This window comes from Roseibium aggregatum IAM 12614 (assembly GCF_000168975.1).
Taxonomy (GTDB): Bacteria; Pseudomonadota; Alphaproteobacteria; order Rhizobiales; family Stappiaceae; genus Roseibium; species Roseibium aggregatum.
In genome coordinates, this window is sequence record NZ_AAUW01000013.1 from 56,652 (window position 1) to 113,561 (window position 56,910).

50 protein-coding genes (1 of these 50 cut by a window edge) are annotated in these 56,910 nt (G+C 61.3%); 22 read left to right on the forward strand and 28 right to left on the reverse strand.

The window, feature by feature from the left end; genetic code table 11:
* Positions 1-19 precede the first annotated feature (19 nt).
* The 3 genes from mtaB to ypfJ form a co-directional block, all read right to left on the reverse strand.
* Positions 20-1,288 carry a tRNA (N(6)-L-threonylcarbamoyladenosine(37)-C(2))-methylthiotransferase MtaB gene (gene mtaB / locus SIAM614_RS17905; protein WP_006936697.1) on the reverse strand — a complete coding sequence of 423 codons (1,269 nt, stop codon included), beginning with the start codon at positions 1,286-1,288 and terminating at the stop codon, positions 20-22.
* Positions 1,285-2,196: a diaminopimelate epimerase gene (gene dapF, locus SIAM614_RS17910; protein ID WP_006936699.1), complete on the reverse strand. Its 912-nt coding sequence runs from the start codon at positions 2,194-2,196 to the stop codon at positions 1,285-1,287. Before dapF ends, mtaB begins: the two co-directional genes overlap by 4 nt.
* A gap of 285 nt (positions 2,197-2,481) precedes the next feature.
* Positions 2,482-3,375 (reverse strand): KPN_02809 family neutral zinc metallopeptidase, encoded by an 894-nt coding sequence (gene ypfJ / locus SIAM614_RS17915; RefSeq protein WP_006936703.1) that lies wholly within the window; start codon positions 3,373-3,375, stop codon positions 2,482-2,484.
* 221 nt (positions 3,376-3,596) lie between these two features.
* Here ypfJ and SIAM614_RS17920 point away from each other — a divergent pair, with 221 nt between their 5' ends.
* On the forward strand, positions 3,597-4,082 hold the full coding sequence (locus SIAM614_RS17920; RefSeq protein WP_006936704.1) for a hypothetical protein: 486 nt from the start codon (positions 3,597-3,599) through the stop codon (positions 4,080-4,082).
* A gap of 32 nt (positions 4,083-4,114) precedes the next feature.
* On the opposite strand, the gene SIAM614_RS17925 is transcribed toward SIAM614_RS17920, so the two are convergent.
* Positions 4,115-4,654 carry a L,D-transpeptidase family protein gene (locus SIAM614_RS17925; protein ID WP_006936705.1) on the reverse strand — a complete coding sequence of 180 codons (540 nt, stop codon included), beginning with the start codon at positions 4,652-4,654 and terminating at the stop codon, positions 4,115-4,117.
* 192 nt (positions 4,655-4,846) lie between these two features.
* Between SIAM614_RS17925 and SIAM614_RS17935 the strand changes: the two genes are divergently transcribed.
* Together SIAM614_RS17935 and SIAM614_RS17940 are read left to right on the forward strand one after the other, a co-directional pair.
* Entirely contained in the window at positions 4,847-5,530 is a 684-nt protein-coding gene (locus SIAM614_RS17935) for a response regulator transcription factor (RefSeq protein ID WP_006936706.1), read from the forward strand.
* Positions 5,531-5,555: 25 nt separating this feature from the next.
* Positions 5,556-6,062 carry a Crp/Fnr family transcriptional regulator gene (locus SIAM614_RS17940; protein WP_006936707.1) on the forward strand — a complete coding sequence of 169 codons (507 nt, stop codon included), beginning with the start codon at positions 5,556-5,558 and terminating at the stop codon, positions 6,060-6,062.
* 244 nt (positions 6,063-6,306) lie between these two features.
* Here SIAM614_RS17940 and SIAM614_RS17945 read toward each other — a convergent pair whose 3' ends face one another.
* From SIAM614_RS17945 to SIAM614_RS17960, 4 genes are all read right to left on the reverse strand, one after another.
* Entirely contained in the window at positions 6,307-7,179 is an 873-nt protein-coding gene (locus SIAM614_RS17945; protein ID WP_006936708.1) for a protein-methionine-sulfoxide reductase heme-binding subunit MsrQ, read from the reverse strand.
* Between the two features lie 824 nt (positions 7,180-8,003).
* The gene (gene leuD, locus SIAM614_RS17950; protein ID WP_006936710.1) at positions 8,004-8,609 is read right to left on the reverse strand and encodes a 3-isopropylmalate dehydratase small subunit; all 606 of its coding nucleotides are present in this window, start codon (positions 8,607-8,609) and stop codon (positions 8,004-8,006) included.
* A gap of 39 nt (positions 8,610-8,648) precedes the next feature.
* Positions 8,649-9,599 carry an N-acetyl-gamma-glutamyl-phosphate reductase gene (argC, locus tag SIAM614_RS17955; protein ID WP_006936711.1) on the reverse strand — a complete coding sequence of 317 codons (951 nt, stop codon included), beginning with the start codon at positions 9,597-9,599 and terminating at the stop codon, positions 8,649-8,651.
* A 139-nt stretch (positions 9,600-9,738) separates the two neighbouring features.
* Positions 9,739-10,305, reverse strand: a complete 567-nt coding sequence (locus SIAM614_RS17960) for a peroxidase-related enzyme (protein WP_040440549.1) — start codon at positions 10,303-10,305, stop codon at positions 9,739-9,741.
* Positions 10,306-10,412: 107 nt separating this feature from the next.
* Here SIAM614_RS17960 and SIAM614_RS17965 point away from each other — a divergent pair, with 107 nt between their 5' ends.
* The 3 genes from SIAM614_RS17965 (at position 10,413) to SIAM614_RS17975 (ending at position 18,279) form a co-directional block, all read left to right on the forward strand.
* Positions 10,413-15,224 (forward strand): NAD-glutamate dehydrogenase, encoded by a 4,812-nt coding sequence (locus SIAM614_RS17965; protein WP_006936715.1) that lies wholly within the window; start codon positions 10,413-10,415, stop codon positions 15,222-15,224.
* A 461-nt stretch (positions 15,225-15,685) separates the two neighbouring features.
* Positions 15,686-16,630 carry an IS110 family transposase gene (locus tag SIAM614_RS17970; protein ID WP_006936718.1) on the forward strand — a complete coding sequence of 315 codons (945 nt, stop codon included), beginning with the start codon at positions 15,686-15,688 and terminating at the stop codon, positions 16,628-16,630.
* A gap of 278 nt (positions 16,631-16,908) precedes the next feature.
* Positions 16,909-18,279 carry an MFS transporter gene (locus SIAM614_RS17975; RefSeq protein WP_006936720.1) on the forward strand — a complete coding sequence of 457 codons (1,371 nt, stop codon included), beginning with the start codon at positions 16,909-16,911 and terminating at the stop codon, positions 18,277-18,279.
* 164 nt (positions 18,280-18,443) lie between these two features.
* On the opposite strand, the gene SIAM614_RS17980 is transcribed toward SIAM614_RS17975, so the two are convergent.
* The 5 genes from SIAM614_RS17980 to htpX all read right to left on the reverse strand — a co-directional run bounded on the left by SIAM614_RS17980 (position 18,444) and on the right by htpX (position 26,981).
* Positions 18,444-20,555 (reverse strand): methyl-accepting chemotaxis protein, encoded by a 2,112-nt coding sequence (locus tag SIAM614_RS17980; RefSeq protein ID WP_006936721.1) that lies wholly within the window; start codon positions 20,553-20,555, stop codon positions 18,444-18,446.
* 341 nt (positions 20,556-20,896) lie between these two features.
* Positions 20,897-22,513, reverse strand: coding sequence for a bifunctional phosphoribosylaminoimidazolecarboxamide formyltransferase/IMP cyclohydrolase (gene purH / locus SIAM614_RS17985; protein WP_006936722.1), 1,617 nt, complete (start codon positions 22,511-22,513; stop codon positions 20,897-20,899).
* 75 nt (positions 22,514-22,588) lie between these two features.
* Complete coding sequence (locus SIAM614_RS17990) at positions 22,589-24,040, reverse strand: heparinase II/III family protein (protein ID WP_407636310.1); 1,452 nt, start codon at positions 24,038-24,040, stop codon at positions 22,589-22,591.
* A 434-nt stretch (positions 24,041-24,474) separates the two neighbouring features.
* Positions 24,475-25,851, reverse strand: coding sequence for a 16S rRNA (cytosine(967)-C(5))-methyltransferase RsmB (gene rsmB / locus SIAM614_RS17995; protein ID WP_006936724.1), 1,377 nt, complete (start codon positions 25,849-25,851; stop codon positions 24,475-24,477).
* A 164-nt stretch (positions 25,852-26,015) separates the two neighbouring features.
* Positions 26,016-26,981, reverse strand: a complete 966-nt coding sequence (gene htpX / locus SIAM614_RS18000; protein WP_006936726.1) for a zinc metalloprotease HtpX — start codon at positions 26,979-26,981, stop codon at positions 26,016-26,018.
* A 155-nt stretch (positions 26,982-27,136) separates the two neighbouring features.
* Between htpX and SIAM614_RS18005 the strand changes: the two genes are divergently transcribed.
* Complete coding sequence (locus tag SIAM614_RS18005; protein ID WP_006936733.1) at positions 27,137-27,400, forward strand: DUF1674 domain-containing protein; 264 nt, start codon at positions 27,137-27,139, stop codon at positions 27,398-27,400.
* A gap of 67 nt (positions 27,401-27,467) precedes the next feature.
* Here the strand turns inward: SIAM614_RS18005 and SIAM614_RS18010 are convergent, their stop codons facing one another.
* Complete coding sequence (locus tag SIAM614_RS18010) at positions 27,468-28,124, reverse strand: SGNH/GDSL hydrolase family protein (protein WP_006936734.1); 657 nt, start codon at positions 28,122-28,124, stop codon at positions 27,468-27,470.
* A 312-nt stretch (positions 28,125-28,436) separates the two neighbouring features.
* On the opposite strand from SIAM614_RS18010, the gene SIAM614_RS18015 reads away from it, so the two are divergent.
* The 5 genes from SIAM614_RS18015 (at position 28,437) to SIAM614_RS18035 (ending at position 35,310) form a co-directional block, all read left to right on the forward strand.
* Positions 28,437-29,672, forward strand: coding sequence for an aminotransferase class I/II-fold pyridoxal phosphate-dependent enzyme (locus SIAM614_RS18015; protein ID WP_006936736.1), 1,236 nt, complete (start codon positions 28,437-28,439; stop codon positions 29,670-29,672).
* Positions 29,669-32,419 carry a DNA translocase FtsK gene (locus SIAM614_RS18020; RefSeq protein WP_006936737.1) on the forward strand — a complete coding sequence of 917 codons (2,751 nt, stop codon included), beginning with the start codon at positions 29,669-29,671 and terminating at the stop codon, positions 32,417-32,419. The genes SIAM614_RS18015 and SIAM614_RS18020 overlap by 4 nt, the downstream gene beginning before the upstream one ends.
* A gap of 84 nt (positions 32,420-32,503) precedes the next feature.
* Positions 32,504-33,151, forward strand: coding sequence for an outer membrane lipoprotein carrier protein LolA (locus SIAM614_RS18025; RefSeq protein WP_006936738.1), 648 nt, complete (start codon positions 32,504-32,506; stop codon positions 33,149-33,151).
* 19 nt (positions 33,152-33,170) lie between these two features.
* Positions 33,171-34,139, forward strand: coding sequence for a hypothetical protein (locus tag SIAM614_RS18030; protein ID WP_006936743.1), 969 nt, complete (start codon positions 33,171-33,173; stop codon positions 34,137-34,139).
* Positions 34,140-34,314: 175 nt separating this feature from the next.
* Entirely contained in the window at positions 34,315-35,310 is a 996-nt protein-coding gene (locus tag SIAM614_RS18035; protein WP_006936745.1) for an LLM class flavin-dependent oxidoreductase, read from the forward strand.
* On the opposite strand, the gene SIAM614_RS18040 is transcribed toward SIAM614_RS18035, so the two are convergent.
* Positions 35,311-35,922 carry an NAD(P)H-dependent oxidoreductase gene (locus SIAM614_RS18040; RefSeq protein ID WP_198137346.1) on the reverse strand — a complete coding sequence of 204 codons (612 nt, stop codon included), beginning with the start codon at positions 35,920-35,922 and terminating at the stop codon, positions 35,311-35,313.
* Between the two features lie 276 nt (positions 35,923-36,198).
* Here SIAM614_RS18040 and SIAM614_RS18045 point away from each other — a divergent pair, with 276 nt between their 5' ends.
* The 3 genes from SIAM614_RS18045 to SIAM614_RS18055 are packed head-to-tail and all read left to right on the forward strand — an operon-like array spanning position 36,199 to position 37,642.
* Entirely contained in the window at positions 36,199-36,459 is a 261-nt protein-coding gene (locus SIAM614_RS18045) for a PepSY domain-containing protein (protein WP_040440577.1), read from the forward strand.
* A 2-nt stretch (positions 36,460-36,461) separates the two neighbouring features.
* The gene (locus tag SIAM614_RS18050) at positions 36,462-37,112 is read left to right on the forward strand and encodes a cytochrome b/b6 domain-containing protein (RefSeq protein WP_006936749.1); all 651 of its coding nucleotides are present in this window, start codon (positions 36,462-36,464) and stop codon (positions 37,110-37,112) included.
* Positions 37,109-37,642: a helix-turn-helix transcriptional regulator gene (locus tag SIAM614_RS18055; RefSeq protein ID WP_006936750.1), complete on the forward strand. Its 534-nt coding sequence runs from the start codon at positions 37,109-37,111 to the stop codon at positions 37,640-37,642. The genes SIAM614_RS18050 and SIAM614_RS18055 overlap by 4 nt, the downstream gene beginning before the upstream one ends.
* Before the next feature lie 65 nt (positions 37,643-37,707).
* On the opposite strand, the gene SIAM614_RS18060 is transcribed toward SIAM614_RS18055, so the two are convergent.
* From SIAM614_RS18060 to yddG, 3 genes are all read right to left on the reverse strand, one after another.
* The gene (locus SIAM614_RS18060) at positions 37,708-37,914 is read right to left on the reverse strand and encodes a DUF1737 domain-containing protein (RefSeq protein ID WP_006936751.1); all 207 of its coding nucleotides are present in this window, start codon (positions 37,912-37,914) and stop codon (positions 37,708-37,710) included.
* A 17-nt stretch (positions 37,915-37,931) separates the two neighbouring features.
* Positions 37,932-38,816, reverse strand: a complete 885-nt coding sequence (locus tag SIAM614_RS18065; protein WP_006936752.1) for an HpcH/HpaI aldolase/citrate lyase family protein — start codon at positions 38,814-38,816, stop codon at positions 37,932-37,934.
* Positions 38,817-38,949: 133 nt separating this feature from the next.
* On the reverse strand, positions 38,950-39,867 hold the full coding sequence (yddG, locus tag SIAM614_RS18070; RefSeq protein WP_006936754.1) for an aromatic amino acid exporter YddG: 918 nt from the start codon (positions 39,865-39,867) through the stop codon (positions 38,950-38,952).
* Positions 39,868-40,069: 202 nt separating this feature from the next.
* On the opposite strand from yddG, the gene SIAM614_RS18075 reads away from it, so the two are divergent.
* Positions 40,070-40,531: a GNAT family N-acetyltransferase gene (locus tag SIAM614_RS18075; RefSeq protein ID WP_040440579.1), complete on the forward strand. Its 462-nt coding sequence runs from the start codon at positions 40,070-40,072 to the stop codon at positions 40,529-40,531.
* Between the two features lie 71 nt (positions 40,532-40,602).
* On the opposite strand, the gene SIAM614_RS30690 is transcribed toward SIAM614_RS18075, so the two are convergent.
* The gene (locus SIAM614_RS30690; RefSeq protein WP_050789422.1) at positions 40,603-41,652 is read right to left on the reverse strand and encodes a DUF2125 domain-containing protein; all 1,050 of its coding nucleotides are present in this window, start codon (positions 41,650-41,652) and stop codon (positions 40,603-40,605) included.
* A 151-nt stretch (positions 41,653-41,803) separates the two neighbouring features.
* Between SIAM614_RS30690 and SIAM614_RS18090 the strand changes: the two genes are divergently transcribed.
* Complete coding sequence (locus tag SIAM614_RS18090; protein ID WP_040440580.1) at positions 41,804-42,322, forward strand: gamma-glutamylcyclotransferase; 519 nt, start codon at positions 41,804-41,806, stop codon at positions 42,320-42,322.
* A gap of 30 nt (positions 42,323-42,352) precedes the next feature.
* Here the strand turns inward: SIAM614_RS18090 and SIAM614_RS18095 are convergent, their stop codons facing one another.
* Positions 42,353-43,009: a GntR family transcriptional regulator gene (locus SIAM614_RS18095; protein ID WP_040440581.1), complete on the reverse strand. Its 657-nt coding sequence runs from the start codon at positions 43,007-43,009 to the stop codon at positions 42,353-42,355.
* Between the two features lie 250 nt (positions 43,010-43,259).
* Between SIAM614_RS18095 and SIAM614_RS18100 the strand changes: the two genes are divergently transcribed.
* On the forward strand, positions 43,260-44,720 hold the full coding sequence (locus SIAM614_RS18100) for an NCS1 family nucleobase:cation symporter-1 (RefSeq protein ID WP_006936778.1): 1,461 nt from the start codon (positions 43,260-43,262) through the stop codon (positions 44,718-44,720).
* A 91-nt stretch (positions 44,721-44,811) separates the two neighbouring features.
* Here the strand turns inward: SIAM614_RS18100 and SIAM614_RS18105 are convergent, their stop codons facing one another.
* From SIAM614_RS18105 to ftsE, 4 genes are all read right to left on the reverse strand, one after another.
* Entirely contained in the window at positions 44,812-45,621 is an 810-nt protein-coding gene (locus SIAM614_RS18105) for a lysophospholipid acyltransferase family protein (protein ID WP_208984029.1), read from the reverse strand.
* 24 nt (positions 45,622-45,645) lie between these two features.
* Entirely contained in the window at positions 45,646-46,353 is a 708-nt protein-coding gene (locus SIAM614_RS18110) for a YdcF family protein (RefSeq protein WP_208984030.1), read from the reverse strand.
* A 70-nt stretch (positions 46,354-46,423) separates the two neighbouring features.
* Positions 46,424-47,476: a cell division protein FtsX gene (locus SIAM614_RS18115; RefSeq protein ID WP_006936781.1), complete on the reverse strand. Its 1,053-nt coding sequence runs from the start codon at positions 47,474-47,476 to the stop codon at positions 46,424-46,426.
* An 8-nt stretch (positions 47,477-47,484) separates the two neighbouring features.
* On the reverse strand, positions 47,485-48,144 hold the full coding sequence (gene ftsE / locus SIAM614_RS18120) for a cell division ATP-binding protein FtsE (protein WP_006936783.1): 660 nt from the start codon (positions 48,142-48,144) through the stop codon (positions 47,485-47,487).
* A gap of 196 nt (positions 48,145-48,340) precedes the next feature.
* On the opposite strand from ftsE, the gene SIAM614_RS18125 reads away from it, so the two are divergent.
* The 3 genes from SIAM614_RS18125 to SIAM614_RS18135 are packed head-to-tail and all read left to right on the forward strand — an operon-like array spanning position 48,341 to position 50,240.
* A complete protein-coding gene (locus SIAM614_RS18125; protein WP_006936786.1) occupies positions 48,341-49,276 on the forward strand; it encodes a zinc-ribbon domain-containing protein in 936 nt (311 codons plus the stop codon).
* A 2-nt stretch (positions 49,277-49,278) separates the two neighbouring features.
* Positions 49,279-49,842 carry a hypoxanthine phosphoribosyltransferase gene (gene hpt / locus SIAM614_RS18130; RefSeq protein ID WP_040440552.1) on the forward strand — a complete coding sequence of 188 codons (564 nt, stop codon included), beginning with the start codon at positions 49,279-49,281 and terminating at the stop codon, positions 49,840-49,842.
* A gap of 2 nt (positions 49,843-49,844) precedes the next feature.
* Positions 49,845-50,240, forward strand: coding sequence for a response regulator (locus SIAM614_RS18135; RefSeq protein WP_006936791.1), 396 nt, complete (start codon positions 49,845-49,847; stop codon positions 50,238-50,240).
* A 353-nt stretch (positions 50,241-50,593) separates the two neighbouring features.
* Here the strand turns inward: SIAM614_RS18135 and SIAM614_RS18140 are convergent, their stop codons facing one another.
* The 4 genes from SIAM614_RS18140 to argH all read right to left on the reverse strand — a co-directional run bounded on the left by SIAM614_RS18140 (position 50,594) and on the right by argH (position 56,497).
* Positions 50,594-53,179 carry a TIGR02302 family protein gene (locus SIAM614_RS18140; RefSeq protein WP_040440553.1) on the reverse strand — a complete coding sequence of 862 codons (2,586 nt, stop codon included), beginning with the start codon at positions 53,177-53,179 and terminating at the stop codon, positions 50,594-50,596.
* Positions 53,180-53,317: 138 nt separating this feature from the next.
* Complete coding sequence (gene lysA, locus SIAM614_RS18145; protein ID WP_006936795.1) at positions 53,318-54,592, reverse strand: diaminopimelate decarboxylase; 1,275 nt, start codon at positions 54,590-54,592, stop codon at positions 53,318-53,320.
* Positions 54,593-54,748: 156 nt separating this feature from the next.
* Positions 54,749-54,949, reverse strand: coding sequence for an LPS translocon maturation chaperone LptM (gene lptM, locus SIAM614_RS18150; protein ID WP_198137347.1), 201 nt, complete (start codon positions 54,947-54,949; stop codon positions 54,749-54,751).
* Positions 54,950-55,111: 162 nt separating this feature from the next.
* Positions 55,112-56,497, reverse strand: coding sequence for an argininosuccinate lyase (gene argH, locus SIAM614_RS18155; protein WP_006936806.1), 1,386 nt, complete (start codon positions 56,495-56,497; stop codon positions 55,112-55,114).
* Between the two features lie 42 nt (positions 56,498-56,539).
* On the opposite strand from argH, the gene tlpA reads away from it, so the two are divergent.
* Positions 56,540-56,910 carry the 5' portion of a thiol:disulfide interchange protein TlpA gene (gene tlpA, locus SIAM614_RS18160; RefSeq protein WP_006936808.1) on the forward strand. The gene runs 292 nt beyond the window's last position, so only the first 371 of its 663 coding nucleotides appear in the window; its start codon is at positions 56,540-56,542; its stop codon lies beyond the right edge, outside the window.

Below are 56,910 nucleotides of genomic sequence, written 5' to 3' on the forward strand. Positions count from 1 at the left end.
CCGAACCCTAAACCGTGCCTCAGGCAGCCCTGGAGAGGGCTTCGCCCAGAAGATGGCGACCGGTGTGGCCGACAATTCTGGTTTCGACAATCTCACCGGCCGTGCCGCCGCCCAACTCGACCTGGGTGAACTGTTCCGTGCGGCCAAGGCCTTCCTTCTCGATCAGGACCGGACGGGTCTTGCCGACCTCGGCCTGAAGATGCCGGACCAGAGCTTCCTCACCCTTGGCCCTGAGGCGCGCACCGCGCTCCTTCACGACGTCACGCGGCAACTGCGGCATACGCGCCGCCGGCGTACCCTTGCGCGGGGAGAACGGGAAGACATGCAGATGCGTCAGGTCGCATTCGTCGACGATCCTCAGCGAGTTCTGGAACATCTCCTCGGTTTCCGTTGGGAAGCCGGCAATGATGTCCGCGCCGAAAACCATGTCCGGCCGCAGGCGGCGTACCTCCTCACAGAAGCGGATCGTATCGGCGCGCAAGTGGCGCCGCTTCATTCGCTTCAGGATCATGTCGTCACCCGCCTGCAGTGACAGATGCAGATGCGGCATCAGCCGCTCGTCTTCTGCAATCACCCGCATCAGGTCGTCATCGGCCTCGATGGAATCGATGGAAGACAGCCGCAGGCGCTTCAGCTCGGGAACCATCTTCAGGATCTTCGCCGACAGCGTCCCCAGCTTGGGGGTTCCCGGTAAGTCGGCCCCATAGGAGGTGATGTCGACCCCTGTCAGCACGATCTCGTTATAGCCGTTGCCGACAAGGCGCTTAATCTGGTCGATGACCACGCCCATCGGCACGGACCGGGAATTACCCCGGCCATAGGGGATGATGCAGAAGGTGCAGCGGTGATCGCAGCCGTTCTGGACCTGCACGAACGCCCGCGCGCGGCCCGTGAGGCCGTCGATCAGGTGACCTGCGGTCTCCTCGACACTCATGATGTCGTTGACGCGCACCTTCTCGGTTTCGGAAACGCCGAAAGCGGCAACGTCCTGATAGGACTTGCGCTCCAGCTTTTCCGTGTTGCCGAGCACCAGATCCACCTCCTCCATGGAAGAGAAGGTCTCGCTTTCCGTCTGCGCGGCGCAACCGGTGACGATCACCCTTGCGTTCGGATTGTCGCGCTTGGCCTTGCGCACGGCCTGGCGGGCCTGGCGAACAGCCTCGCCGGTGACGGCACAGGTGTTGACGAGGATGGCGTCCTTGAGCCCGGCAGCCTCCGCCTCGCGCTTCATGACTTCCGACTCGTAAGCATTGAGCCGGCAGCCGAAGGTGACGACATCGATGCTCATGACGCGGCTCCAGCCGCCAACGGCACGTCGCCCGCGGCGGTCTTGCGCCAGGCCAGCGTATCGAGATCGACCTCGCCTTCGAATTCCACTTCCGTCAGACCGCTCATCAGCACATGGTTGTCGCTCTCGCGCCATTCGATCCCGATGGGGCCGCCCGGCAGATGGATGGTGGTCTTGCGGCTTGTCCGGCCATCGCGCGCGGCGGCAACGCCGACCGCACACGCCGCGGTGCCGCAAGCCAGCGTCAGGCCGACGCCGCGTTCCCAAACCTTCACCCGGATCTGATCGGTATCGAACACATGAGCCAGCGAGATGTTGGCGTATTCGGGGAAAATCGGATGATGTTCCAGCAAGGGGCCGACCCGCTCAAGCTCATAGGCTTCCACGTCATCGACCCAGAAGATCGCGTGCGGATTGCCCATGTTGACGACGGCCGGCGTGTGCAGGATCGGATCGTCGATCGGCCCGATCTGGAGTTCGATCGCACGGGTGTCGGCGAATTCTTCCGCCAGCGGAATTTCGTTCCAGGCAAGCCGCGGCACGCCCATGTCGACGGTCACGCTGCGCGGTCCGTCTGCATCGAACGCATGCAACAGCCCGGCGCCGGTCTCGATGGTGACGAGATCCTTGCCGGCTTCCTCCATCAGCAGACGGCCGATGCAACGCGTGGCGTTGCCGCAGGCCGACACCTCGCTGCCATCGCGATTGTGAATGCGCATGAAGGCATCGACACCCAGCGAGGACCGTTCAACGGTGATCATCTGGTCGAAACCGATGCCCGTCTCACGATCGCCCAGTGCGGCAATGGCTTCGGGGGCCAGACGCAGCGGGTTTTCACGCGCATCCCAGACCACGAAATCATTGCCAAGGCCGTTCATCTTCAAAAAGGGTCTGGTTTCAGACGCCATACCGGTCGCACTTCTTCAAAGCTTCAAGGAAAAGCGTCCGCCATCTTGCGGACATTTGCCCCTATATGGCGGAAATCACCTCAAATTACCAGTGGGACAGGCCGTCATCGCAGATATGCGTAAACGGAAAGAGCCGTCTGATAACCCCCTTGTTCGTCTTTACAGGGATTGACCCTGCAATCCGTGCCGCGGCCTGTCAAAACCGGAAGGGTCCGGAAAAACAAACGGCGACGCGGCAGCAATGCCAAAGTGGAGCCAAGGCAGGACGCGATGTGTTGGTGCCCCTTAAAGGGTCGCCGCGTTGAACGTTTCACAGGCGTTGAGGTCGCCGGACTGGAAGCCCTTCCGGAACCAGCGGGCGCGCTGCGCCGAAGTTCCGTGGTTGAAGCTTTCCGGCACAACATAGCCCTGAGACTGACGCTGCAGGGTATCGTCGCCGATCCGGCTCGCCGCGTTCAGAGCCTCGTCGATATCGCCTTCCTCGACAAAGCCTTTCTGGCGGGCGGCGTAATGCGCCCAGATACCGGCGTAACAATCGGCCTGCAGTTCGACACGCACGGACAGGGCATTGCCTTCCGCCTGGCTGAGCGTGCGCCGGGCCTTGTGGAACTCCGGCAAAACGCCGAGCACGTTCTGAATATGGTGGCCGACTTCATGCGCCAGCACATAGGCCTGCGCGAAATCGCCGGGCGCATTCAGCTGGCTTGCCAGCTCCTGATAGAAGGAAAGATCGATATAAAGCTTGCTGTCGGCCCCGCAGTAGAACGGACCGGTGGCCGCGCTGGCATATCCGCAAGCCGAAGACACCGACCCGGAAAACAGCACCAGGGTCGGTTCCGGATAGTTTGCCCCGCCATTTTCGAAGATCTGGCCCCAGGTGTTTTCGGTATCCGCCAGAACGACGGAGACAAATTGGGCCGTTTCCTGGTCCGCGGCACTGCGTGGAGCCTGGGTCTGGTACGACGTGGTGTCGTATCCACCCCCGCCATCCAGTTGGCCGAGCAATGCCAGGGGATTGATGCCGGTCAGCCAGGCAATGCCGAGCACGATCAAAAGGCCCGTCAAGCCGATACCACCACCGGCTCTCATCCGGCGACCGCCAACGCGCATGCGCGGCCTCCCACCCATTGAACGCCTGTCTTCAACGTTGCTGCTGCCGCGGCGGCCTTTCCAGCGCATGTTTTGATCGTCTCCGTGAACCTAAGCTTCGGTCATAACAGACAAGACAGCGGAAACCTATGCGGTTGGCCGCAGTCCCTGCCTGTGAGAAACTTTCCGAAAACGCGGCAAGGCGCATTCGGTTGCCCCTGATACCAACGTAATCGTGATGCCGGTTACAGAGTTCACGGTCAGACCCGCCTAAGATTGCGTCTGAGGGGCAGTTATGAAGGATAACGATCATGCCCGACGTAAACGCTCAACAGGCGCAACGCCTGATCAATTTCGCCACTGAGAGACTGGGCCGGGTTGAAGGCGACGGCCAGTGCTGGACCCTGGTCGACAACGGTTTCCGGCACGTCGGCTTCATCAAGCCGGCCTCCACCTATGTCTGGGGACGGGTGATCAGCAACCTGTCCGATGCTCGTCCGGGCGACGTCTTCCAGTTCACCCGCTTCGAAGTCACGGTCCGTGTAACGCAGCCCGACGGCAGTTGGGAGGAGCAGACGATGTCCCGCGGCGAACCGCGGCACACGGCAATCCTGGAAAGTGTCAACGGCAACAGGGCGACCTTCCTGGAAAGCAATGTGACGGACGACCAGACCGTCAAACGCAACGGTTTCGGCATTCGCACGGCAACCACGACCGACGACGCCGGTGTCAGGACCTCGATCACGGTCAGCGGCAGCTTCGTCATCTACCGGCCGCAGGCCCCCGCCAACCCGTAAGCCGGCGTTGAACGCCGGTCCTGATACCCAGCTCAGGTGCGGATCACCATCTCCGCACCAAGGCTGACGTTTTGAAGGATCAGGCGCATGTGCTCCGGCGAAACGGCGACACAGCCTTCCGTCGGCGAATACCCTTCCCGGGCGATGTGAAAGAAGATCGCGCTGCCTTTTCCCTTCACTGCGGGGTCCAGGTTGCAATCCAGAACAACGACGATGTCGTAGAGCCTGTCGTCGCGCCACATCTTCTCGTGGCCGACCGGAAAAGGCAGTTGCACCGGCCTGTTGTAGCGACGGTGGCCAGGGTCGTCACACCAGCCGGACGTCGGCGACAGCGGTTCGGCCGGCAGCAGCGTTGCGGGCGGCAGCCCCCGGTCCGGGCGATAGTAGACGTGCAGCAAGGCAAAACGGCCCGCAGGCGTGCCACCATCGCCTTCACGCTTGCGCATGACGATGCCCGACCGGCCGAGCGCACACGGGACCGTGATCTCCCCGAGACGGAGAACGCCCCGTCTCCGGTCCAGCGGTGAAGCATGAACTTCCAGCTTTCCCGCCGATTTTTTCAAGGTTTTCATGGTTATGCCCGTTCTGCCTGACCGCTCCGCCGGTCTTCTTGATAAACCACCCCTAAACCCCGCGTGAAGAAGAATTGACGCGGCACCGCTTGTGCGCGAACAATTTCCCACGCACATAGGAGCAGGAACGCGCTTGTGTCCTTTGCACAAGTCGCCGTGAAAAGATGTTGGATTTTGGCGAGGAACGCGACGATGACCGCTCGCACGATTTTGATTGTCGATGACGATAACGAACTGCGTGAAGCGCTGGTGGAACAGCTTTCGCTTTACGATGAATTCGAGACGATCCAGGCGGATTCGGCCACGTCCGGAATTGCCATGGCCAAGGAAGAACACGTCGACCTGCTTCTGATGGACGTTGGCCTGCCCGACATAGACGGCCGCGAGGCGGTCAAACTGTTGCGCAAGGGCGGTTTCAAGGCCCCGATCATCATGCTGACCGGCCATGACGGCGACAGCGACACGATCCTGGGACTTGAGGCCGGTGCAAATGATTATGTCACCAAGCCGTTCAAGTTTGCCGTGCTTCTGGCCCGCGTGCGGGCGCATCTGCGTCAGCATGAACAGAGTGAAGACGCCACCTTTGCCATTGGCCGCTATTCCTTCCGGCCCGCTGCCAAGGTGATGCAGGACGACAGCGGTTCCAAGGTCCGGCTGACGGAAAAGGAAACCTCCATCCTCAAATTCCTCTACCGCGCCGGTGAAAAGCCCGTGACCCGCGACGTGCTGCTGCACGAGGTCTGGGGCTACAATTCCGGGGTGACCACCCACACGCTGGAAACCCACATTTACCGCCTCAGGCAGAAAATCGAGCGTGACCCGTCCAATGCGGAGCTTCTTGTCACAGAAGCCGGTGGATATAAGCTTGTGCCCTAACCGGTAATCGGCGTATTTCTTGGGCATGAGCCTTGCCCAAGACATTGCGATTCTCAAACAAATCCCGACGCTTTCGGATTTTCAGGACGATCAGCTTCGTTTGCTCGCCTTCAGCGCCGAAAGCATGGATTACAACCGTGGTCAGCGCCTGTTCGATCAGGGCGACCGCGCCGATGGCGGTTTGGTAATCACCAGCGGCACGGTCAGCCTGCAGACCCGGACCAAGGACGGTTTTGAGGAAATCGAGCGTGTCGGTCAGGGGACGCTCTTGGGCGAGACGGCTCTTCTTGCGGAAAACAAGCGCCCCTGCCGGGCAGAAGCTGTCGACGGCGTGCGCATCATCCGCATTCGCCGGGCTCTGTTCAAACGCATGATCCAGGAATTTCCGGAACTCGCCCAACGCCTGCTCGACCAGCGCGCCCAGCAGTTCCGCGAAACGGTTTCGGCCCTCAAACCCATCGGCGAGAAGATGGCTGAACTGGAACAGATCAACGCTGAACGCCGCGTGCGCGACGACGAAAAACAGTCGTAAGGCGAAAGTCCCGATATCGCTCGTTGGGCAATTCAAACAGCTAAAACAGACCTGGCCCTGAGCAAATCTGCGGTTTTTCAAGGGAAAATCGGTTCCCTTCGCCGTCGTTGCCGGACTTGATCCGGCAAGCCATACCGTGACCTTGCCACACTGCCAAGCGCATCAGCAGGGAAAGGTGATAGGCATGGATCCCATTGTAGAGCCATGGGATGACAATGGTTGAACCGAAGGAATGGGCGTTATTCTAAGCCCGCTTCAATCGCAGCCTCGGCCCCAGCAATCCGCCGACCCATTGAACGACTGCAGCCGCAGAGACCCCGAGCCCGATGATCCCGACCCAGACCACCGGACGGATCGCAACGGAAACGGCAAAGTTTGCCTGAAACACCCTGTCCGCCGGAATACCCGTGGCAAGGGCGTACCAGGCATATTCGATCCCTGCCGTCGCGGCCGCCGCCGCACATGCGCAGACCGCCAGAACCAAGGGGTTGGCAAGGCGGAATCCGGCCTTCACCGCCAGCCTGTAGACCATCAGCAGCACGAACAGGCCGGCCATCAGGGTGGCCTGCGTCACGTCCGATTTCGACTGCAGGAAGAAATGGAACAGCATGAGACCACCGATCGGATAGATCAGCAGGTGCAGCCGCTGCCAGTTCCGCCCAAGCTTGCGGATGGCGCTATCGAAGGACGTCGCACCCAACACCGCAAGCCCGCACAACGCCGCAAAGCCAATGGTCAGGTAAAAGCGGAGAAAGATCTCGGATACGACCTTGCCGAGGTTCCAGCTTTCCTGCGCCGCATAAAGCCCCAGATGCAGCAGTGCGTAGGCAAGCACGGTAACACCAAGCATGCGGCGCACGCCGACGATCCGGTTCCACGAAAAGATCCGCCTGAGCGGTGTGACGGCAAGGGTTACGAGCAGGAACCGGACTGCCCAGTCACCGCTGGCGTGCAGCTCCATCTCGAAGGGCTCCGGCAACACCGGGCCAATGGCTAGGCTGTAAAGGATCTGCCCTGCTGGAAGCAGCACGGCGATGAAGACGGCCAATCGCAAAGCGGACAGGTTGCCGCGCCGGTCGGTCCAGGGAGCGTAGGATGCCAAGGTCGTCGTAGTCATGCGTTCGAACTATCGCACGAAACGTTCAAGGACACTGAAAAGCTTTTCAAGCCTGCGTGAAGAAGACGCGAGACGGTTATCTCGCTTTCCCTGTCCCGCTTCACAAGGAAGCGTATTTCGATCCATTTGAGAGCCCAGCCCACTTGGGCCAACCAGAACAGAAATTCCAATTTGGAAATCCTCCTACCCACGTTCCTTGTCATCCCAGTTTGTCGCGTCAGCGGCAAGGCCGGGATCCAGCACGCCGTGTGATCAGACGAAGAAAACCTGGCGTACTCAGTGAATACTGGATCCCTGCCTTCGCAGGGATGACAAGGTTGATGGGCTTCAGGGCGCGATGGACGGATGCGATTGCCGCGATCATGCCCCGGTGGATCGCCCCCACAAGAGGGGCTCCGGCCATTTCGAAGAGCTACGCACCAGCAAGCTCCACGCAGCAGACGTACAGACCTGGTTCCTGACTGGTTGGCTTGCATCCAACCCTGAAAGAAAATCCGAAAGGAACCACCCATGCCCAAGCGGTTTGTCATCCCGGTTTGTCGCGTCAGCGGCAAGACCGGGATCCAGTACGCCGTGGGATCAGACCGGGAAAACCTCGCGTACTCAGTGAATACTGGATCCCTGCCTTCGCAGGGATGACAAGGTTGATGCGCTTCAGGACAAGACGGCTGAACGCAATTGCCGCGATCATGCCCCGGTGGATCGCCCCCATGAGTGCGGGATTAAGCCACGACGACGAGTCGCGCGCCTTGAAGAACCAAGGGCAATCAAAACAAAAAGCCGGGCTTCACGACCCGGCTTCTCTATAGATCTTGCAACGAGGCTTACACCCAGGGGCGGTCGTTGCCCATCTTGCTTTCGAAGGTGTCGATGTCTCCGGCCTTGGCCATGGTCAGGCCGATGTCGTCGAGGCCGTTGATCAGGCAATGCTTGCGGAAGCTGTCGATGCTGAAGGCGATGGCGCCGCTTTCCAGGCCCTTGATTTCCTGGTTTTCCAGATCGATCGTCAGCGTGAAGTTCGCGCCGCGCTCGGCCGCATGCATCAGCGTGTCCAGCTCGTCTTCGGAAACCTGGATCGGCAGAATGCCGTTCTTGAAGCAGTTGTTGTAGAAGATGTCCGCGAAGGACGTGGAAATCACGCAGCGGATGCCGAAATCCAGAAGCGCCCAGGGGGCGTGCTCACGCGAGGAGCCGCAGCCGAAATTGTCGCCGGCGATCAGGATCTTGGCATCGCGGTAAGCCGCCTTGTTGAGAACGAAATTCTCGTTTTCAGACCCGTCGTCGTTGGTGCGCATTTCATGAAACAGCGCGGTGCCGAGACCGGTGCGCTTGATCGTCTTCAGGAACTGCTTCGGAATGATCATGTCCGTGTCGATGTTCACGATCGGCAACGGTGCCGCGACACCGGTCAGGGTCTCAAATTTTTCCATTCTTCTTCTCTCCTGAAAGGCCTGAAAACGGATGCCCGCTCACGCAGCAAGGCTGGTGGCCTGGTCGACACCGAGCATCAGATTGAGGTTCTGGACGGCCGCACCGGACGCGCCCTTGCCCAGGTTGTCATAGATCGCAACGATGGCGGCCTGCGCCCTGGCGTCATTTGCAAAGACATGCAGATGCAGCTTGTTGGTGCCGTTGAGCGCCTGCGGGTTCAGACTGTCGGATTTCTCGAGCCCTTCCAGCGGTGCGACTTCGACGAAACCACCGGCAGCGGCTGCGAAATGATCCGCGATTGCCGCGTGCAACTGCTCGCCGGTCGGAATGCTTGCCAGACCGGCCAGGTTCAACGGCACAACCGTCAGCATGCCCTTGTAGAAGCTGCCGACGGTCGGGGTGAACAGCGGCGCCGCATCGAGCAGGCCGTATTCGGTCATTTCCGGCAGGTGCTTGTGATTGAAGCCGAGCGCATAGGGAGCAAACGCGTTGACGCCGGCGCCAGCGGCTTCGTAGTCGGCAATCATGCTCTTGCCGCCACCGGAATACCCGGAGATGCCGAAATAGGTCAGGTTGAAGTCCGACGGCAGCAGCTCTGCGGCGACCAGCGGACGCACCGCCGCGATCAGCCCCTGCGGCCAGCAGCCCGGATTGGTGACACGCATGGCGGCGGCGATGATATCGGCCTGATCGAGATCCATTTCGGCAAAGCCATAGGCCCAGCCCTCGGCAACGCGGTAGGCGCTGGAGGCATCGATCACGCGGGTGGTGTCGTTCTCGATCAGGGCCACGCTTTCCTTGGCCGCCGCATCCGGCAGGCAAAGAATGGCGATATCGGCCTTGTTGAGGTAATCGGCCCGCGCTGACGGATCCTTCCGGCTGTCTTCCGGAATGGAGATCAGCTCAAGGTCACGGCGCGTGGCGAGGCGCTCGCGGATCTGCAGACCCGTCGTACCGGCTTCACCATCGATAAACACGCGCGCAACCATGGCCCGCTCCTCTCCCTCTCAGGATCGCCGAGGCTTTCGTGCCGGATGACACGAAGCTTTCCACGCCGATCAGTGCAAAATCGCAAGCGTCATACACCCAATCGCGCGGCTTGTCACCGCCGCGCGCCACTGCGTTATCTCAACGGGCCATTGAGTGATACTCATCATTCGGACGCATGTCGGAAGCCGCGGCCACCCGGTTGGTCATGTTGAAGAAGGCCGCCACCGAGGCGATGTCCCAGATATCGCGATCCGTAAATCCGGCGTCCCGCAGCGCCTGCCGGTCGCTTTCCACGATCTCTGCCGGCTTTTCCGTCAGCTTGACGGCGAAGTCGAGCATCGCACGCTGCCGTTGCGAAAGGTCCGCGACCCGGTAGTTCATCACCATCAGTTCACCCAGCACGGGATCTCCGGAAAGCTCGCGCACCGCGGCTCCATGGGCAGTCAGGCAATAAAAACAGCGGTTGACCGCTGATACCGCAACGGCAATCATCTCCCTTTCAAGCTTGGAGAGCGCACACTCGCCCAGCATGAGGTCGTTGTACATGTCAGTGAAGGCGCGCAGCTTCGTTTCGTCGAACGCATAGGCCTTGAGAACGTTGGGAACGAGCCCCAGTTTCTCTTGGCACAGATCGAAATAAGCCTGCGTCTTTTCACTCAATGTTACACTTGAATCGATTTGCAAGGCCGTGACTTTACTTGACAATTTGCTCCTCCCGTCATGAAACCGTTTATGTCGCTGAAATATGAACTTAAGTCTTATAACGAGCCAGCGACAGAGCCAAACCATACGATCGCCTAAGGGGATGGAAAATGCCGGACAAACACGACGTCGAGAAACTGAAGATCATCGACGCGGTCCAAGCAACCTTGAATCAGGAAGATCCGGCTCTCGCCGAGTTTTCAAGCGCCTTTTATGACCGGGGCGCCGCGGAAGACCTTGTGGCCTACACCGCGGAAGAGCTGATCGGCTTTGCCCGGGACGCCTGGCAGGATTTCCAGAACCACGAGCTCGGCACGCACCGCGTCAGCATCGCTGACCCGGCGTTCAAGGCGCAGGGCAGCAAGGTCAAGGGCGTCTCCGTCATCGAGATCGTCAACGACAACATGCCGTTCCTGGTCGATTCCGTAATGGACGAGCTGCAGGACAGCAAGATCGAGGTTCACCTGGTCCTGCACCCGATCTTCATCGTGGAGCGCGACGAAAACGGCGTCCTGACGTCCGCCATTGCCCGCAAGAAGCCGCCGAAGCGGACCGACCGGCAGGAAAGCCTCATCCATATTCACGTGACACGGATCGATTCGCCCGAAGCCCGTGCGGCCCTCAAGGCCCGGCTCGACAAGGTGCTGTCCGATGTCCGTGCTGTCGTGTCCGACTTCAAACCGATGCAGGAACGTCTTGCGGAAGCCATCGACACCTACAAGACCACGCAGATTCCCGGCAGCAGCGACGACTTGTGGGAAGCGATCCACTTTCTGGAGTGGATGGAGAACGACAACTTCATTTTCCTCGGCATGCGCGAATACATGTTCGAGGGCGGTGTCGAGGAGGGCGAGCTGTCGCCCCATGAAGGCACGGGCCTCGGCCTCCTGTCCGACCCGGACGTGCGCGTGCTGCGCCGTGGCACCGAGTTCGTTCAGATCACACCGGAAATCCGTGAGTTCCTGAAGAAGCCCGAACCGCTGATCATCGCCAAGGCCAATGTGAAGAGCACCGTGCACCGGCGCGTGCACATGGATTACATCGGCGCCAAGCTCTATGACGACGACGGCAACATGAACGGCGAGTTGCGTATTGTCGGCCTGTTCGCCTCGACCGCCTACACCGAGCCGACCAGCACCATCCCGTTCCTGCGCCGCAAGGTTGCCAGCGTCCTGGCGCGCGCCGGCTACGGCTCGGAAAGCCATTCCGGCCGGGCACTGCGGAACGTTCTGGAAGCCTTCCCGCGCGACGAACTGTTCCAGATCGACCGCGACCGCCTGTTCGACTTTTCCATCGCCATTCTGCAGCTCGATGAGCGTCCGCGCATTCGCGTGTTATCCCGCCCGGACAAGTTCGACCGTTATGTCTCCATTCTGGTGTTCGTTCCGCGTGACCGCTATTCCACCGAGGTGCGCCTGAATGTCGGCACCTATCTGGCCTCGGTCTATGAAGGCCGCGTCTCGGCCTGGTATGTCACCTATCCCGAAGGTCCGCTTGCGCGGGTTCACTACATCATTGGCCGCGACCGCGGCGAAACGCCGAAGCCGCAGCAGGAAGAGCTGGAGGCGGCCGTTGCCGACATGGTCCGCACCTGGTCCGACAGCGTGCGCGACGCGCTCAGGGACGAATTCGCACCGGCGCAGGCTCGCAAGCTGGCGGATCGCTACGCGCTTTCGTTTCATGGCGGCTACAAGGAAGTCTACAACGCCCAGTCCGCGCTGTTCGACATCGTCAAGCTGGAAACCCTGTCCGACAAGACCGACACCACCATCACCTTCCATCGCCAGTCGGGCACCAGGGACAGCCGCCTGTCGCTGAAGGTCTATCACCGCGGCTCGCCCATTCCGTTGTCCGCGCGCGTGCCGCTTCTGGAAAACATGGGCTTCCGCGTGATCAACGAGCGGACCTACCGCGTCACGCCTGCAGATGCTCCCTTGTCGTACCTCCACGAGATGACCCTGGAATCGCGCAGCGGCGAAGACATCACCTTCTCCGACCAGCTTCAAGCGCGGCTGGAAAGCATGTTCATGGCGGTCTGGACCGCACAGGCAGAGGACGACGGTTATAACCGACTGGTGCTGACGGCAGACCTTGCCTGGCGTGATGTGGCGGTGATCCGTGCCCTGTCGCGCTATCTGCGCCAGGCCGGCATCCGCTTTTCCGAAGACTACATGTGGTCCACGCTCAACAACTATCCGAAGATCACGGCCAAGCTGGTGGAACTGTTCCACCTGCGCTTCAACCCGGATGTCACAGAAAAGGACCGGGACCTCGGCACGGAACGGCTGGAAGGCGAACTGACCGCCGATCTGGAAGAAGTCGCCAGCCTTGACGACGACCGCATCCTGCGCCGGTTCCAGAATGCGATCGAATCGATCCTGCGCACCAACTTCTACCAGCTCGACAAGAAGGGTCAGCCAAAGCCGACGTTTGCCTTCAAGATCGACAGCCGCCAGATCGACGACCTGCCGCAACCGCGCCCGTTCCGGGAAATCTTCGTCTACAGCCCGCGGGTGGAAGGGGTGCATCTGCGCTTCGGCATGGTTGCCCGTGGCGGCCTGCGCTGGTCCGACCGGCCGCAGGACTTCCGCACCGAAGTGCTCGGCCTCGTCAAGGCACAGCAGGTGAAGAACGCGGTGATCGTTCCGGTCGGCGCTAAGGGCGGTTTCGTGCCCAAGAACCTGCCGCCGATGAGCGACCGCGACGCCTGGTTCAAGGAAGGCACGGAGAGCTACAAGATCTTCATCAACGCCCTGCTGGACGTGACCGACAACCTGGACGAGGACACCATCCTGCCGCCGCAGCGGGTGCAGCGCTACGACAGTGACGATCCCTATCTGGTGGTGGCCGCCGACAAGGGCACGGCCACTTTCTCCGATACGGCCAACGGCATTTCGGAAGGCCGGCACTTCTGGCTTGGCGATGCCTTCGCCTCAGGCGGGTCCGCCGGCTACGATCACAAGAAGATGGGCATCACCGCGCGCGGTGCCTGGGAAGCGGTCAAGCGGCACTTCCGCGAGATGAACCGCGACATCCAGACCGAACCTTTCACCGCGGCCGGTGTCGGCGACATGTCCGGCGACGTCTTCGGCAACGGCATGTTGCTGTCGAAGGCAACCAGGCTGATCGCCGCCTTCGACCACCGGGATATCTTCATCGATCCGAATCCGGACCCGGCAATAACCTGGGAAGAACGCAAACGGATGTTCGACCTCGGACGTTCGTCCTGGAAGGACTACAACACCGACCTGATATCCAAGGGCGGCGGCATCTTCTCGCGCCAGTTGAAGTCCATCCCGCTCTCGCCGGAGATGCAGGCCCTGCTCAAGTTGAACAAGGCCAGCGCAACCCCGCAGGAAGTGATGACGGCCATCTTGCGGATGGACGTCGATCTGCTTTGGTTCGGCGGCATCGGCACATACATCCGCGCCAAATCCGAGACGGACGCCGACGTGGGCGACCGCGCCAACGACCCGATCCGCATCACCGCGTCGGAAGTCGGCGCAAAGGTGATCGGCGAAGGCGCGAACCTTGGCCTGACCCAGCTTGCCCGTATCGAGTTCAACAAGAAGGGCGGACGCTCCAACTCCGACGCGATCGACAATTCCGCCGGGGTGAACTCCTCGGACATGGAGGTCAACATCAAGATCGCGCTCGGAGCGGCGGTCAAATCCGGCAAGCTGACCATCGAGCAGCGCAACGAACTGCTGGCCGAAATGACCGACGAGGTGGCCGAACTCGTGCTGCGGAACAACTATCTGCAGACCCTGGCCATTTCCATGACCGAACTGCGCGGCATGGAGGATTTCGGTTACCAGGTGCGCATGATGCGGCAACTGGAACAGGCCGGCCTTCTGAACCGCGTTGTCGAACAACTGCCGGACGAGGCAACGCTCGACGAGATGCGCAAGGCCGGTATGCTTCTGACCCGCGCCGAACTGGGCGTGCTGCTGGCCTATGCCAAGATCACGCTCTACGACGCGCTTCTGGAAAGCTCGGTTCCGGATGACGATTATCTGGCCCGCGAACTGTTCCGCTATTTCCCGGACCTGATGGCCGACACCTACAAGGACGAGATCAGCGGCCACCGGCTGCGGCGTGAGATCATCGCCACGATGCTGGCCAACTCGATGATCAACCGGGGCGGCGCGACCTTCATCACCCGCCTGCGCGACCAGACCGACGCCACGGCAACCGAAATCGCGCAAGGATTCGTCGCCGTGCGCAACAGCTACGACCTGACCGACCTCAACACGGAGATCGACGAGCTCGACACCAAGATCGACGGCGCTCTGCAACTGGAGCTCTACTCGGAAATCCAGTCGCTGCTTCTGGAACGGGTGGTTTGGTTCAAGCGCAACGTCTCCTTCGACAAGGGGCTGTCCGCGGTTGTCGAACGGTTCCGCGCCGGCATTTCCGCGCTGCGCGGCCGCCTGGAATCCGTCCTGCCGGAAGAGCCCGCAACGGTGCTGGCGGAACGCACCGCCGCCTACGTGAACCAGGGCGTGCCGGAAGGTCTGGCACGGCGGATCGCCTGGCTGCCGGCGGAACGGACCATACCCGACATCGTCATCGTTTCGGAAGAAACGGGGGCCGATCTGGATACGGCGGCAAGAGCCTATTTCGAGGTCGCCCACCATTTCCAGCTCGGTGCGATCATCGAACTGGCCAACGATCTCGACGTTCGGGACTATTACGACGGTCTGGCACTCGACCGCGCACAGGCAACGCTGGTCTCCGCTCAGCGTGCGCTGGCCATCGCGGCAGTCCGGGCAGGCGGCTTTGCAAGCTGGCTGGAGGAACACGAGACGGAGGTCGGCCGGCGCAAGCGCTCGGTCTCCGAAATCCTCGACGGCGGCCTCAGCGTGTCGAAATTCTCCGTGGCGGCCAGCCTGCTCGCGGAAATCTGCGGCACGGCGTAACCGCGCGGAACACGACAACAGGGCCGGCAATTCCCCTGCCGGCCTTGGCTTTTTCAACGGGTAGCGTCCTTGCCGTCGCCATTCCGGCCACACAAAGCGCGAGCGGGACTGGAGAGCCGCTGCAACGTCCACTTTCGCAGGAAGACCCTGGCTCACCGATCCCGGATCTTCGTTGCGTTGCGTCCGGGATGACACGGCTGGGGTTTTGAATACTCTGATCCCGGAATCTTCGTTGCCGCCTTTTGGATCGCTGGAGACATAAGGAGCAAGCGGCCCATCCTTATCTGTTGAGATTTGATTAGATTGGTCTTGGGAGGGCCGGTTGCTGCCCTCCCAAGTGGGCCGGAGACCGTACCATCCTGGGTACTCGGCAAGTCCGTTCGAAGCCAGGTTCCCGGTCCACTTTCCAACTTATCCCGAATGGTTGCTCGCGCAAGAGTGCGTAGATAAGGCAGGGACAGATGGACGAGACCAAGCACTTTGTCGGAATTGACGTGTCGAAGGCAGCGCTGGATGTGCATGTTCTGCCAGTCGGCAAAAGCCAGCGGTTTCCCAATGATGGTGACGGCCATGCGGCTCTTGAGGGATGGTTGTCATCCCATCCAGTCGAGCGCGTGGTCCTTGAGGCGACGGGTGGCTATGAACGCAAGGCGGTGCAGGCGCTGCAGCAGCAGGGATACCATGTTTGTGTGGTCAATCCGGCCCGCCCCCGGGACTTTGCCAAGGCCGGTAGTCGGTTGGCCAAGACCGACCGGCTGGATGCAGCCGTTCTGGCCCACTATGCGCAGGTGTTTGATCCGCCGTCGGCTCCTCGTCCGGGCGACGTCGAGGCGAAGCTTGCGCGCTATGCCTCTGCTCGGGACAGCTTTGTTGCCGAGAAGACCCGGCTGCGCAATCAGCTCGGCCTCAATGACGATGCTGATCTGGAGCGCATGCACCGGGATATACTGGAGACGATAGAGGCCAAGCTTGCGGAATTGGACCGCATGATCCAGAGCTGCATTCGCGAAAAGGCCGAGTTGAGCCAGCGCTATGACCAGCTCAGGGCCGTTCCGGGCATCGGGCCGGTCGCCGCCGTCAGCCTCCTGGCGTTCCTGCCCGAACTGGGGCAGGTCTCGCGGCGGGCCATTGCTGCCCTGGTTGGCGTCGCGCCCTTCGCCAGAGACAGTGGCATGATGCGGGGGCAACGCAGGATCGCCGGCGGCAGGGCCAAGGTGCGCAGGATGCTCTTCATGGCAAGCCTGTCAGCGGCACGCCACAACCCCATCATCAAAACCTTCTACGAACGCCTCATCAAAGGTGGAACAGGCAAGAAACAGGCAATCATCGCCTGCTCCAGGAAACTCCTGACCATCCTCAACGCAATGGTCAGGGACAATAGGGAATGGCAGCCGATGAGCACCTAAAAACATGGTTGCTTCGAGACGCGCGCAAACGCGCTCCTCAGGATGAGGGGGTGGGAACGTAGGTCTCTCATCAGCCTGCCAACACATATCACCTCATCCTGAGGAAGCGCGCAGCGCTGTCACGAAGGATGGGCCGCATACACCAACTGGACAAAACCTCCCGCAACAGACACCGGATATTCGCAAACGCCTGTAGGCTTCAGGTCCCGGAAGCGATAGACATGGAGGAATTGGGCTCGTCCCGGTGTTGATCCCCCAGGCAGCGAGTTGCCCGTTTCATGACAGCCGTTTCAGACATTCCCTTGCAGACGTCCAACAGGCGCGCCGTGCTTTCCTGGGCGCTGTTCGACTGGGCGGCCCAGCCTTTCTTCACGCTGATTACCACCTTCGTCTTCGCACCCTATTTTGCCTCGACCCTGGCGGCGACACCTGCTGAAGGCCAATCGTTGTGGGGATATGCCACCGCGGCCGCCGGGCTGTGCATTGCCGTGGCTGCTCCCGTACTGGGGTCTGTCGCGGATGCGACCGGCCGGCGAAAGCGCTGGATCCTTTTCTTCTCACTGCCGTTCGTCATCTGCTGCTGGGCCTTCTGGTACGCCGCGCCGGGAAGCCCGAACAGCATCGCCATCGCACTTGTCGCCTTTGCCATCGGCACATTGTCCATCGAAATCGCAACCGTCTTCAACAACGCAATGATGCCCTCGCTGGTGCCGCCGGAACGGATTGGACGCCTGTCCAGTTTCGGCTGGGCGCTCGGCTATGCCAGCGGCCTGGTCACACTGGTGATCGCGCTTGGATTTTTCGCGGCCAGCCCTGAAACGGGCAAGACCCTGCTGGGTTTCGAGCCGGTTCTGGGGCTTGATGCGGCGACACAGGAAGGCGACCGCGCCGTGGGTCCGTTCTCGGCGCTCTGGTACCTCGTCTTTGTGCTGCCGATGTTCCTGTTCGTGCCGGATGTGCCGCATCAGTCGAGGATCGGCCCTGCCGTGCGCACGGGCCTTGCAAACCTGCGCACCAGTCTGGCGCAGGCACGCACCAACAAGAACATTTTCCTGTTCCTTCTCGCCAACATGATCTTCAAGGACGGTCTGGTCGCACTCTTCGCATTCGGTGGCATTTATGCTGCCGGCCAGCTTGGCTGGGGCTCCATCGAAATCGGCACCTTCGGCATCATTCTGACAGTCACCGGTACGCTCGGCCTATTGCTTGGCGGACCGATGGACGACCGCTTCGGCGCCAAACCGGTGATTGTCTTCTCGCTTGTCGTTCTGATGATCTGCGGCCTCGGCATGATCTCCATCGACAAGACCGCGGTGTTCTTCGTCATCAAGACCGCCGCTGCCCCCGAAGGCGCTCTGTTCGCCTCTCTGCCGGAACAGGTCTTCATTGCCCTTGGCGGTGTCATTGGCGCGGTATCCGGCCCCTTGCAGGCCTCGTGCCGCAGTCTTCTGGTCCGCATTGCCCCGCCTCAGCACGTCACCCAGTATTTTGGCCTCCTGGCCCTGTCCGGAAAAGTCACCAGCTTCCTCGCACCGCTGACCGTCGGCGTGGTAACCGCCATCACCGCCAGCCAACCGGCCGGCATGTCCGTCATCCTGGTGTTTTTCGGCGTCGGCCTGATGCTGCTGCTGAGAGTGCGGGAGCGTTAACGCTCCAGGGTGTGGACCCTGGAAATCTCATCGTCCGAGGGCTCCTGGGCTCCGGCTCTACGCTTCGTTGCGCCCGGGAAGACATCCGGGTGGAAACAGGTGCCCAGACAAAAACGCGCCGGAAAATCCGGCGCGTTTGATGTTTGCTCTGATCTGATCTTGCGTCAGGCGACCTGGCGGACGTTGGCAAGGAAGCCTTCGACTTCCTGCTTGAGGCGGTCCGCTTCCTTTTGCAGAACGTTGGCGGAGGCCGAAACCTGACGCGCGGCGTTACCGGTGTCGTCCGCGGAGGCGGCTACCTTGACGATGTTCTGCGCAACTTCCTGGGTGCCGTTGGAGGCTTCCTGGATGTTGCGGGCGATCTCGTCTGTGGCAAGTCCCTGCTGTTCGACCGAAGCCTGGATGGACGAGGAGATCTCGTTCATCTTCTCGATGGTTTCGGAAATGCCCTTGATGGCGTCGACAGACCCGGCCGTCTCCGTCTGCACCGACTGGATCTGCAGAGAGATTTCCTCGGTGGCCTTTGCGGTCTGGTTGGCCAGCTCCTTCACTTCGGCAGCGACAACGGCAAAGCCCTTGCCGGCTTCGCCCGCACGAGCCGCTTCGATGGTCGCGTTCAGCGCCAGAAGGTTGGTCTGTTCGGCAATGTCGGTGATCAGCTTGACCACTTCGCTGATCCGGTTGGCAGCTTCCGCGAGTCCTTCGATCTTGCGGTTTGTCGATTGGGCCTGCTCCACGGCATGGGACGCGATCTCGGTGGACTGGGTCATCTGGCGGGAGATTTCGCCGACGGAGGCCATCAGTTCTTCCGCCGCGGACGCGACCGTTTCCACGTTCGATGAGGCTTCTTCCGAAGCGGCCGCCACTGCCGTGCTCTTTTCGCTGGTGTCGTCGGCACCCGCCGTCAGCGTCATCGACGCCGCATTGAGGTCCTGCACCTGATGCATCACGGTCTGGGTCAGTTCGGAGATCTGGCGGTCGAAATTCTGCGACAGCTCGCTGATCCGGCCGGCGCGGGCGAGCTGCTGGCGCTGTGCTTCTTCCTGTTCTGCGGTAAGGGCTTCAGCCTGCTGCGCCTTCTCGCGGAAGACCTCGAGAGCCTTGCTGATCTCGCCGATTTCGTCGTGACGGTCCGTGTCCTGGATCGGTTCGTCATACCGGCGGTCGATAAGCGCCTGAATGCTGCCAACAGCACGTTCCAGCGGACGGCGGACGATGGTGTTGCCGACGAAGTAGATGGAAAGTGCGACAACAATGAGCAGCACGACACCGACGATGACAATCATGGTGGTGATCGAGGAGGACGCCGCGTTGAGGGTCGACAGCGGAACGTTGACCACAACGGCCAGCTTGGCATCGGTACCGGTCACACTCACCGGCATGACGATACGATGCACCTCGGTGCCCAGCGTGTTGGAATATCCGTCATAGGAGAAGGGCTCGCCGTTCTTGACCGCGGTCAGCAGCTTGTCCTGCACGGCAAGATCGGCTTCAGCCCGGCCTTCCGACCAGGGCTTTCCGAGAACCGCCGGATCGGCATGGGCGATCCAGACACCGTTCTGCGACAGAAGATGGACCGAGCCCGTGTCGAGCGGCCGCTGGTTGCCCAGCACGTCGGAGAGCGGTGTCAGCAGAATGTCGCCACCTGCAACACCGATTACCGTGGCGCCGTCTCGGATCGGCGAAGAGAACGAGACGCCCGTCACGGTCTTTCCGTCGGCGTCCCAGCTGTAAGGCTCCGTCATGTAGTCCTTGCCGGACACATAGGCACCGTTGAACCAGAGTTCGCCAGCGTCACTCATGTCTCCGACGCTGATCTCCTCGATCGGCCGGTAAGCCAGGGTGCCGTCCGGCTTGCGGAAATAGTAGGGCTGCCATTGTCCGCCGACGGCCCATCTCTCGTTGCCCTTCAACTCGGCATCCCTGCCGTCGAGCTTGTCACCCACGACCACGCCCCAGGTGCCCGCAAGGTCCTTGTTGGTCAATGTCAGATTTTCGACAACAGAGCTCCAGGCTTCACGATCAATCACACCGGCTTTTTTCATGCCGGTGAGGGAACTCGCCAGTGTCTGCGAAGCCTTGAGGCCGTTTTCCAGACCGCGCTGTACGAATTGGGCCTGCTCACGTGCCACGGCCTCGGCTTCGGAGCGCGCAAGGTCGCCCGTAATCCGGGAGGCTTCCCATGCGATAAAACTGATGCCAACCACCAGGGCGGCCGTAAGGGTCGCCGCACTGGCCCCTATGAGCTTTGTTGTGACCTTCGCACTTCTAAACACCGGTAATCTCCGCGAATCGCAAGTAAAGGCAGGCGAATACCTGCCGAAGCTTGCCTCACATTACCTGCCGTGCGTTAACAAGGTCTTCAGCGGGTCAGGTTTTCTGGACGTTCACGGTAATATTCGGACGATATTTCAGTTCATTAGCTAGCTAAGATGTAGAGCTATAAAGGTCTACAAGAAAAAAAGGCCGGTCTCTTTGGAGACTGGCCCTTCAACTCACATGCAAACATGAGATCCTGAAGCAAATCGCGTGTTATCAGCATCGCTTTTGCAGTCTGAAATCAGAGATTTCGACGCAACAAGCGATGCAGGATTATTCCGGTTAAACGCGACACGCTCTAGTGCCTGAAATGGCGCATGCCGGTCATGACCATCGCAAGACCGGCCTCGTCGGCTGCCGCAATCACGTCGTCGTCGCGCATCGATCCGCCCGGCTGGATCACGGCTGTCGCACCGGCTTCGGCCGCAGACAGAAGACCGTCGGCGAACGGGAAGAACGCGTCGGATGCGACCACACAGCCCTTCGTGAGCGGTTCGGAAAGACCGGCAGCTTCTGTCGCGTCCAGCGCCTTGCGGGCGGCAATCCGCGCGGAATCGACCCGGCTCATCTGGCCGGCGCCCACACCGACTGTCGCACCGTCCTTGGCATAGACGATGGCGTTGGACTTCACATGCTTGGCGACCCGGAAGGCGAATTTCAGATCGGCCAGCTCCTGTTCGCTCGGAGCGCGCTTGGTGACGACCTTGAGGTCGAGATCATCGACCACACCATTGTCGCGTGACTGGACCAGAAGGCCGCCTGCGACGGATTTGACGAACAGGCCCTTGGCGCGCGCATCGGCGAGGCCGCCGGTGACCAGAAGGCGCAGGTTCTTCTTCGACGCGATGATTTCGCGGGCCGCATCGTCCGCGTCCGGCGCGATGATGACTTCGGTGAAGATCTTGACGATTTCTTCCGCAGCCGCAGCATCCAGCGTCTGGTTGAGGGCAACGATGCCGCCAAAGGCGGAGACCGGGTCGCAGCGAAGGGCCAGTTCGTAGGCTTCCTTCAGGCTGGCGCCTTCGGCAACGCCGCACGGGTTGGCGTGCTTGATGATGGCAACCGCGCTGGTGCGGGCCGGATCGAACTCGCTCACCAGCTCGAACGCGGCATCCGTGTCGTTGATGTTGTTGTAGGAAAGGGTCTTGCCCTGCAATTGCCTGGCTGTCGCGACACCCGGGCGCTGCTCACCGGTGGTGTAGAAACCGGCCGTCTGATGCGGGTTTTCGCCGTAGCGCATGACTTCGGCAAGCGAACCACCAACTGCACGGTGGGCGGGCGTCGCCTCGTCCAGTTGATCCGCCATCCAGTTGGAAACGGCGGCGTCATAGGCGGCCGTCCGCGCAAAGGCCTTTTGAGCCAGCTTCTTGCGCAGCGCCAGCGGTGCCTTGCCGCCGTTGGCATCAAGCTCGGAAATAACCGCGTCGTAGTCGGCCGGGTCGGTGACGACGGTGACATAGGCGTGGTTCTTGGCGGCCGCGCGAGTCATTGCCGGTCCGCCGATGTCGATGTTCTCGATGCCGGTGGCATAGTCGGCGCCGGAGGCGACAACGTCCTCGAACGGATAGAGATTGCCGCAGAAGAGGTCGATGCCGACAATGTCATGCTCGTCCATTGCCTTCTGGTGGTCGGCGTCGTCGCGGATCGACAGCAGACCGCCATGCACCTTCGGATGCAGCGTCTTCACGCGGCCGTCCATGATTTCCGGAAAGCCGGTGACTTCGGAAATGTCCAGAACCGCAAGCCCGGCTTCCTTCAGCGCCTTGTAGGAACCGCCGGTGGAGACCAGCTCGACACCGCGCTCGGACAGCGCTTTTGCAAAGTCGACAAGACCGGTCTTGTCGAAGACGGACAAGAGCGCACGCTTGACGGAAACCAGCTCGGGAACGGGTACGGCTTTGGACACAATGGCCATGAATTTGCCTCGCAATTGGGGACGGTCCGGGAGTTGCCGTCGCCCTATCACGTCTTCAGCAAAAGCGGAAGGTCTCTATTCTTCCAGCGCCAGTTCGTCCGGCTCGTCGAAATCGCTGGTTCCGCGCCGGCTGAGCTTGGCCGTCGCCGTCTTGCGGAACTGCCAGCCCACCGAAGGTGCTTCCAGCACGGCGCCGGCGATCACGATCTGCTCGCTCTTGCGGTGACCGTAGACGTCGGAGAGATAAATGCTTTCTTCCAGCATGACTTCGGTGCCCGGCGCTTCGAATTCCCATGCTTCGCCGTCCCGGCAGACCAGCAGCACCGCCGATCCGCCCCGGATGAGCGAACTGCGCAGGCCCGGATGCAGGTGAAAACGGATCGCATAACGGTTTTCCCGGTCCACCGGACCGATTGCCGAAAACGTGTCGATACCATCCAGCACCGTGCCGTCGCCGGCCAGGCGGATGTCCCGTTCGTGCAGGACGTGGAACTCGCTCGCATAGCCGTCATGGGAAGCCGTGATCCGGCTGCCGGCGGCATCGTCTTCCCGCTCCACCGGCACCCTGACCGGTCCGGACAGGATGGGAGCGCCCAGAATATGCCCGAAAGGCCGGTCGGACAGGAACCGGCAGGAGGACGTATCCTCGATGACCGCGGTCGAATGGGCGGGCGTCGAGCGGCTGACCCGGCGCCAGACCGGGTTCGACTTGGGCGAGACGCCACAATTGACGACGATCCGGTTGCTTCCGGAGGAAAACTCGAACGAAAGACAGCCCGCATGGGCGTCGCCGGAAACGCCCACCGCGGGGGCAGGGCCGGTGTCGATCAGGACGACGGAGTTGCCGCCGGTCAAGCGCTGATAGCCCGAATGCGGCGCGTTTTGCGGCGGCGCACCGCGTGCATCGTCATAGGCAAGAATGGTCGCGACCAGATCGCTGGGCGTGGAGCCCATACCGTTGAAATGTGCCAGCGCCCCGTCGCCATGACGGAAAAAGCGCAACAGCGGCATCATCCGGTCTACCGACTGCACCATCGCCTGCGGCACTTCCAGCCCCTGGGCGACGAAGGCCTGACGAACCGGCAGCAAGTCCGCCAGAATGTCGATCAGCGCTTTGGGATTGCGCGAGATATGGCCGCCGTCCGGCAGGATCTGGCGGGTCAGCTCCTGATCGAGACGCCGGATGCTCTGGCGCGCGAAGCGGCCTTGTCCGGCCATGGAGATACAGGCGGACGCCATGGCAAGCGCTGCATGCAGGCGCTCGACACCGTCTTCCGTTTCATTGATGGTCTGGCGCAGGTAACGCACCTGGCGAGCCAGTGAGCGCACGAAACTGCGGTAGAACTCATGATCGCCGTCCTGAAGAATGAAGGGCGAATGCGCGAGCCACGACAGAATGCGCCGCGTGACGACCGAGGCCTCCCAGCCGATGTCGTGCCAACGGCCGCAGAACTTGATCCAGTCTTCCACCAGCGCCCGGGCATTCTGCCGGGAGATCTGGCTGTCGGCGGCCCGCAGATCGCGCATCCAGCCGAAACTGTGTAACTCGCGTTGCCAGTCCTCATGCACGGCCTTCAGCTCGAAAGGGGATCTGCCTTGCGTTTCCACCAGGTGGCCGGAAAACAGGAAGCGGCCGCCGTAGATATCGGCGGCATTGGTCGCGTCAGCAGTGCGCAAATCCTGCGGCGCTATAAGCAGGCGCGCAGGCACAGCCGAAAACGGCTGCATGCGGAACAGCGGCCCGCCATGCATCCATTTCAAGGAGCGTTGCCAAATATGCAGTGCCACGAGCCGCCAGATGCGGCTTCTTTCACTCAGGCTTGCAGTATTCACCAAACCATCTCCAAAACTGATGGTTTTTGCGCGTTTATGGGGTGTCTCCGGTATCTATTTCTGGAAACGAACCATTAAGGTTAGCATTTCATTTAAAGAATCATTGCAAGTGAACAGTTTATGCCGCGTTAAAACCGGCGGAGTCTTGCGGCAAAAAAGCCGTCCATGCCTTTGCTGACAGGGTCCACGGCGGCACTGTGGCAGGGCAGACAGCGAAGATAGCCTTCTTTCGTGACACATTCAGCAAGGCCGCCCACCTCGCCGGCCTCGACGGCAATCAGTTCCATTTTTCCGCCCTGCCGCTCCAGAAAAGCGGACACCTGGGCTTCACCCTCGGCAGCTTCCAGCGAACACGTGCAATAGACGATCAGGCCGCCCGGTTTCACCCAACCGACCACCCTGTCCAGCAGTTCGCTCTGGATTTCCGTCAATTTTTCAATGTCATACGGCTTCTTGATCCAGGGCACATCGGGGTGCCGGCGGATCGTCCCCGTAGCGCTGCAGGGCGCATCCAGCAAGATTGCGTCGAAAGGCTCCTCCGGCTCGAAGGCCCGAAGATCCGCCGCAACCGTTTCAACACTCAGGCCGAGCCGGGTCATATTCTCTTCAAGGCGTTTCAGGCGCGCCTTTGAAATATCAACCGCGGTGACAGAGGCGCCAGCAGCCGCCAGTTGTGCGGTCTTGCCACCCGGTGCCGCGCAAAGATCGGCAACACGCAGACCCTTCACGTCGCCCAGAAGTCGGGCGGGAAGCGCTGCGGCGGCGTCCTGCACCCACCACTGCCCGTCGCCATAGCCTTCCAGGGCATCGACAGCGCCCTTACGGACAAGACGGACGCTGCCCGCACCCACGATCTGGCCGTCAAGCTTCTGGGCCCATCCTTCCGGATCCGCCTTTACCGACAGATCGAGCGCAGCTTCAGTTTCGTGAGCCCGCGCAATCTCTCGCGCTGTCTCCGGCCCATAAGCCACCTGCCAGCTTTCCATCAGCCAGTCGGGCGTGTTCAGAACAGCAGCATCGAGATCGGCGGTGACCTCGTCGCGCTCGCGCCCGAGCCGGCGCAGCACGCCATTGACCAGGCCCTTGTAGGGCCGGGCGCGGCGGTCGAGGCCGGCATGGTCGACGGCTAGCGAGACGGCAGCACGGTCCGGAATGTCGAGAAACAGCATCTGGGCGATGGCCACATGCAGGATATCCAGGACGCGGCCGGTCTTTTCCGGGATCGGCCGGTCGAGCAAGCGGTCCAGAATTTCAGCGATTTCCCCCCGGTGGCGCAGGGCTGCACCGATGATTGCGCGCACCAGCGACCGATCGTTTGCGGCCAGCGCGCGGAATCCGGAATGACCGGACGCGGTGTCCAGTTCGCCATCGAGAGGCCGTTTCTTGTGAACGACGTTGCCAAGAATATCGGCAGCCACCTTGCGCGCGGCGAACCCCGGCTTTTCGGCCTGTTCCGTCGCCGGTTTGCCGGAAGGCTTCTGTTTGTTGTTCGGCCGTTTGGTCAAGGTTCAATCCATTCACGCGGCCGGCCCATCGGTTACGGCCGGTATCAAAATCAAGCGCCGCAGACCGGTCTGCCGGTCGCGGCGCATCTGGCCATACTAAAGCCGGGTGATCATCCGGCAAAGTTGTTTTTGCCGTTGGGCCGGACCTTCCGGGGGACAGTACCCTATCCCCACGGCCCTTTCGGGCGGCGCGGAGCGCTGGACGGGCCGGTCGAACCGCCGCCCCAGGGGCCAGCCTGCTGCGGAGCCTGACGGGTAAACGACATGGGACCGCTTCTGCCACCCGTGCCAAGACCCGCGTCGGCCAGCTTGCGCAGTTCGTCGATCCGGTTCTGCGTGTTCGGGTGGGTCGAGAACAGGTTGTCCATGCGTTCACCGGACAGCGGGTTCATGATGAACATATGAGCCGTTGCCGGATTGGCTTCCGCATCCGGGTTGTGGATGTGTTCGACACCGCGCGAAATTTTCGCCAGCGCGGATGCCAGCCACATGGGTTCACCGCAGATCTGCGCGCCCATCCGGTCGGCCGCATATTCGCGTGTCCGGGAAATCGCCATCTGAACCACCATTGCCGCCAGCGGTGCCACGACCATCATCAGGATCACCCCGACGAAGCCGAGCGGGTTGTTGCGGTTGCCGCCGAAGAAGAAGGCAAAATTCGCAAGCATGGAGATCGCACCGGCAATCGTCGCCGTGATCGTCATGATCAAGGTGTCGTGGTTCTTCACATGGGCCAGCTCATGGGCCATCACACCGGCAATTTCCTCGGGCGTCAGCATGTCGAGCAGGCCGGTCGTTGCGGCAACGGCGGCATTTTGCGGGTTGCGGCCGGTCGCAAAGGCGTTCGGCTGCGGATTGTCGATGATATAGACCTTGGGCATGGGCAGTTCGGCATTCTGCGCCAGCCGCTGGATCATGCGGAAGAATTCCGGTGCTTCACGCTCGTCCACCTCCCGGGCATGATGCATGCGCAGGACCATCTTGTCCGCATTCCAGTAACTGAACAGGTTCATGGCAGCCGCAATGAGCAGCGCGATCATCATGCCCGACTGACCGCCGATCATGAAACCGATCCCCATGAACAAGGCGGTCATCGCCGCCAGAAGCATTGCCGTGCGAATATAGTTCATCGCCGCTTGTTTCCGTTTCTGTCCTGTTTTCGACTGCTTGCAGAAAGGTGCGTTTTGGCCTTTCTATCCGTTCAACAGATGGGGAGCGCTGCCATCCTTGGCAAGATTACCCTATATACGGCAGACGAGACCGCAAAACCGAACCACGAAGAGCCATGACAGAGACACCGGACAACCCGACGAGCCGCTACAGCCAGAGCGACGCTCCTTCCCTGAAGACTTCGGTCGAGGAAGCTCCGAAGCGGAAGTTCGAGGACCTGCCGCCGGCAGCCCAGCGCGCCCTGATGGAAGCCGAAGAACGGCGCAAGGAAATCGACGCCAGGCAGCAGAACTTGCCTGAAGAGGTCAACGGACGCGGTGGGCTGGAACCCACCCGCTACGACGATTGGGAGATCAAGGGACTGACGTCGGACTTCTGAGGGAATATTCAGCCGCTCTGCCCGTCGGAGACACTTCTAACGGCGGCAGACAATACTGTCGGCGAATTCAGTTTGCGAGTTTCCGCACTTCCGCTGCCACCGCCTTGGCGAGATCGGCTTGCGGCTCTGCCTCGAAATGAACGGCATCGATCGGACTGGCCGAAATGACCGTTCCCGTGTCGAAAAACGCCGCGCCATATTCCGCCGCTTTCTCCCGGTAACAGTCTGCCAGCCGATGGGATTCGGCGACACTCTGGTCGCTGAACTGTGCCGCGTAAGGCGTGCCTGCCAGAGGCGCCAGCGGCGGCGGCGCCATCAACAGCACTTTCGGCGCCCGTCCTTCGACATCATCAGTCGGTCTGCGGGCAAAATCCAGCAAGCGTCCCATGGCAATCGCGATTGTTTCGGCGTTCATGCCGAAGCGCGCCTGAAGGTCGTTGGTGCCGAGCATGACGATCAGTATGTCGATGGGCATATGCGTCTTGCGAACGGTCGCCAGATGCGCAAGGCCGTTCTTGTCGCCCTTGACCGGATCCTCGAAGACGGTTGTTCGGCCGTTGACGCCCTCTTCGACCACATAGAACCCGTCACCAAGCTCTTTCTGCAAAAGCCGGGTCCAGCGGACATCGTGGCCATAGCGGGACTTGTCGACCGGATTGAAACCCCAGGTGAGTGAATCACCGAAGCAAACAACGGTCACGGGTTCTTTTTCTGTTTTCGACATTGTAGAACCTGCTCAGGTGAGCACCCTGTTGAAAAGCCGGGCAAACTTCGTTTCCGCCAGCCGTTCCGCTGCTTTCAATTTCTACAGGGTCTTCGTTGGCGATCAAGGACTTCCGGGCAAAAGCCGTGCGGCAAACCGGAAGCCGTGAATTTCGCCCGAGGGTGACCGATGAGGCGCCATGGCGCATGCGGCCGGAATATCCGGGGGCAACCGCTGCAATTCTTTGTCCCTGCCCTGCTTGGTTAATAAGGGATTTACCACACCGGCTATAGGGTCTGAGCGAAGTTATGCGTAACGAGTGCCGGATCATTCATGCTTGCCAGCAAAAAAGCCTATCAGCGCGGTGTGTCCCTGCCGAGCTCCAATCCGTTTCAACGCCTCGCCGAACTCCTGAGCGGCGAGATGCCGGGGCTCGACCCGATCATTATGACGATTGGCGAACCGCAACATCCGATTCCAGACTTTACGGCCGAAGTTCTGGCGGAAAATATGGCCGGTTTCCGCCGGTATCCGCCGATTGAAGGCTCGCCGGAGTTTCGTGCCGCCATCGCATCCTGGCTGGACCGCCGCTACAACCTTGGGGGCTTGATCGACGCCGATCACGGCGTGCTGCCGCTGAACGGCTCCCGCGAAGGCCTGTCCTTCGGCGCCATTGCCGCCCGGGACCAGTTGAACAAGGGCCTGGATCACCCCGTGGTGATTCTGCCCAACCCGTTCTACCAGACCTATGCCGCCGCGGCCCATGTGGCCGATGCGGAAGCCGTGCTGCTCGACGCGGTTGCGGGCAACAACTTTTTGCCCGATCTCGACACTCTCGATGCGGACCTTCTGGAAAAAACCGTCGCCTTCTACGTGGCTTCGCCCACCAATCCGGAGGGCTTTGTCGCCGACACCGACTATTGGCAACGCCTGATCGGCCTCGCCCGCAAACACCGCTTCTATATTTTCGCCGACGAGTGCTATTCGGAAATCTACCGCGAGACGCCGCCAGTCGGCATTCTGGAAGCGGCAAGGGATCTGAACGAGGAGCAGGGTGGAGGCTTTGCCAACATCATCGTCCTAAACTCCCTGTCCAAACGCTCCAACCTGGCCGGCCTGCGCTGCGGCTTTGCCGCGGGCGATCCCGAGTTTCTGAAAAAATGGGCGAAGTTCCGCGGGCTTGCCGCGCCGCAAGTGCCGCTGCCGGCACAGGCGGTCGCCGTCAGGGCCTATCAGGACGAATCCCACGTCATTGAGAACCGCAGGCTCTACAACGAGAAATTCGAAGCTGCCGAAAGGCATCTGGGCCCGATCCTCGGGCCGGTCACGCCTGATGCCGGGTTCTTCCTGTGGCTGGATATCAGCCGCTGGGGGGATGCCGTCTCGGTCACCAAGGCCCTGTGGACGGAAATCGGGCTCAAGGTTCTACCGGGAAGCTATCTTGCCACGGACCAGCAGGACGGCAGCAATCCGGGGCGGAACTATATTCGCATCAGCCTGACGGCGCCGCTGGAGCAGACCGAGATCGCTCTGGAGCGCCTGGCGAAATGGATGGGAGACAAGGCATGAGGCGGGCCAGCGCAATTCGCGGCAACGGCCGCAGATCTTCGGTTGACCTTCTGGACACCGAAAGCCCGCTGAAGCGGTTCATCCGGCGCAACCTCGTCGGGGCTGCCGGTCTTGGCATCATTGCCGTTGCCGCCATGCTCGCGGCAAGCCTTGCGACGTGGTCCGTCAGCGATCCGAGCCTAAACCACGCCACCGGCGGCCAGGTACGTAACGCGCTCGGTACGCCCGGCGCAATCCTTGCCGACATTCTGATGCAGACCATCGGCCTGGCAACCGCCGTGTTCCTGGTGCCGCTGGTTCTGTGGGGCTGGCGGCTTCTGACCGGTCATGTGCTTGGCATCGGCCGCAAGCGCCTGGTCTACTGGCTGATCGGCACGAGCCTTGCCGCAGGTGCCCTGGCCTCCCTGCCGGTTCCCGAAAGCTGGCCGCTGCCGACCGGTCTCGGCGGCTTCCTCGGCGACACCGTTCACCACTTGCCCGCGCTCGTCACGGACAACATGACCAGCGGTGCCGCGACGATTGTCGGCGCGCTCGGACTTGGTGTGCCTGCCGTCCTGTGCCTGCTGGCAGCCGCCGGATGGCTGGGCAAGGTCGGTGCGCCGTCCGAACGGATCGAACCCGTCGCGGGTCCGGTTGGCCATGGCAAGGCCGCAGAGCAGGAACTCGACTTTGATGACGACGACGGCGAATCCCGCATCGGCATCTTCTTCAGCGCCTTCGTCGGCCAGATGGAGCATTTCGGCCTTCTGGCAGCCGCGCAACTGCGCCGGCTGACCGGCCTGAAGCGCAGCCAGGCCCCGGAAGAAGAAGAATACTGGGACGAGGACGAGGGTGAGGATGACGGCGACTACGAGCCGGAAGACACCCGCCAGGGCAGCCGTCTGAAGGCCTTCCGCAAGGCGCTCGCAGGGCGTCTGATCCGGGAAGACGACGACGGACTGGACGACTTCTACCAGCGCGGCCGTCATGCGGACGATGTCGAAGAGCCCTATGCGGAAGACTATTACGACGAGGAAGGCGACACCTTCGCACCGGACGACCTGATGATCGACAAGGGACCCGTAACCGGGCGCCCGGCCGTACCGGTCGGCATAGCCGCACCGGACTCCGCGTCGCAGGCATCAGCGCAGACGGCACCGAATGGCCGTGTCATTCCCCCGGCTCCGCGTCCCAAGCAGAGCAAGCGGGCAATCGCGGAGGCACAGCCGTCGTTCCTCGGTGCGCCGGAAGAATACGAACTGCCGCCGCTGCGGCTTCTGGCCGAACCGAAGGTGGCCGGCAAGGTGCCGGGTCTTTCGGCCGATGCGCTGGAACAAAATGCCCGCATTCTGGAAGGCGTGCTGGAAGACTTCGGCGTTCGCGGCGAAATCATCGAGGTGCGCCCCGGCCCGGTCGTGACCCTTTACGAACTGGAGCCCGCGCCTGGCATCAAATCGTCGCGCGTTATCGGCCTTGCCGACGACATTGCCCGCTCCATGAGCGCGATTTCCGCCCGCGTGGCGGTGATCCCGGGCAAGAACGCCATCGGCATCGAACTGCCGAACGCCCGCCGTGAGACGGTGTATCTGCGCGAGTTGCTCGCCGCGCAGGACTTCGAAAAGTCCAAGGCCAAGCTGGCGCTCGCCCTCGGCAAGACCATCAACGGCGAAAGCGTCGTCGCGGATCTGGCACGCATGCCTCACCTGCTGGTCGCCGGGACCACCGGCTCGGGCAAGTCGGTCTCGATCAACACCATGATCCTGTCGCTGCTCTACCGGCTGACGCCGGAGCAGTGCAAGATGATCATGATCGACCCGAAGATGCTGGAACTGTCCATCTACGACGGCATTCCGCATCTGCTGACACCCGTCGTGACCGATCCGAAAAAAGCCGTCGTCGCCTTGAAGTGGACCGTCCGCGAGATGGAGGACCGCTACAAGAAGATGTCCAAGATGGGCGTCCGCAACATCGACGGCTACAACACCCGCATCAAGCAGGCGCTGGAAAAGAACGAGTCGTTCACCCGAACCGTCCAGACCGGTTTCGACCGCGACACAGGCCAGCCGATCTACGAGGAAGAGGAACTGCCGTTGGAGGCGATGCCGTATATCGTCGTCATCGTCGACGAAATGGCCGACCTGATGATGGTGGCCGGCAAGGACATCGAAGGCGCCATCCAGCGTCTGGCGCAGATGGCCCGTGCCGCCGGCATTCACCTGATCATGGCAACGCAGCGCCCGTCGGTGGACGTCATCACCGGTACGATCAAGGCCAACTTCCCGACCCGTATCTCCTTCCAGGTGACGTCGAAGATCGACAGCCGCACCATCCTGGGCGAAATGGGTGCCGAGCAGCTTCTGGGCATGGGCGATATGCTCTACATGGCCGGTGGCGGACGCATTCAGCGTGTGCACGGGCCGTTCGTTGCCGATGACGAGGTCGAGGATATCGTCAAGCATCTGAAGGTTCAGGGCACGCCGCAATATCTGGAAGCCGTGACCGAGGAAGACGACGAGGGCGAAAGCCCTTACGACGGCGGCGGTCTTGCCGGCGGCGACGAGGGCAACGATCTTTACGACAAGGCGGTCGCCATCGTGCTGCGCGACAAGAAGGCCTCGACCTCCTACGTCCAGCGGCGCCTCTCCATCGGCTACAACCGCGCCGCTTCGCTGATCGAGCGCATGGAAAACGAAGGCCTGATCAGCTCGGCCAACCACGCCGGAAAACGCGAGATTCTCGTGCAGAACGGCGTGGAAGAAGATTTTTGATGGTAGTCTGCCAAAGCTTTGCCACACACGCTCCCTAGCTAAGGGGAAACGTGTCACAGAGAGAACGATTTAGGACATTGCATCATGCTGAAACGCTTCGCTTCCCGCCTGATCAAGCCTCTGCTGGTAGCCGGCATTGCCGCGGCACTGTCCCTGTCGGCACTGCTGCCCGCTGCGGCGCTGACCGAGCAGGAACAAAAAACCCTTACGGACCTGAACTCCTATTTCAACTCGGTGAAGACCATGCATGGCGACTTCATCCAGTTCGGTCCTGACGGCAACCAGTCCGACGGCAAGTTCTACATGGCCCGTCCGGGGAAGGTGCGCTTCTACTACAACAAGCCTTCGGTGCTCGATATCGTGGCCGATGGCAAATCGGTGTCCGTGCGCGACCGCAAGCTGAACACCCAGGACATCTGGCCGCTCGGCCAGACGCCCCTGCGCTTCCTGCTCTCCGACGATATCGACCTTCAGAAGGACACCAACGTCACCAACGTTCTGGTGGAAGAAGACCTGATCACGGTCACGATCTTCGACAAGACCAAGTTCAATTCCGGCACGCTGACGCTGATCTTCGACGCCAAGGACTACGCCCTGAAGCAGTGGACGGTCACCGACCAGCAGGGCTACGATACGTCCGTTGCGGTCTACAACGTCGTCTCCAACGGCCCGACCAATCCGGACCTGTTCAAGATCGACTATCTGGCTAACGCCCGCCAGAACAAGAACTGACCGCACGGCTGGCCCGCGCATGAGAGAAAAGGCCGGCCGGCGCGCACTCGTCTTCGATCTGCTTGAAACCTATTGCGCCCACAAAGGATTCCGGCTGACAGCAGGCGACAGCCACGGCCACGCCGGACTGGTCGAAAGCCCGTCCGGCAAGCGCTGGTTCTTCAAGGGCACCCGGTTCGACCTCAATACGCTTGGCGCTGCGGAAATCGCCACCGACAAAGCCTATGCTGCCGCCTTTCTGAAGGCTGCGGGCCTGGAAGTGCCGGAGGGACGCCTTGTTTTTGCGCAGGACATCCGCAAGGACAGCCAACTGCCGCAAGACCTTCTGGATTTCGCCGAGACGCACGGGTTTCCACTTTACGTCAAACCCAATTGCGGCCGGGAAGGGCGGGACGTGGTGCGGGTAGACACCCCTCACGTGCTTCAAGATGCCCTCAACGCCCTTGCCGAGCGCAACGACCAGCTTCTGGTGCAGCCGGAAATCCGCGGACAGGAACTGAGGATCGTCGTGCTGGACGGCAATGTGCTGTGCGCCATTGAACGGCACCCGCCGCAGATCACCGGCGATGGCCATCGCAGCATTGCCGAGATCATTGACGCCGATCCGCGCATTGATGCGGCCGATCCCCGTCTCGGTCTCGAACTCTCGCAGCAGGGTCTGACGCCGGAAAAAATTCCCGCAGCCGGCCAGAGGGTCACGCTTCTGCCTGTCGTCAATCTGTCCGCAGGCGGAACAGCCAGACTTGTGACGGGCACTCTAGCCCCGGAACTTGCAGCCCTTGCCTGCCGGGCGGCGCAAGCGCTGTCCCTTCGCTATGCCGCGGTCGACCTGATCCTGCCGGACACCGCCAGCGCCGATACGCACGCCATTGTTCTGGAAGTCAACGCTGCGCCCGGCCTGGGCAACCTTGCCCGGCAAGGGTTTGAAGAAACCGCCGCCGTCATCAAGATCTACGACCGTGTGTTCGACGCGATGTTTGCTGAATAGATCCCGCTCCACTCATAAAAACACGACCCCCTCCCACCACCGAAGAGCCCCGTATTTCCGGGAAATCATGCGCAGATGGTCTGGTTGCACTCGCACCCCAAAGCGGGCTTGAGCTTAAACTTGACCTTGGCGGGTGAGTTTTCGGATCCTACATGGAGCTGCAACGGAGATATTCATGCAGCATTTTTCCCTTCTCGATCTATCCCCTGTACCGGAAGGCCAGACAGCGACCGACGCTCTTGCAAATACGGTCGATCTGGCGCGGTCCGCAGAAAAAGCAGGCTACCATCGCTATTGGCTGGCCGAGCACCACAACATGCCGGGCATTGCCAGTGCGGCAACATCGCTTGTCATCGGACAGGTGGCAGCGGCGACCTCCACCATGCGTGTCGGCGCGGGCGGCATCATGCTGCCCAACCACTCGCCGCTGATCATCGCGGAACAGTTCGGCACGCTGGCAACGCTCTTTCCGGGGCGGATCGACCTGGGGCTGGGCCGGGCTCCGGGAACGGACATGGCGACAGCCAGGGCGCTCCGCCGCCACATGGCGGGCGAAGACAGTTTCCCGCAAGATGTCCAGGAGCTGATGGGCTACTTCCGGCCCGCCTCTGAATCCAGCAGGGTTCGGGCAATCCCGGGTGAGGGCACGCAGGTACCGATCTGGATCCTCGGCTCGAGCCTTTATGGTGCGCAACTCGCGGCGGCCTTCGGGTTGCCCTATGCCTTTGCCTCTCATTTTGCACCGAACATGCTGGAAGAAGCGCTGGAGATCTACCGCGCAACCTTCCAGCCGTCACCGCAGCTTGCAAGGCCGCATGTGATGGTGGCGGCTGGCGTGTTTGCCGCCGACACTGATGAAGAAGCCGCTTACCACCGTTCGTCGCAGCTTCTCGCCTTCGCCCGCCTGCGCATGGGCAACCCGGGCAAATTGCCCTTGCCGGTGAAAGATGTCAGTGCTGAAATCCCGGCGCCTGTTCTGGTGCAGGTTGAACACGCCCTGTCCTGCTCGGCTACGGGATCTCCGGCGACGATCCGCGACCAACTGTCGGCAATCATCACCCGTTACCAGCCCGACGAACTGATGATCACCGGCATGATCCATGATCACGGCGCTCGCGTGAAATCCTTCCAGCTCGCGGCCGACGTCCTGAAGGATCTCGTGACAGCTTAGTCAGCCATCAAAGGCGTTACGGCAAATATGGGCGGTTTCTTCCAGCCAGTCTTGCCGTTGGGGACAGGAGCTGCCCACAACAGGCCTGAAGACGTGGCGCTCGTAATCCAGAGCGCCACAATACGGCAGCACGCACCGGCCCCAGATCAGCTCCAACGGGTCTCCGAGCTCAAGCCTCTCTCGCTCCGCCTCGGTGTCGGACGTGTTGAAGACCACGGCCTTGCGGATCGACAGCAGTCCTTCCGGCAGACCGTCGGCAGTCTGCAGCCGATAGGCAACACCTGGCACCAGAACACGATCCATCCAGCCAGCAAGGATCGCCGGCGGTTTACCCCACCAGTTCGGATGGACAACCAGCAGCCCATCGGCATTCGAAATGCCGTCCCTGTGCCGGGCAACGACCGGATCTTCTGAACGGGAAAGCACTTCTTCCAGCGTATCGCCGATCGAATAGGCTTCCTCGGCAGTAAGACAGGGGTCGAACTCTTCCGCGTAAAGATCATGGTGTTCGATCTGGTGCCCTTCGGCCTCCAAAGCGTCTCGCGCCTGTTTCGAAAGTGCATGACAGAAGCTGTTGGCTCTGGGGTGCGCCAGAAGGGAAAAGATGTGCAACGGTCTGTTTCCTTTGACCAATTTTGCTAAACTGACGCAAATGCGTCGCCGACAAGTTTGTCCGGATGACTTCGCAATTCGATTCTTCGGTTTCAACCCCGGCAAGATCATTTGCCTGGTTCACCTTCCGACCTACGCCAAAGACCGGAAATCCGCGCGTAAGCATCTGCTTACGGTGCCCGGTGTCAGCAGTCCGTCAGTCGACCGCTGCTCAGTTTGCGGCCATTCAGGAGCAAGACCGCCAACGGTCGCAACCACCTGATGAAGGACAATACCATGCTGAAGAAATCTCTCGCCGTGATCTGCCTCTGCCTTGCTCCGGTCGCTGCCCAGGCGATGCCTGCCGTTGGCGACATGGTTGGCACCAATCCGGAGGAAGCGACCGCGGCTCTGGCCAAGGCCGGCTGCACCGTCAAGGAATTCGAGGCCGAGGACGGCAAGATCGAAGCGAAATGCACCGATGCCGAAAACAAGCGTTGGGAAGTCTATATCGACCCGAAATCCGGCAAGATCACCAACGTGAAAAACGAAGACTGATCATGGGTGCCCAAAACAACCCAAAATCGACCGAGGGGGCGCAAAGCCCCCCCGATCTGTGGGATCCGCTGGTGCGCATCAGCCATTGGCTGATCGCTGCCGCAGTCATCGCCAATGGCCTCATCAACAAGGGCGGTGGCACGATCCACATCTGGATAGGCTGGGGTGTTCTCGGATTGCTGGCGCTCCGCTTCGTCTGGGGATTTCTCGGACCCGCCGAAGCCAGGTTTTCCGCCTTTCTGCCCGACCCGCGTGCTGCTGTGTCTCACCTGATCGACCTTGTTCGCGGTAAGCCGCGCCACTATCGCTCCCATAATCCCGCCGGAGCGATCATGGTCTATGCGCTCTGGGCCTGCCTTGTGGTGGTAACCGGAACCGGCCTTTACATGACAGGCGCCAAGAGCCCCATCACGATTGCCGAGGAAAAGGCGGCGGTTGCCGCTGGGGACTGGTCGGTGCTTGTCAAGGAGGACGACGACGAAGGCGAAGACAAATCGGCACTTGGTGAAGCCGCAGAGGAAGTTCACGAGATCGCCGCCAACCTGATGCTGGTGCTGGCCCTGATCCATGTCGCAGGTGTCGCAGTTGAAAGTCGTGTGATGAAGCGTAATCTGGTCCGGCCCATGCTGGTTGGCCGGAACAGGGAAAAATGACATTTTCAGGGATCAACCTGCGGCAGGGACGGCGTGAGACAACCGCCCTTGCCGCATTCATGCTGTTGCAATCCGTCGCCGCGATCTTCTTTGTCGGCGATGCCTTTACCGACCTGGTGACCGACGTCGGCAGCCCGCATTCCGTTTTCGAATTCTTTGTCGCCTTTGTCCTGATCGTCGGCATTTTTCTGGCCGGATGGCAATTACGGCTGACCCTGGAAAGACTGCGCCACCAGGAGCGCGCCCTTGGTGCGGCCCGGGGTGATCTTGCCCGGATCATCGACACCCAGTTTGCTGAGTGGGGCCTCACCCCCGCCGAGAGCGATGTCGGTCTCCTGGCCCTGAAGGGCCTCGACCTTTCGGAGATTGCGCAGCTTCGCGGCGCCGCGCAAGGGACCGTACGGGCCCAGTTGACCAGAATTTACGCGAAAGCCGGCGTTTCAGGACGTCACCAGTTCGCGGCGTGGTTCGTTGAGGACCTGCTTCAGGACGGACTTTCGGCGAAGCCACAAACAGTCCCGCAGGACTGACGCCGACAGGAAAAGCCCTTTGACGAAACTTTACCTGGCGGCGCTGCAATCAGTGCGGGCGGAAATCAATAATCGCCGAGTTTTATGTCGCGCGAGTATTCGACGCCATCGACTTCCTTGGTCACGGCCTGGCCGCAAATGGTCGCGCCGCGTGTCGCGTCGTAGGTGAGCGACGGAGAACCGGAAAGCTGCCAGCCCTTGTTGAGCGCCTGGGTAACCCGGTGGCAGAATTCGCTGTCGTCGATGCCGGTGATGAAACGGTAGAGTTTCATGAAAGGTCTCTTGTGTATCAGGTCCGGGCCGCGATGGCGTCGGCGATGGCGATCACCCGCTTGCCCATGTCCGCATGTAGCCTTTCAACCATCTTGCCGTCCACCTGGATTGCACCCTTGCCTGCATTTTCCGGCTCATCGAACAAAGAATTGATCTTGCGCGCCCAGGCGACTTCCTCCTCCGACGGGCTGAAAGCCGCGTGACAAGGAGCGATCTGCTTCGGGTGGATCAGCGTCTTGCCGTCCATGCCCATGTCGACACCCTGGGCACATTCGGCTGCAAAGCCTTCCTCGTCCTGAAACGCGTTGTAGACCCCGTCCAGAATGTCGATACCACCCGCGCGCGCGGCGGCCACGCAGGTCATCAGCCAGGGCGTCATGGCGGCGCGGCCGGGTGACAGGCGGGCCCTTGTTTCCTTGGCCAGGTCGTTGGTGCCCATCACGAAACAGGACAGTCTCACGGCCGGGTCCAGACCGCAGGCGCCGATAGCGCCGGCATTCAGCATCGCCAGCGGCGTTTCCATCATCGCCCAGAGTTTCAGATCCGTCGGAGCCCCCAGAAGCGACACTTTGTGCGCAACCATCTGCAGGTCGGCCGGGCTGTTGACCTTGGGCACCAGAATGGCATCCGGATTGGTCTTCACCGCCGCCGCCAGATCATCTTCACCCCAGGGCGTCTCCAACCCGTTGATGCGGATCACCACCTCGCGATTGCCGTAGGGGCGGGCCGAAACGGCCTCGACGATCTGCGTGCGCGCCATGTCCTTGGCATCGGGGGCGACCGCGTCTTCAAGGTCCAGCAGCAGGCAGTCCACGTCCAGCGTCGCAGCCTTTTCGAGCGCCCGGGCGTTGGAGCCGGGCATATAGAGAGCGGAACGGCGGGGTCTTGGCTGTGTTGTCATGGGTCGATCCTGCAAGTCGGGAAAACGGATTTCTGCTTAACCTAGTGGATCGCATCAAGTAGGGGAATTCGCCGAAGGGGGAAAGGCCGTGTTCGTGCACCAGCCAACCACCAGACGTTGGCAATGCCGCCGATCACTGCAGTTCGTCTGCCTGCGCGCTTACCGGTGCTTTCTGCCGGCGTTTGAAGATCATCTCCTTTGCGGCAATCACCGCCCCCAGCGTAATCGCCACGCAGGCGATACCGACGGCAGGCGTCAACGCCCCGAAGCCGAAGGCAATCAGCAACAGCGTGGACAGGAGCGGCGCCGAATAGGCCGCCGCACCCAGCACCTGGATATCGCCACACTTGACGCCGATGTCCCAGGTGAAAAACGCAAGCCCCACCGGAAAGGCGGCCAGCGCCAGCACGGATGCCCATTCCAGTGACGATGCGGGCAGGATCGTTTCCTCCAGTGCCAGGTGGCAGACGCCCGACAGGATCGCGGTCATCAGACAGAACCCCGCAACGGCTTCCGTCGGAACTGCGCCCAGTCTGCGCGACAGCACCGAATAGCTGGACCAGAAAAGACACGAGGCCACGGCCGCCCCATAGCCGAGCATGGAGCCGGAGGAAAAGCCGACACCTTCCCCACCGGTGATCAGAAGCACTGCACCGGCGAGACCAAGAACGGCGCCGATGACATGGTGCAGCCGCAACTGTTCGCCGGGCAGTAGTGCGGAAAACAGCACGATCAGGAGCGGCCAGGTGTAATTGATGAGATTGGCTTCAACAGGCGGCGCATTGCGGATGGCGGTAAAGTAGAAAAAGTGGAACCCGAACAGGCCGAAGGTCCCGAAAGCCCAGACGCCGAGCGGTTGACGGAGCAGCCGGGTCTTGCCGGTCAGAACCAGCCAGACCAGCGCCATGGTGCCGGAAAAGCCGAAACACAGCGTGTTGAGCAGAAACGGCGGCACCTTGCCGGAACCGGCGCCGAACAGGCCGAGGGTCGCCCACATCAGCACAGCCGTAAGCCCGATCAGCGTCGCCTTCAACCTTTGCCTGTCTGCCATTTCAGTTTCCCGTCATTTCCCGTCCATCGCTCATGGCACGAAATCGCGGCAAGCGAAAGCCTGCACACGCAGGGCATTGCCCGGGTTGCCCGCCGGGATAGATGCCGCAGGCTTTAATTCATCGAAGTCCTTGATCAGGGTGCCCGTTTCAGGACATGGTGGGGCAAAGTCACACTCAAACGATTTGCTTTCCGGGGAAATCATGACGACAACGCAAATCAGGGCCCTTCGGCTGGATGATGCACATCAGCTTGCGCCGCTTATCGCGGAAAACGCGCAGGCCTTGAAGCGCGGGGCACCGCGCCGTCCGGACGCCTACTACGCCGAACGCATTCTGACTGACAAGACCGCCGAGGTTCTGGGCGCTTTCGAAGGCGACAAGCTGGTCGGTTTCGCGGTCTTCTTCGATCTGCCGGAACTGATCACCGGCCTCAGGATCGGCCAGATGGACGACATCTACGTCCATCCCGACCACCGCAACAAGGGCACCGGCCGCAAGATGATCGAAACGCTGGTCACAGAGGGCCAGAACCGCGGCTGGCTGCATCTGCGCTGGCTCGTGCCGGGCAAGAACACCCCGGCGGTTGCGCTCTATGAAAAGATTGCCGAACCCGACCATCGCAAGAGCTACCTGATCCCGATCGACCGCATCGCCGGCGACTGACGGGGCCGCACCTTCAGAAAGGCCTCAGCCCATAAACCAGTGACGGAGCGTGGGCTGAGGCTTTCAAGTGTTCAGGATCCTGCGGGAAACAACGGCGGGATCTGGCCGAGTGGCAGAAAACCAATGCGAATAACGCCACGGTCGATCGAGACCGGCAGGGCGATGGTTCGCACACCGTCGATTTCCTTTGCGGCGGGCTCCAGGCTCTTCACCACATTCTGAAGCAGTGAAAACGTCTGATCGTCGGGCGGGAACAAAGGCTTCACGCTATTTAGAAGCGCGTCCGGATTGCCGAGGCTCAGCTCCAGAGCACCGCTTATTGTACCGTCGCCTGTGATCACCAGATTGCCGCCTGCCGAAGCCTTGCCCTCTCCGAGCGTTGCTTCGGCCAGCACGAGTTCCACCGGCAATTCGCCGCCCTGCGCCTGCACAAGCGAGAATAGATCGGCCCCGGAGAGCAGGGCGGTCCCGCCCTCGATACGGGTATGGAGACGCAAGGAAATCGTCTGCTGCAGCTCCGGCAAAGACTTGAGGCTGAGATCCTGCACCGTGACAAAGCTTTCCAGCGTTGCTGCGCTTTCAGGCTGCTTGCGCAGATGCACTTCGGATTTCTCGGCTGCAAACAGGCCCCGGGCGAGGGCGGTATCGAACGCGGCCTCCGGTTTGTCGATCACCGCATCGAACGACCCGATTGCGTTCTCGCCGAACTTCACGCTGGCACGGGCCGTCTGCCAGGTGAGGCCACCCTCCAGGCCGTTCACCGGCACAGACATGGCGGCGGGAGACCTTGCCTCGAAGATGACGTGCCAGGGATTGTAGATCAGAGCGACCGCATTGAGCCCGCCAAGCGACGCGGCGGTTCCCCGGCGGTCGGCAGAGCGCAAGTCCGCACAGGAAACTTCATACCGGAACGGATAACCGGCAATTGCAAGGTCCGCGCAGCTCACATCAAGACCCTGGTCCGCCATGCGGGCGATCTGCAGGTCGAGCTGCTCGCGCAGGACGGATTGCCCGTAAAACCAGGCGGCCGACCAGCCCGCGATCACCAGAACGATGGCTCCGGCCAGCAGAATATATCCGCGCCTGGAGGGTTTCGGTGGCTTGGTCTTGGTATCGGACACTGGGAGACACTCTCTTCTGGTTCGGTCGGTTTCCGGGCCGGCCACACTGCCACCAACGGCCATCTTCAAGACAGACGACTGCCGGAGTGCCATTGAAACGGCCGGTGCAGCTTGCTATCTCCGCAGCTGCGGTAACACAAGACAGGTCGATATGAGCGATTTTTGGGTCTTTGGCTATGGTTCTTTGATGTGGAACCCAGGATTTGATCACAAGCGCGCCGAACCGGCTCTGCTGCGCGGTGCGCATCGCTCGCTTTGCGTCTATTCCTGGGTGCACCGGGGCACCCAGCAGCGCCCCGGGCTGGTCTTCGGTCTCGATAACGGCGGCGCCTGCCGGGGCATCGCCTATCAGGTCTCCAGGGACATCTGGCCGCAGGTGCTGGAGTATCTGCGCGCCCGCGAACAGACGACCATGGTCTACAAGGAACACCATCATCACGTCGAACTCGACAGCGGCGAGACGGTTGAGGCGCTTGTCTACATGGTCGATCACAGCCACGCCCAGTATGCAGGGGCGCTGCCGCTGGAAGAGCAGCTTGAGATCGTGAGGGGCGCCGTCGGCAAGTCGGGAGCCAATCCGGACTATGTCATCAACACCGCGGCCCACCTTCAGGACATGGGCATTCCCGACACAGGTCTGGCCTGGCTGGCCGAACGCCTGAAAACCTGATCACAGCAGTGGCAACGCCTACTCCCTTTTTCAGGGAACGCCCCACCAGCGCAGCGTCTGCTCGCAGTGATACTTCAGCGCCTGCACCGCCTCGGCCTCGTTGTGCGCTTCCAGCGCGTCGATGACCGCCAGATGCTCGTCCATCGCCGAGGCGATCCGGTCGGCTAGAAACGGCCGCGCATGCTGGATCACGGCGATCCGGATGCGGTTGGCCGCGTAAGCCGCTGACAGAAGCGAGTTTCCAAGACCTTCGCCAAGGTAACTGTGCAAGGACAGATCTACCTCGATGGCCTTGGGCGGCAGGCTGACGGCGGGGCCGGTCCTTGCCGCTTCCCGCATGACCTCGTGCCGGTGGCGCAAGGCCTCCAGGCCGCTCAGATTACCCTGTGAAATGCGCCGCCGCGCGCCTTCCTGATCCAGAACCAGCCGTTCGTCGAGACATTCGCGGATGTTGTCAGCGCTTGCTTCCATCACCTGAAGTCCGCGTTTGGGCACCGTCGTCAGGAACCCTTGCGAGCTGGCGTATTTCACGGCTTCGCGTACAGGCGCGATCGGATATTGCAGAAGGTCGACGAGCTGGGACATCGACAGGAACTGGCCATTGCGCAGCGACCCGCTGCGCAAGGCTTCGACAAGCGCTTGAAAAGCCTTGTCGTTCAGCAACTCGCCATTGTTCGCGTCCTTCATTGCAGCTCCGTCGATCCGGCCTGGATGATCGCAGGTTGTCTCCACAGGCATTTCCAAGCAAAACCGAAAGGACTTGCTTGAAATTCCGCATAGTCTGTTACCTAACATGCTTTGTAAAATGTTAGATGCAAGCACAAACTTTTTGCAATGCACAGCCAAGCGCTTCCTGCGTCCGGGAGAACGCAAGAAGTCACGCGAACGTCGGGAAAGACACCAAGGCCGCCGGGGATGTGGCCGCAAGGAGGAGACTATGGCGAATTTATCTGGCAAATCGGGTCCGCGAGACGGAGGTCTCTACAACGAAGACCTCGCGCCGATCCCGGCTTCGGAGCGCAAGTGGGGCGCCTTCGAGATCTTCAACGTCTGGAACAACGATATCCAGAGCCTGTTCGGCTACACCCTGGCCGCATCGCTGTTCATCACCTACGGCCTCAACGGCTGGATGGTCTTCGCGGCGATCGTGCTGGCCGGTTTCTTCGTCATGGTGCTGGTCAATCTCACCGGCCGGCCGTCAGTAAAGCACGGCGTGCCCTATCCGGTGATCGCGCGTGCCTCGATGGGGGTCTACGGCGCCCGTTTTCCGGCTCTGGTGCGCGGCATCGTCGCCATTTTCTGGTACGGCGTGCAGACCTATTTCGCCTCGACAGCGGTCGCCTTGCTGTTCAACACGCTGATCGGCAGCGAAGGCGGAGCGGAATTCCTGGGCATGACAGCTGTCGGCTGGATTTCCTATCTCATCGTCTGCGTCTTCCAGGTTGCCCTGTTCATGAAGGGCATCGATTGGGTCGGCAAGTTCCTGAACTGGGCAGGCCCGTTCGTCTATATCGTCATGATCGCGCTGTGCCTGGTGATCTGGTGGAAAGCCGGCAACGGCATCTTCGCCGCCCTCGGCACCATCTTTGAAGGCAGCGAAGCATCCGATCCGCGGGGACCCGTTGCGGCCTTTGTCGCAGTGGTTGGCACGATGATCGCCTATTTCGCCGCCGTCGTGATCAACTTCGGCGATTTTTCCCGCTTCGTTTCGGATGAACGCGCCATGAAGCGCGGCAACTTCTGGGGTCTGCCGGTCTCCATGGCGTTCTTCTCGTTCATCGCCCTGTTCGTGACCGCCGGCACCGTCGTGCTGTTCGGCGAAAAGCTGGTGAACCCGGCCGACATCGTCGACCGTGTCGACAACGTTCTGCTGACGCTGATCGCCGCCATCACCTTCTTCGCGGCAACTGTGGGCATCAACCTGGTGGCAAACTTCATTCCGCCGGCCTATGACATTGCCAACCTCAACCCGGAGAAGATCTCGGCCAAGACCGGCGGCATCATCACCGCCGTCATCGCCTTCTTCATCGGCGCGCTGTGGGTGTCGGTCATCTCGAACATCGGCATTGCCGCTTTCGTCGACACGCTTGGCGCCTTCCTGGCACCGCTCTACGGCATTCTGGTCGCGGACTACTACCTGGTGCGCAAGCAGAACATCGATGTCGAGGCGCTGTTTTCCTCCGATCCGGAGGCCCGCTACCACTACAACAACGGCTGGAACATGAAGGCGATCTTTGCCTTCGCCATTGCCGCACTGTTCTCGGTGGCAACCGTGTGGGTTCCGGCCCTGTCGGAACTCTCCGGCTACGGCTGGGTCATCGGCGCGGTTCTGGGCGGTGTGCTGCATCTGGGCCTGATGCGCCTGCAGACGGCAGAAGCCGGCAAGGCAGCGCATTAAGGCAGCCGGAAGACAGGTTCAGGTGGGTCATCGCACCTGAACCTCGCCTTCAAACTGAAAGACCGCCTCAACGCGTTGGGGCGGTCTTTTTTCAGGCCGGTTGTGCCTTGCGGCGTGTGTCGACGTCCTCAAGCACCGGGGAGGGCTTGCTGGCCGCGCGGGCTTCCTCGATCAGCCGGTCGCTGGCCGCTTCGATTTCCGTGACCATTCTGCCGTAAAAGGCGTTCGGGGCCAGACCCGGTTCGATCGGTGGCAGGATCTCGACGATCACCGTACCCGGATAGACCTTCCACGAGGCACGAGGCCAGTAGAGGCCGGCATTGTGGGCAATCGGCACCACCGGGCATTTCAGGTCGCGGTAGAGATGGGCAATCCCGAACTTGTATTTCGGCTCGGCCCCGGCGGGCCGGCGTGTTCCTTCGGGAAAGATCAGGATCTGGCGCTTTTCAGCAATCGCCTGTTTGGCGGCCTGCATCATCGCAGCCAGCGCTTCAGTCCGCTTGCCGCGGTTGATCGGGATCTGCTTGAACTTGGCCGTGTACCAGCCGAAAATCGGTATCCAGCGCAACTCTCGCTTCAGGATGAAGGTGGGGCTTCTGAACAACGGTATCATCGCCACCGTTTCCCAGGCGGACTGATGTTTCATGGCGGCAATGAAACCGCCTTCTGGCAGGTTTTCCCGCCCCCGGACTTCCACCTTGATGCCCGCAAACACGCGCATCAGCAGCTGCAGCACCCGCGACCAGGTCGGCACTACCCACCAGCCCCAGCGGCGCGGCAGTAGCATCACCGGCGCGAACAGGATCATCAGCAGCAAGGTGACGGTATAAAACAGGATCTGGAAAAGGGTAGAGCGCAGAAAAACCATGGCACCGCAAAGACTGGTCGTAGGTGAAGTCACCGCTCGGCCATGGCCCGACTGCTGTCAGCGCATACCCTGCACGGTAATCCGGAGTCGGGCGAGGATATACTTCACATATTCGCGCATGAGAAGCCGCATCGTTGCCGGTTCCCTGTACCAGTGATCCAGCTTCAAGTCCTTGGAGAAGACCGGATAGGCAATCAGGGAAACATCCGGCAGGGCTCCGGCAAGTTCCACCTTGGCCCGTGGAAGATGGTAGGCACTGGTCACCACCAGCAAGGAAGAGAACCCGTTTTTCCTGACCCAGTTGGCGGTTTCCACCGCATTGCCCGCAGTATTGAGCGCAACGCGGTCAAGATCGACGCTGTTCGTTTCCAGCGGCATGTTGGATGCGGTAACGGCGGCAAGCTGTTCGCGCGTGGTCCCCGGATGAACGCCGGAAATCAGCAAGCGGTTGGCGCGTCCTTCTTCCAGAAGGCGGACGGCCTCGTTGACGCGGGCGTGCCCACCCGTCAGCACCACGATGGCATCCGCATTGGCAGTGGCCGGCACCCTGGCGTTGGCGACCTTCTGGGCGAACATGGCAAACTGCCCGGCGGTTCCGGCCAAAAGAGCCGTAACGACCGCGACGAACAGGACCCTGAGGCCAAATCGCTTCTTGCGCGTATCGCCCGTGGTGGTGCTCCTGCGTGCTGCGCGCTGGTCCTGCGATTTGGACACACGCCGTTCGCCAACGACGGCACTTCCGTCGTCCAGAACGGGGTCTAACACTGTGTCAGCATGGGTCATGGCGCGACTATGATAAGTGATTCGGCCAATTTCACGGCATTGTGTGATAAAATCAATCCACTTTCGCCAGATGGGCCTTGACTGCGAGACCCGAAGTAAGGGCTGTCAGGATCGCCACGAGGAACACCACGCCGAACACACCGAGGTAACCGGGCAGGCTGACGGAGATGCCGCCGAAGAGAGCCGACATCTGATCGGAACCGGCCTGGCCGGAGCTCTGCCGGGTGAGCATGTCGACCGTGAGAAAGCTCAGGATCGCCGCGACACCGCCGGAAACGCCGCCCTTCAGACCCAGCATCAGGAAGTGCCGCTGGAATTCACGCGCGATGAAGCCATCTTCCGCACCGACGAAATGCAGAACGGAGACGACGTCCTTGTTTCCGGCCATGGCCGCCTGCGTCGCGAAGACGACGCTCAGGACCATCGAGCCGAGCACGAGCACCATGATGGCAAAACCGCCAAGCACCACGGCACCGGCCATGGCCGACAATCTTGACGTCCAGACCGAGTGATCGTCGACGCTTGCACCGGCCACGGTCTGGGAGACCATGTCGCGCAATTGCGACAGGTTCAGGAGTTCCGGATCTCCGACGGTGATCTGGATGAGCCGCGGCACCGGCAGGCCGTCAAGCTGCAGCCCTTCGCCAAGCCAGGGTTCCAGCAACGCCTTGGTTTCGGCATCCGACAGGGCACGAACGGAATCGATGCCCGGAAACTCCTGCGCGAGCGCAACCGCCTTGTCGATTTCCCGCAGCATGTCGACGCCTTCGGTCGGTCGGATCTGGATGGTGATCTCGCGCACCAGATCGTTCTGCCAGGCATCGGCAGCATCCCACACCACCGAAACGGCGCCCACCGTCAGACAGGCCAGAAAGCTCATGATGGCAACCACAAGCGTAAGCGCCCGCCCGGCAACGGCCTGCGGCGGCACAATCGCCGCGGAGGGGCGCAATTTGGCGTCGTCTCCCTGGGGCGCCTCGTTTTTCGGCTTGGGTGCGGCCTTGCGGGCCGGCTTGCGGCCACGCTTCGGACGTTCCATCCGCCTGGGCGGACGGACGCTGGAAGCGCTCGCCTGTTTTTTGTCGGTGTCGTCGGACTGAACCATTATGCCGCCTAATCGAAAATTGAGAGGCGCCCGTCCGCAAGCACCATGCGCCGGGCGTCCACCTGTTCCAGCAGCGCGATATCATGGGTCGCGATGACGACAGACGTGCCGAGTTTGTTCAATTCAATGAAAAGGCGCAACAGACGGCGTGCAAGTGGCGGATCCACGTTACCGGTCGGCTCGTCGGCAAGCAGCATCTCCGGGCGCGTGATCAGCGCCCGCGCGATCGCGGCGCGCTGCTTTTCCCCGCCGGACAGCACCGGCGGCAGAACATGCATACGGTCGCCAAGCCCGACCCATCGCAACAGATCGATCACGTCGGAACGATACTCGGATTCATCCTTTCCCACCACACGCAGCGGCAGGGCGACATTTTCATATGTCGTCAGATGGTCCAGCAGCCGGAAATCCTGAAACACCACACCGATCTTGCGCCGGAGTTTCGGCAATTCCTGCTTGTCGATCACGCTCAGGTCGCGGTTGAACACCTTGATCAACCCACGGGTCGGACGCAGGGACATGAACAAGAGCCGGATCAGACTTGTCTTGCCCGCCCCGGAAGGCCCGGTCAGGAACTGAAACGACTGCGGCTCGATCTGAAAGGTCAGATCGCGCAGGATTTCCGGTCCCATTCCGTATCTCAATCCGACATTTTCGAAGCGGATCACAAAATTACTCCTGTTGATGGCCTGAACGCTATAGCCTGGCCGTTAACGGTGCATTAATCATATAAAGGTCCATTAAGGACCTGAAAGCCCGTCATAGGATTTGCTTGGCCCTTGTCCAATATTTCGTGCCGGATTTCGACCCCCCGGGGTTCCGAAGTGAACCGATAGAGCATGCCATGGCGAAAGGTCTTCGCACATGAAGATCAAATGTCCGGACTGCAGTACGTCCTACGAGATTAAGGTAGAGGCCCTTGGCCCGGAAGGGCGCAGCGTCAAATGCGCCAAGTGCGGCAACCGCTGGTTCGTTTCGCCCGACGACGACGAAGAAGGCGAGGTCGCGTTCAGCGCCAAGACCGGCGACGGCACTGCATCCCCCACGGTAGAGGAAGACCCCGAACAGGACGAAGCCGAGTGGGCCGCCGACGCCGAGGAAGAAACCTTCGACGCGGAACCTGAAGACGAGGACGACGCGCCTGCCGCCGCCATTCCCGAACCGGCTGCTGCCCGCACAGCCAGCGACGAGGCGAAATTTACCGCGGACCTTGAGGAAGACGCCCGGTCGGCCGGGCTGGAGAACAAGGCCGACATTGAATCCCTGGCCAAGCGGCCGAAAATCATAGTCAACCCGAACAAGTTCCGCAGAGACCAGATCGGCGCGATCCTGAACTGGCTGGTCCGGCGCAACTATCGGCGCATCGGCGGCGTCGCGCTGTTTGGCGTCGCCGTAGCGGTCTGCGTCATGTTCGTTCTCATGCGCGACACGCTGGTGAAGCAGTCTCCTGACCTCGCCAGTCTGTTCGGAATGATCGGATTTGAGGTAAACCTGCGCGGACTGGAATTCCGCAACCTGCGCACCTTCACTGAAGTCGAGGACGGCAAGAAGGTTCTCGTGGTCGAAGGGTCGATCCGCAATCTGCTCGACGAGCTCAACTCCGTTCCCGCGGTGCGTCTGTCGATCCGCGGTGCCGACATGCAGGAAGTTTATGCCTGGACGGTGGAACCCAGAACAAAAACGCTAAACGCACTGGACGAAACCCGGTTCAGGACGATATTAGCCGACCCTCCGAAAACCGCCACCGATATCCAGGTGCGGTTTGTTGAACGCGGCCAACGCCAGGTAGTTCTAGAGTGACCATGACATCACATATCCATACTCTGTTCGATGAAGACGCCATCGCCCAGCGCGTTAGCGCACTCGCAGAGGAAATCGCCGAAGGCAAACCGCAGAACCTGCTGGTCGTCGCCGTGCTGAAAGGCAGTTTCATTTTTGCGGCCGACCTCGTCCGGGCCATGCACCGGGCCTCGCTTCAGCCGGAAATGGAGTTCATGCACCTGTCCTCTTACGGGGCCGGCACCGAAGGCTCAGATACCATCCGTATTTTGCGCGATGTTGAAAGTGACGTTAACGAGCGCGATATAATTTTAGTGGATGATATCCTGGAATCTGGCCGCACACTCGCCTTCGCGCGGGAGCGGCTGCTGAACAGAGGCGCACGCTCGGTAAAGATCGCAGCTTTGCTGGATAAACCCGAGCGCCGTAAAGCTGCCATATCTGCCGATTACGTTGGTTTTGCCTGTCCTGATAAGTTTGTCGTCGGATATGGTATGGATATGGGCCACGCTTGGCGGCAGTTGCCCTATATTGGATACGTTGTCGCCCCGGACGACGGAGCGGCAGACGGCAACACGGGAGAGTGAGCATGGCTCGCATTCTTCTTACTGAAGACGATGAAGCTGTCCGCAGCTTCGTAAAGCGTGCCCTGGAGCTTGACGGTCATTCCGTCGAAGCGGCCGAGGATGGCGGCGAAGCCGTCGAAGTTCTGACCCGCGAGAAGGGCAGCTTCGATCTGCTGCTGTCCGACATCAAGATGCCCGTCATGGACGGCATTGCCCTTGCCTTGCACGCAGCCCGCGACTACCCGCGGATGCCGATCCTTCTCATGACCGGCTTTGCCGACCAGCGCGAACGGGCCAACGGCCTTGAAACCCTGGTGCATGACGTGGTCACCAAGCCATTTTCGCTGGCTGACATTCGCAAGGCCGTGCGCAACGCCATTTCCGGCGATCTGCCGAGCGAGACCCGCCGCTACGCATAAGGCTTCCGGCCATGGCTCCGAAACCCAAGACCCCGCTTCGGCGGGGTTTTTGTTTGGGCTTCTCACGCCGGTATTTTCCATTTCCCTTCAGAACACAGTGAAGTGCGCAAGCGGCCGATCCTTCGAGACAGCGCTTCGCGCTTCCTCAGGATGAGGGTGATCTTGTGGCAACGAGATATCTGAATGTGGCTGGGCTCTCCGCGGGGCCTACAAAAGGCCTCACCCCAAAAGTCAACCTCATCCTGAGGAGCGCACGTGTGCGCGCCTCGAAGGGTGGGCCACAAACACAAACATCACCGTCAAAAACAACTGACCCCGCCAAAGCGGGGTCATGAACCTTTTTTCGAAAAGGCCTAGTACCGCTTCAGCAGCCGCTCCAGATAATCGAGCTCGAGCTGCGGCCGGGACGGATCTGAGAAACGGCGGCGGAGCTCTTCCAGGATCCGGCGGGCCCGCTGCACGTCGATCTCGTCCGGGATACGCACCCGGTTGTTGAAATCCGGGCCTTCGGTGCGCCGCGGGCGGCCAAGCGGGTCCTCGTCCATCGGCGAGGGACCGTTGGGCGAGCCCGCACCTTCACCCTGGCCCATCATCTGCTCGGTGAGGCCTTGTGCGCCACGCCGCAGCGCGTCGAGGGCATCGCCTTGCTCGCCAAGCGCCTGCTGACCCTGACCTTCACCCAGGGACTGCTGCGCCTCGCCCATGGATTCGCCCGCCTCGCCGAGCGCCTGGTTCTGGCCCATGCCGTTCTGGCTGAGCTGATCCATGAGTTCCTGAAGCTGCTGCGCCAGCTCACCCTGGCCTTCCTGCAACTGCTGCAGCATCTGCTCAAGCTGTTCCTGGGTCAGTTGCTGGCCCTGACCTTGCTGCTGCTGTTGCCCGGGCTGCTGTTGCTGGCCACGGCGCTGTTGCTGCTGGTCCTGGTTGAACTTGTGGGTCTCGTCCATCAGCTGCTGTTGTCGCTGGATCATTTCACCAAGCTGGTTGAGCATTTCCATCATTTCGCTGGACATGCTGTTGGGCATCATCTGCGGGCGGCCGGCCTGCAGGTTTTCCAGCATCTGCTGCATCTGTGCCAGCAGTTCGCGAGCGGCATCGCGCGAACCGGTGCGCGCCAGTTCCTCGATGCGGTCCAGCATTTCGCTCAGATCCTGCTCGCTCAAGGTCTGCTGATTGCCATCAAAGGGCTGCATGGCCTGCGGGTTCTGGCGCATCTGCTCGGCCAGCGCCTGCATGTATTCGTTCAAAGCTTCGCGCAGTTGCTGGGTCAGCTTTGCGATTTCCTCGTCGCTCGCCCCTTCCTCCAGCGCCTTGCGCAGGGCTTCCTGGGCATCGCGCAGCTTGCGTTCGGCTGCCGACAGGTCACCATCCTCGATCGACAGGGCCAGATCCCACAGAAGCGGCAACAGGGCTTTCAGCTCCTCATCGGTTCGGGCATTCACCAGAGCCCCATAGGCAAAACGCATGCCCAGGTAGTTGCGCGGCTTGAAGTCGAACATTTCCGGCGCCAGCATCAGGGCGTCGAACGCGATGATGACCTGATCCTGGCTTTCGGCATCGAGCGCCAGATTGCGGCGCTGCTCGACAACGGCGCGTGCCAGAGGCTTGCCGAAGCGGCGCTGGGGCAGGGTGATGCGATAGGCAGGCGACAGGCCTTCCTGGCCCGCCTGATCGCGTGCAAGCAGCGACAGGTTGACCTCAGAGCCTGCCCAGGGATGGGACGTCAGATCCCGGATGGTTTCCGCGGTCTTGGCCGTTCCGGCACGCGCCGGCAGCGACAATGGAAACTGGGGAGCCTCCACAAGCGGCCTGGGTGCCCGGTTGTCGTGATCCGGATTGGGAAGCGGAGCGATGCGGGCTTCGGCCGCCACGACGCCGTAGTCGTCATTGACCAGATAGGAAAACTTGAGCGCGCCGCTGAGCTGTTCTTCAGGATCGTCCGTCAAGCGGATACTCGGCGCATCATCCGGCTTCACCGCAAAGACGTAGCTCAACAGAGGCTCTTCCCCGTTAAGCAGCTCGACGATACCGGTGGTTTCCAGTTCGAGCCGGCGTTCGACCGGCAGAAGCGCCTTCAGGTCCGGGTCTTCGTTCTCCGTGCCGAGCTCGGGTTCGATCACCTTTGGCTCGGTGTCTTCCGCGCGGGCATAGGTCATCTTGAGATCGCGTGCACCCTGGGTGCGAACCACAAGTATGGAGCCTTCCGGCACCGAGATCGGCGTGCCGGGATCGCGCAACTGGGCACTTTCACCCGTCAGATAAATCGGCGGCTCGCTGGTGTAGAGCGGCGGCGTGACCCAGGCATCGAGACGGCTGGGAGCTTCCACGGTCTTAAACGGGTTCTGGAAGGCCGAAACCAGCCGGCCGAAATGATCGCCACTGGCTGTCGAAAAGCCGATCAGAAGCACGCTGGCAGCCAGAACACGAAGCGCCCAGGGATCGCGGCGGAAGGCCTGCGGATCCGGCGCCTTGGAGCGGATGGCGGCAACAGCTTCTGCCGTGCGCCGCTGGTGCAGAGCCCAGATAGCCTGGCTTTCGCGGTCGCGCGCACCCACCGACAATTCGTCTTCCAGCGCGGTCAGCGGACGGTGGGTACGGCCGGAGGATTTTTCAACGCGGGCAAGCGCGTCCTCGCGTGTCGGCCAGGTCAGGCGGAAAAGATCCCGAGCCGCCCAGATGATGGCAGCGGCGAAGACAAGAAGACCGAGCGGTCCGGCCCAGGCTGGCAGCACCAGCCACAGACCGAGCCAGGAAAGCCCGACGAAGAGGCCAAACACCACAAACACCGGCAGCAGGGCGCGCCAGAGGCGTTCGATGAACAACGCACGGCGGCTCTGGCCCACCAGCTTGTCCAGCCGGGACCGGATCATAGCCCGCCAGCCGCTAGCTTCGGGAGAAATCTGACGGTCTTGATCGGGGTCGCTGTCGCTCGCGCTCAATGGCACCTCCGGTTTTGCCCCCCGAACTGCCCGTTTCGCCGGAAACGCAGCCCGCTGGACATGCCCACCTTACAATAAGGTGAGGCATAGCGAGCTGTCCGGCAACCTGTCGGTTCAACTAATTGTCGGCCGATTTGTTCACGAACCCTTGAGCCAATCCGGAATCCGGTCCAGACCGAGCAGATCTTCGTAGCTTGTCCGCGGCCGGATAACGGCAAATTGGTCTGCATTTACCAGTACTTCGGGCACCAGCAGGCGCGTATTGTAGGTGCAGGACTGGACCGCGCCATAAGCGCCGGCCGAATAGACCGCCAGCATTTCCCCGGCCTTTACACTGGGCATATCCCGGTTCTGGGCGAGAAAATCACCGGTTTCACACACCGGACCGACGATGTCGGCCTTGATTCGGTCTGTTTCTTCCGCCGGTTCACGCACCGGACGCACCTCGTGATAGGCTTCGTAAAGCGTCGGCCGGATGAGATCGTTCATGGCCGCATCGACAATGACGAATTTCTTGTCGGCGCCATCCTTCACGTAGATGACCTCGGTCACCAGGATACCGGCATTGCCCGCAATCATGCGGCCCGGCTCGAACATGACCATGCAGTCCAGTTCGCGCACGTGCTTCTTGACCACCTGCGCATAGGCATCTGGATGCGGCGGCGGGTTGTTGTCGGTGATATAGGGAATGCCCAGGCCGCCGCCGAGATCGACATGATCGATCGTATGGCCCTGGGAGCGCAGATCCGCGATCAGGTCGCCCAGGCGCGCAAACGCATTGTCGAAGGGCTCCAGCTCCGTGATCTGCGAACCGATGTGCATGTCGATACCGGTGACCTTGATGCCGGGCAGAGCCGCTGCCTCGGCATAAACGTCGCGGGCGCGCTGCCAGGGAATGCCGAACTTGTTCTCGGCCTTGCCGGTCGCAATCTTGGCGTGGGTCTTGGCGTCGACATCCGGGTTGATGCGCATGGACACCCGCGCGGTCTTGCCCATCTCGCTGGCCACCCTGGAAAGCTGGCGCAACTCAGGTTCGGATTCGACGTTGAAGCACAGGATGTCTTCCTGCAGCGCATAGGCCTGTTCGGCCTCGGTCTTGCCGACACCGGAAAAGACGATCTTCGACGCGGGAACGCCGGCTGCCCGCGCGCGCCGCAATTCGCCTTCCGAGACCACGTCCATGCCGGCGCCAAGCTGTGCAAGCGTCTTCAGCACTGCCTGGTTGGAATTTGCCTTCATCGCGTAGCAGACCAGCGACGGGATATCGCTGAACGCGGCGGCAAACACCTGGTAGTGACGGGTCAGCGTCGCCGTGGAATAACAATAGAACGGCGTCCCGACCTCACGCGCGATCGTTTCGATCGGCACGTCTTCGGCAAACAATTCGCCATTCTTGTAATCGAAGTGATGCAAGGGAAGGCCCTCATGCGGCTGGATCAGGTTCAGTGCCCGGCAGGTGACCGGACCGTGCGACAACTGATCGGCATTGAAACGATGGAGCATCCCGGGTGCCTCGGCACATCCGGCTTGGCTCCGCTGCGCAGCCGGATATTCCGCTGCGCCTGTGGTTTATCGGATCAGAAAATCCAGGAAAAAGGACTTGTCGCTCTCCGGGGCCTCGGGCTGAACCGGAGCTGCCACGGCGGGATCAACCGCGGTGTCCGCCTGCTCAACAGGCATCCCCGGAGTGTCCAGCCCGCCCTTGCGGCCACACCCTGCCAGGGTCACGCTCAGGCAAAGACCGACCAGAGCCAGGGTTTTGAACCGCATTGTCATCACCATTATGCCTTTTAGGATCGACTGCCCCGCGCCCGGGCGGACGCGGGAGTTTTTACAAAGTCACACGCTGGTCCTTCTCCTCGCATGACACGGCGCTTTCGGCAAGACCAGTTCGCGCCGTGCCGTGGCTGAGAGCGGACCTTCAGCAGGCCATCAGGCCTTGGCCAGGTCCTTCAGCCAGCGGCGCGCCTGCTTGCGCACGTTTACGGGCGACGTGCCGCCATAGCTGGTGCGGCTGCGCACGGATTTGTCGACGGACAGCACCTGGAAGATCTCGTTGGTGATCTTCGGCTCCACCGCCTGCATCTCTTCCAGCGAGACCTTGTGCAGCTCGATGCCCTTGTCAACGGCAATCGCCACGATGCGGCCGGTCACGTGATGGGCATCTCGGAACGGCAGGCCGAGAACGCGCACCAGCCAGTCGGCCAGGTCCGTCGCGGTGGAATAGCCCGAGCCTGCGGCTTTTTTCAGCGCCTTGGTGACGGGCTCCAGATCGCGGATCATGCCGGTCATCGCCGCAAGCGCCAGGGAAACACTGGCCAGGCCGTCGAAAGCCTGTTCCTTGTCTTCCTGCATGTCCTTGGAATAGGCAAGCGGCAGGCCCTTCATCATCACCAGAAGCGCTTGCAGTGAACCGTAGATACGGCCGGACTTTGCACGCACCAGTTCCGCTGCATCCGGGTTCTTCTTCTGCGGCATGATCGAAGAGCCGGTCGAGAACTTGTCGGACAGTTTGACGAAGCCGAACTGCGCCGAGCACCAGATGACGATTTCCTCGGCAAGGCGTGACAGATGCATGGCTGTAAGGGAAGCTGCCGCCAGCGCCTCGATGACGAAATCGCGGTCGGACACGGCGTCGAGCGAGTTTGCCGACGGCCGGTCGAAGCCGAGCGCCTTGGCGGTCATGTGCCGGTCGATCGGGAAGGACGTGCCGGCCAGCGCGGCTGCACCAAGCGGGCATTCGTTCATACGCTTGCGGGCATCGCGCACACGGCCGCGGTCACGGCCGAACATTTCGACATAGGCCAGCATGTGATGGCCGAAGGTCACCGGCTGGGCGGATTGCAGGTGCGTGAAACCGGGCATGACGTCGGCGGCATGCGTTTCCGCCTTTTCCGCCAGCGCCTGCATCAGGTCACCGAGCTGATCATCGAGCGTGTCGAGCGTGTCACGCACCCACAGACGGAAATCGGTCGCCACCTGATCGTTGCGCGAGCGCGCGGTGTGCAAGCGCCCGGCCGCCGGGCCGATCAGCTCGGCAAGGCGCGCCTCGATATTCATGTGAATGTCTTCAAGCGCACGGGAAAACTTGAACTCGCCGCTTTCGATCTCTGACAGGATTGTGTCTAGACCTTGAACAATCTTGTCGGCATCGTCCCGCGTCACAATGTCTTTTTCGGCCAGCATGCGCACATGGGCTTTCGAGCCGTCGATGTCCTGCTTATATAGCTTCCGGTCGAAGTCGATGGAGGCGTTGATCTCCTCCATGATGGCGTCCGGTCCCTCAGCGAACCGGCCTCCCCACATGCGATTGCTCATGTCCTGTCCCTTAGAAGGCGCCCCCTTGCGGGGTGTGAACGAATGACAAAGCCAACCGAACCAGCAAAATCCAACAGACGCGGCATTATTGCCGCCGGGCTTGCGGGCGCAGTGGCCGCCGTAGCGGCTCTATACGTGATCGCTGGACCGAATGGCAACATCGCCGGTGCGCAAAGCTGTTCGGCAGCACTCGATTTGGCTGCCGCCGCCAAGCCTTTTGCCACGGGAGAGGTGGCCGCCTTCCTGCCGGCGAGCGCACCGCTGGACCTTCAGCACCTGACGTTCAAGGGCCCGGACGACAAGCAGATGGCGCTGTCGGATTTCGGTGGCAAGACCGTTCTCCTCAATCTCTGGGCAACCTGGTGCGCACCGTGCCGGAAGGAAATGCCGGCGCTGGATGAACTTCAGGCGGA

What these genes read in the sequence shown, in the direction of transcription:
- mtaB (WP_006936697.1), bottom strand. Translation starts at nt 1,288, where the DNA reads ATGAGCATCGATGTCGTCACCTTCGGCTGCCGGCTCAATGCTTACGAG.
- dapF (WP_006936699.1), bottom strand. Translation starts at nt 2,196, where the DNA reads ATGGCGTCTGAAACCAGACCCTTTTTGAAGATGAACGGCCTTGGCAAT.
- ypfJ (WP_006936703.1), bottom strand. Translation starts at nt 3,375, where the DNA reads ATGCGCTGGAAAGGCCGCCGCGGCAGCAGCAACGTTGAAGACAGGCGT.
- SIAM614_RS17920 (WP_006936704.1), top strand. Translation starts at nt 3,597, where the DNA reads ATGCCCGACGTAAACGCTCAACAGGCGCAACGCCTGATCAATTTCGCC.
- SIAM614_RS17925 (WP_006936705.1), bottom strand. Translation starts at nt 4,654, where the DNA reads ATGAAAACCTTGAAAAAATCGGCGGGAAAGCTGGAAGTTCATGCTTCA.
- SIAM614_RS17935 (WP_006936706.1), top strand. Translation starts at nt 4,847, where the DNA reads ATGACCGCTCGCACGATTTTGATTGTCGATGACGATAACGAACTGCGT.
- SIAM614_RS17940 (WP_006936707.1), top strand. Translation starts at nt 5,556, where the DNA reads ATGAGCCTTGCCCAAGACATTGCGATTCTCAAACAAATCCCGACGCTT.
- SIAM614_RS17945 (WP_006936708.1), bottom strand. Translation starts at nt 7,179, where the DNA reads ATGACTACGACGACCTTGGCATCCTACGCTCCCTGGACCGACCGGCGC.
- leuD (WP_006936710.1), bottom strand. Translation starts at nt 8,609, where the DNA reads ATGGAAAAATTTGAGACCCTGACCGGTGTCGCGGCACCGTTGCCGATC.
- argC (WP_006936711.1), bottom strand. Translation starts at nt 9,599, where the DNA reads ATGGTTGCGCGCGTGTTTATCGATGGTGAAGCCGGTACGACGGGTCTG.
- SIAM614_RS17965 (WP_006936715.1), top strand. Translation starts at nt 10,413, where the DNA reads ATGCCGGACAAACACGACGTCGAGAAACTGAAGATCATCGACGCGGTC.
- SIAM614_RS17970 (WP_006936718.1), top strand. Translation starts at nt 15,686, where the DNA reads ATGGACGAGACCAAGCACTTTGTCGGAATTGACGTGTCGAAGGCAGCG.
- SIAM614_RS17975 (WP_006936720.1), top strand. Translation starts at nt 16,909, where the DNA reads ATGACAGCCGTTTCAGACATTCCCTTGCAGACGTCCAACAGGCGCGCC.
- purH (WP_006936722.1), bottom strand. Translation starts at nt 22,513, where the DNA reads ATGGCCATTGTGTCCAAAGCCGTACCCGTTCCCGAGCTGGTTTCCGTC.
- SIAM614_RS17990 (WP_407636310.1), bottom strand. Translation starts at nt 24,040, where the DNA reads ATGCGCGATCTGCGGGCCGCCGACAGCCAGATCTCCCGGCAGAATGCC.
- htpX (WP_006936726.1), bottom strand. Translation starts at nt 26,981, where the DNA reads ATGAACTATATTCGCACGGCAATGCTTCTGGCGGCGATGACCGCCTTG.
- SIAM614_RS18005 (WP_006936733.1), top strand. Translation starts at nt 27,137, where the DNA reads ATGACAGAGACACCGGACAACCCGACGAGCCGCTACAGCCAGAGCGAC.
- SIAM614_RS18010 (WP_006936734.1), bottom strand. Translation starts at nt 28,124, where the DNA reads ATGTCGAAAACAGAAAAAGAACCCGTGACCGTTGTTTGCTTCGGTGAT.
- SIAM614_RS18015 (WP_006936736.1), top strand. Translation starts at nt 28,437, where the DNA reads ATGCTTGCCAGCAAAAAAGCCTATCAGCGCGGTGTGTCCCTGCCGAGC.
- SIAM614_RS18020 (WP_006936737.1), top strand. Translation starts at nt 29,669, where the DNA reads ATGAGGCGGGCCAGCGCAATTCGCGGCAACGGCCGCAGATCTTCGGTT.
- SIAM614_RS18025 (WP_006936738.1), top strand. Translation starts at nt 32,504, where the DNA reads ATGCTGAAACGCTTCGCTTCCCGCCTGATCAAGCCTCTGCTGGTAGCC.
- SIAM614_RS18030 (WP_006936743.1), top strand. Translation starts at nt 33,171, where the DNA reads ATGAGAGAAAAGGCCGGCCGGCGCGCACTCGTCTTCGATCTGCTTGAA.
- SIAM614_RS18035 (WP_006936745.1), top strand. Translation starts at nt 34,315, where the DNA reads ATGCAGCATTTTTCCCTTCTCGATCTATCCCCTGTACCGGAAGGCCAG.
- SIAM614_RS18045 (WP_040440577.1), top strand. Translation starts at nt 36,199, where the DNA reads ATGCTGAAGAAATCTCTCGCCGTGATCTGCCTCTGCCTTGCTCCGGTC.
- SIAM614_RS18050 (WP_006936749.1), top strand. Translation starts at nt 36,462, where the DNA reads ATGGGTGCCCAAAACAACCCAAAATCGACCGAGGGGGCGCAAAGCCCC.
- SIAM614_RS18055 (WP_006936750.1), top strand. Translation starts at nt 37,109, where the DNA reads ATGACATTTTCAGGGATCAACCTGCGGCAGGGACGGCGTGAGACAACC.
- SIAM614_RS18060 (WP_006936751.1), bottom strand. Translation starts at nt 37,914, where the DNA reads ATGAAACTCTACCGTTTCATCACCGGCATCGACGACAGCGAATTCTGC.
- SIAM614_RS18065 (WP_006936752.1), bottom strand. Translation starts at nt 38,816, where the DNA reads ATGACAACACAGCCAAGACCCCGCCGTTCCGCTCTCTATATGCCCGGC.
- yddG (WP_006936754.1), bottom strand. Translation starts at nt 39,867, where the DNA reads ATGGCAGACAGGCAAAGGTTGAAGGCGACGCTGATCGGGCTTACGGCT.
- SIAM614_RS18075 (WP_040440579.1), top strand. Translation starts at nt 40,070, where the DNA reads ATGACGACAACGCAAATCAGGGCCCTTCGGCTGGATGATGCACATCAG.
- SIAM614_RS18090 (WP_040440580.1), top strand. Translation starts at nt 41,804, where the DNA reads ATGAGCGATTTTTGGGTCTTTGGCTATGGTTCTTTGATGTGGAACCCA.
- SIAM614_RS18095 (WP_040440581.1), bottom strand. Translation starts at nt 43,009, where the DNA reads ATGAAGGACGCGAACAATGGCGAGTTGCTGAACGACAAGGCTTTTCAA.
- SIAM614_RS18100 (WP_006936778.1), top strand. Translation starts at nt 43,260, where the DNA reads ATGGCGAATTTATCTGGCAAATCGGGTCCGCGAGACGGAGGTCTCTAC.
- SIAM614_RS18115 (WP_006936781.1), bottom strand. Translation starts at nt 47,476, where the DNA reads ATGGTTCAGTCCGACGACACCGACAAAAAACAGGCGAGCGCTTCCAGC.
- SIAM614_RS18125 (WP_006936786.1), top strand. Translation starts at nt 48,341, where the DNA reads ATGAAGATCAAATGTCCGGACTGCAGTACGTCCTACGAGATTAAGGTA.
- hpt (WP_040440552.1), top strand. Translation starts at nt 49,279, where the DNA reads ATGACATCACATATCCATACTCTGTTCGATGAAGACGCCATCGCCCAG.
- SIAM614_RS18135 (WP_006936791.1), top strand. Translation starts at nt 49,845, where the DNA reads ATGGCTCGCATTCTTCTTACTGAAGACGATGAAGCTGTCCGCAGCTTC.
- lptM (WP_198137347.1), bottom strand. Translation starts at nt 54,949, where the DNA reads ATGCGGTTCAAAACCCTGGCTCTGGTCGGTCTTTGCCTGAGCGTGACC.
- argH (WP_006936806.1), bottom strand. Translation starts at nt 56,497, where the DNA reads ATGAGCAATCGCATGTGGGGAGGCCGGTTCGCTGAGGGACCGGACGCC.